The sequence below is a fragment of the Paraburkholderia sp. genome, from assembly GCF_035948235.1.
Classification (GTDB): Bacteria; Pseudomonadota; Gammaproteobacteria; order Burkholderiales; family Burkholderiaceae; genus Paraburkholderia.
Genome location: NZ_DASZJJ010000140.1, coordinates 1 through 48289, shown reverse-complemented (window position 1 = coordinate 48289; position 48289 = coordinate 1). Strand labels below are relative to the sequence as shown.

Annotated in this window: 47 protein-coding genes; 22 read left to right on the top strand and 25 right to left on the bottom strand. The window is 63.7% G+C overall.

The features are described 5' to 3' along the window. Positions 1-263 precede the first annotated feature (263 nt). A complete protein-coding gene (locus tag VG320_RS12525; RefSeq protein ID WP_327200427.1) occupies positions 264-680 on the top strand; it encodes a Rap1a/Tai family immunity protein in 417 nt (138 codons plus the stop codon). Between the two features lie 11 nt (positions 681-691). Here the strand turns inward: VG320_RS12525 and VG320_RS12520 are convergent, their stop codons facing one another. Both VG320_RS12520 and VG320_RS12515 read right to left on the bottom strand, forming a co-directional pair. After that, positions 692-1108, bottom strand: a complete 417-nt coding sequence (locus VG320_RS12520) for a hypothetical protein (protein WP_327200426.1) — start codon at positions 1106-1108, stop codon at positions 692-694. Positions 1109-1250: 142 nt separating this feature from the next. Beyond that, a complete protein-coding gene (locus VG320_RS12515) occupies positions 1251-1637 on the bottom strand; it encodes a hypothetical protein (RefSeq protein WP_327200425.1) in 387 nt (128 codons plus the stop codon). A gap of 290 nt (positions 1638-1927) precedes the next feature. Between VG320_RS12515 and VG320_RS12510 the strand changes: the two genes are divergently transcribed. After that, positions 1928-2149 (top strand): hypothetical protein, encoded by a 222-nt coding sequence (locus tag VG320_RS12510; protein ID WP_327200424.1) that lies wholly within the window; start codon positions 1928-1930, stop codon positions 2147-2149. A 75-nt stretch (positions 2150-2224) separates the two neighbouring features. On the opposite strand, the gene VG320_RS12505 is transcribed toward VG320_RS12510, so the two are convergent. Beyond that, entirely contained in the window at positions 2225-3883 is a 1659-nt protein-coding gene (locus VG320_RS12505) for an NRAMP family divalent metal transporter (RefSeq protein ID WP_327200423.1), read from the bottom strand. A 60-nt stretch (positions 3884-3943) separates the two neighbouring features. Beyond that, positions 3944-4084, bottom strand: a complete 141-nt coding sequence (locus VG320_RS12500; protein WP_327200422.1) for a hypothetical protein — start codon at positions 4082-4084, stop codon at positions 3944-3946. Positions 4085-5034: 950 nt separating this feature from the next. Here VG320_RS12500 and VG320_RS12495 point away from each other — a divergent pair. Further along, positions 5035-5220: a hypothetical protein gene (locus VG320_RS12495; RefSeq protein ID WP_327200421.1), complete on the top strand. Its 186-nt coding sequence runs from the start codon at positions 5035-5037 to the stop codon at positions 5218-5220. 106 nt (positions 5221-5326) lie between these two features. Beyond that, positions 5327-6739 carry a carbohydrate porin gene (locus VG320_RS12490; protein WP_327200420.1) on the top strand — a complete coding sequence of 471 codons (1413 nt, stop codon included), beginning with the start codon at positions 5327-5329 and terminating at the stop codon, positions 6737-6739. 32 nt (positions 6740-6771) lie between these two features. Here the strand turns inward: VG320_RS12490 and VG320_RS12485 are convergent, their stop codons facing one another. From VG320_RS12485 to VG320_RS12450, 8 genes are all read right to left on the bottom strand, one after another. Then, positions 6772-6972: a YXWGXW repeat-containing protein gene (locus VG320_RS12485; protein WP_327200419.1), complete on the bottom strand. Its 201-nt coding sequence runs from the start codon at positions 6970-6972 to the stop codon at positions 6772-6774. 72 nt (positions 6973-7044) lie between these two features. Continuing rightward, complete coding sequence (locus VG320_RS12480) at positions 7045-8193, bottom strand: DUF1501 domain-containing protein (RefSeq protein ID WP_414696026.1); 1149 nt, start codon at positions 8191-8193, stop codon at positions 7045-7047. A gap of 5 nt (positions 8194-8198) precedes the next feature. Next, a complete protein-coding gene (locus VG320_RS12475; RefSeq protein WP_327200418.1) occupies positions 8199-9656 on the bottom strand; it encodes a DUF1800 domain-containing protein in 1458 nt (485 codons plus the stop codon). Positions 9657-9764: 108 nt separating this feature from the next. Then, a complete protein-coding gene (locus tag VG320_RS12470) occupies positions 9765-10298 on the bottom strand; it encodes a periplasmic heavy metal sensor (RefSeq protein ID WP_327200417.1) in 534 nt (177 codons plus the stop codon). Beyond that, positions 10295-10780, bottom strand: coding sequence for a hypothetical protein (locus VG320_RS12465; protein ID WP_327200416.1), 486 nt, complete (start codon positions 10778-10780; stop codon positions 10295-10297). Before VG320_RS12465 ends, VG320_RS12470 begins: the two co-directional genes overlap by 4 nt. Beyond that, positions 10777-11574: an RNA polymerase sigma factor gene (locus VG320_RS12460; RefSeq protein ID WP_327200415.1), complete on the bottom strand. Its 798-nt coding sequence runs from the start codon at positions 11572-11574 to the stop codon at positions 10777-10779. Before VG320_RS12460 ends, VG320_RS12465 begins: the two co-directional genes overlap by 4 nt. Before the next feature lie 164 nt (positions 11575-11738). Continuing rightward, complete coding sequence (locus tag VG320_RS12455) at positions 11739-12047, bottom strand: YXWGXW repeat-containing protein (RefSeq protein ID WP_327200414.1); 309 nt, start codon at positions 12045-12047, stop codon at positions 11739-11741. 103 nt (positions 12048-12150) lie between these two features. Beyond that, the gene (locus VG320_RS12450) at positions 12151-13083 is read right to left on the bottom strand and encodes a LysR substrate-binding domain-containing protein (protein ID WP_327200413.1); all 933 of its coding nucleotides are present in this window, start codon (positions 13081-13083) and stop codon (positions 12151-12153) included. An 88-nt stretch (positions 13084-13171) separates the two neighbouring features. Between VG320_RS12450 and VG320_RS12445 the strand changes: the two genes are divergently transcribed. From VG320_RS12445 to VG320_RS12435, 3 genes are all read left to right on the top strand, one after another. Continuing rightward, positions 13172-14098 carry a carbon-nitrogen hydrolase family protein gene (locus tag VG320_RS12445; protein WP_327200412.1) on the top strand — a complete coding sequence of 309 codons (927 nt, stop codon included), beginning with the start codon at positions 13172-13174 and terminating at the stop codon, positions 14096-14098. Between the two features lie 183 nt (positions 14099-14281). Continuing rightward, a complete protein-coding gene (locus tag VG320_RS12440) occupies positions 14282-15835 on the top strand; it encodes a DHA2 family efflux MFS transporter permease subunit (RefSeq protein WP_327200411.1) in 1554 nt (517 codons plus the stop codon). Positions 15836-16443: 608 nt separating this feature from the next. Next, positions 16444-17610, top strand: a complete 1167-nt coding sequence (locus VG320_RS12435) for a porin (protein ID WP_327200410.1) — start codon at positions 16444-16446, stop codon at positions 17608-17610. A gap of 160 nt (positions 17611-17770) precedes the next feature. Here the strand turns inward: VG320_RS12435 and VG320_RS12430 are convergent, their stop codons facing one another. Beyond that, the gene (locus VG320_RS12430) at positions 17771-18955 is read right to left on the bottom strand and encodes a polysaccharide pyruvyl transferase family protein (protein ID WP_327200409.1); all 1185 of its coding nucleotides are present in this window, start codon (positions 18953-18955) and stop codon (positions 17771-17773) included. A gap of 118 nt (positions 18956-19073) precedes the next feature. Here VG320_RS12430 and VG320_RS12425 point away from each other — a divergent pair, with 118 nt between their 5' ends. Further along, positions 19074-19472 carry a PPC domain-containing DNA-binding protein gene (locus tag VG320_RS12425; protein ID WP_327200408.1) on the top strand — a complete coding sequence of 133 codons (399 nt, stop codon included), beginning with the start codon at positions 19074-19076 and terminating at the stop codon, positions 19470-19472. A gap of 95 nt (positions 19473-19567) precedes the next feature. On the opposite strand, the gene VG320_RS12420 is transcribed toward VG320_RS12425, so the two are convergent. The 10 genes from VG320_RS12420 to VG320_RS12375 form a co-directional block, all read right to left on the bottom strand. Continuing rightward, positions 19568-20740, bottom strand: coding sequence for a porin (locus VG320_RS12420; protein ID WP_327200407.1), 1173 nt, complete (start codon positions 20738-20740; stop codon positions 19568-19570). Between the two features lie 374 nt (positions 20741-21114). Then, on the bottom strand, positions 21115-21291 hold the full coding sequence (locus VG320_RS12415; RefSeq protein ID WP_327200429.1) for a DUF1328 domain-containing protein: 177 nt from the start codon (positions 21289-21291) through the stop codon (positions 21115-21117). 139 nt (positions 21292-21430) lie between these two features. Next, the gene (locus tag VG320_RS12410) at positions 21431-23509 is read right to left on the bottom strand and encodes a glycoside hydrolase family 28 protein (RefSeq protein WP_327200406.1); all 2079 of its coding nucleotides are present in this window, start codon (positions 23507-23509) and stop codon (positions 21431-21433) included. 523 nt (positions 23510-24032) lie between these two features. Continuing rightward, positions 24033-24329, bottom strand: coding sequence for a YciI family protein (locus VG320_RS12405; RefSeq protein WP_327200405.1), 297 nt, complete (start codon positions 24327-24329; stop codon positions 24033-24035). 23 nt (positions 24330-24352) lie between these two features. Continuing rightward, entirely contained in the window at positions 24353-24637 is a 285-nt protein-coding gene (catC, locus tag VG320_RS12400) for a muconolactone Delta-isomerase (protein WP_027819040.1), read from the bottom strand. 37 nt (positions 24638-24674) lie between these two features. Beyond that, complete coding sequence (locus VG320_RS12395; protein ID WP_327200404.1) at positions 24675-26000, bottom strand: short-chain fatty acid transporter; 1326 nt, start codon at positions 25998-26000, stop codon at positions 24675-24677. 87 nt (positions 26001-26087) lie between these two features. Continuing rightward, positions 26088-27047, bottom strand: coding sequence for a 3-hydroxyacyl-CoA dehydrogenase (locus VG320_RS12390; RefSeq protein WP_327200403.1), 960 nt, complete (start codon positions 27045-27047; stop codon positions 26088-26090). A 2-nt stretch (positions 27048-27049) separates the two neighbouring features. Next, on the bottom strand, positions 27050-27751 hold the full coding sequence (locus VG320_RS12385; protein ID WP_327200402.1) for an SDR family oxidoreductase: 702 nt from the start codon (positions 27749-27751) through the stop codon (positions 27050-27052). A 124-nt stretch (positions 27752-27875) separates the two neighbouring features. After that, complete coding sequence (locus tag VG320_RS12380) at positions 27876-28928, bottom strand: cyclase family protein (protein ID WP_327200401.1); 1053 nt, start codon at positions 28926-28928, stop codon at positions 27876-27878. Positions 28929-29013: 85 nt separating this feature from the next. After that, complete coding sequence (locus VG320_RS12375) at positions 29014-29757, bottom strand: IclR family transcriptional regulator (protein ID WP_327200400.1); 744 nt, start codon at positions 29755-29757, stop codon at positions 29014-29016. A gap of 335 nt (positions 29758-30092) precedes the next feature. Between VG320_RS12375 and VG320_RS12370 the strand changes: the two genes are divergently transcribed. Together VG320_RS12370 and VG320_RS12365 are read left to right on the top strand one after the other, a co-directional pair. Continuing rightward, positions 30093-31415, top strand: coding sequence for an MFS transporter (locus VG320_RS12370; protein WP_327200399.1), 1323 nt, complete (start codon positions 30093-30095; stop codon positions 31413-31415). Between the two features lie 97 nt (positions 31416-31512). Further along, a complete protein-coding gene (locus VG320_RS12365; protein ID WP_327200398.1) occupies positions 31513-32307 on the top strand; it encodes a DinB family protein in 795 nt (264 codons plus the stop codon). Positions 32308-32334: 27 nt separating this feature from the next. Here VG320_RS12365 and VG320_RS12360 read toward each other — a convergent pair whose 3' ends face one another. Beyond that, positions 32335-33249, bottom strand: a complete 915-nt coding sequence (locus VG320_RS12360) for a LysR family transcriptional regulator (RefSeq protein WP_414696027.1) — start codon at positions 33247-33249, stop codon at positions 32335-32337. A 296-nt stretch (positions 33250-33545) separates the two neighbouring features. Here VG320_RS12360 and VG320_RS12355 point away from each other — a divergent pair, with 296 nt between their 5' ends. The 6 genes from VG320_RS12355 to VG320_RS12330 all read left to right on the top strand — a co-directional run bounded on the left by VG320_RS12355 (position 33546) and on the right by VG320_RS12330 (position 41188). Then, complete coding sequence (locus VG320_RS12355) at positions 33546-35831, top strand: NADP-dependent malic enzyme (RefSeq protein WP_327200396.1); 2286 nt, start codon at positions 33546-33548, stop codon at positions 35829-35831. A gap of 205 nt (positions 35832-36036) precedes the next feature. After that, positions 36037-36900, top strand: a complete 864-nt coding sequence (locus VG320_RS12350) for a fumarylacetoacetate hydrolase family protein (protein ID WP_327200395.1) — start codon at positions 36037-36039, stop codon at positions 36898-36900. A 13-nt stretch (positions 36901-36913) separates the two neighbouring features. Then, entirely contained in the window at positions 36914-37666 is a 753-nt protein-coding gene (locus tag VG320_RS12345) for an SDR family NAD(P)-dependent oxidoreductase (RefSeq protein WP_327200394.1), read from the top strand. 178 nt (positions 37667-37844) lie between these two features. Then, the gene (locus VG320_RS12340; protein ID WP_327200428.1) at positions 37845-39134 is read left to right on the top strand and encodes an MFS transporter; all 1290 of its coding nucleotides are present in this window, start codon (positions 37845-37847) and stop codon (positions 39132-39134) included. A 77-nt stretch (positions 39135-39211) separates the two neighbouring features. After that, positions 39212-40390 (top strand): L-rhamnonate dehydratase, encoded by a 1179-nt coding sequence (gene rhmD, locus VG320_RS12335; protein ID WP_327200393.1) that lies wholly within the window; start codon positions 39212-39214, stop codon positions 40388-40390. Positions 40391-40405: 15 nt separating this feature from the next. Further along, positions 40406-41188 (top strand): SDR family NAD(P)-dependent oxidoreductase, encoded by a 783-nt coding sequence (locus VG320_RS12330; RefSeq protein ID WP_327200392.1) that lies wholly within the window; start codon positions 40406-40408, stop codon positions 41186-41188. Positions 41189-41200: 12 nt separating this feature from the next. Here the strand turns inward: VG320_RS12330 and VG320_RS12325 are convergent, their stop codons facing one another. Next, on the bottom strand, positions 41201-42184 hold the full coding sequence (locus tag VG320_RS12325; protein WP_327200391.1) for a LysR family transcriptional regulator: 984 nt from the start codon (positions 42182-42184) through the stop codon (positions 41201-41203). 194 nt (positions 42185-42378) lie between these two features. Here VG320_RS12325 and rhaM point away from each other — a divergent pair, with 194 nt between their 5' ends. From rhaM to rhaS, 6 genes are all read left to right on the top strand, one after another. Continuing rightward, a complete protein-coding gene (rhaM, locus tag VG320_RS12320; RefSeq protein ID WP_327200390.1) occupies positions 42379-42693 on the top strand; it encodes an L-rhamnose mutarotase in 315 nt (104 codons plus the stop codon). 20 nt (positions 42694-42713) lie between these two features. After that, on the top strand, positions 42714-43601 hold the full coding sequence (locus tag VG320_RS12315) for an amidohydrolase family protein (protein WP_327200389.1): 888 nt from the start codon (positions 42714-42716) through the stop codon (positions 43599-43601). 62 nt (positions 43602-43663) lie between these two features. Beyond that, a complete protein-coding gene (locus VG320_RS12310; protein ID WP_327200388.1) occupies positions 43664-45199 on the top strand; it encodes a sugar ABC transporter ATP-binding protein in 1536 nt (511 codons plus the stop codon). After that, entirely contained in the window at positions 45196-46248 is a 1053-nt protein-coding gene (locus tag VG320_RS12305) for an ABC transporter permease (protein WP_327200387.1), read from the top strand. The genes VG320_RS12310 and VG320_RS12305 overlap by 4 nt, the downstream gene beginning before the upstream one ends. Continuing rightward, a complete protein-coding gene (locus VG320_RS12300; RefSeq protein WP_327200386.1) occupies positions 46241-47251 on the top strand; it encodes an ABC transporter permease in 1011 nt (336 codons plus the stop codon). Before VG320_RS12305 ends, VG320_RS12300 begins: the two co-directional genes overlap by 8 nt. Positions 47252-47355: 104 nt before the next feature. Continuing rightward, positions 47356-48289 (top strand): rhamnose ABC transporter substrate-binding protein (gene rhaS / locus VG320_RS12295; RefSeq protein ID WP_327200385.1); only part of this gene is annotated, 934 nt, incomplete at its 3' end.

Below are 48289 nucleotides of genomic sequence, written 5' to 3'. Positions count from 1 at the left end.
CGATGCCGCTTACCAGTGGACCGGCGGCGATGTGGCGGGCACGCATAACGCATGGATCGGCGGCCTGATGCCGTCGAGCAACAATCATCAGTTTGCCGCGCATATCGGCATGCAGACGTTCTTTTGATGCGTGTGGAAATGGCCGCGAGCGCGGCCATTTGTTCATTGTTTGCATTGCGATGGCCGGGGCTTGACGACAGGCAAACCCGCCTGCGAGTCCCGAGGCTATGCTTGCGCCGACCTTAATCCGGAGCATAGCCATCGTGAAAAAATCCACCCTCGCGGCCACCGCGCTTGCACTTGCTTGTGCGCTGGGCCTCGGCAATGCCGTCGCGCAGACGCCGTTCGCGCCTTCAGCGACGCGGCCCTCGGCACCTTCGCCTTCACCTTCACCTTCGGCGGCGTCGTCCATCGATCAGGGCGACGGCTTTTACGCCGCCTGCCAACAAGAGGAAAATCTCAGCGCTTGCGCCATGTATCTGGTCGGCTATTCGAATGGCGCGCTGGTGCAGGCACTGGTTGACAAGCAACGGCCCCGTTACTGCCTGCCGCCGAATCTCACGCGCAAGGACCAGTTGCGCGTGGTTCTGGCCTACATGAAGGGGCATCTCGAACAAATGCTCGAACCGACTGGCGCCATTGTCTACAAGGCGCTGTTCGCGGCTTTCCCCTGCAAATAGAACGCAGTCGTTCAGATCACCAGATGTTTCGTGATCTGTTCTATGCCGCGGCGCATGCGGCTGACCGCTTCCGCCGCATTGACCACCTTGCTATAGGTGGGGCTGAACTCGGGGCCGCGCGATGCATGACTCTCGACACCCTTGACGGCTTCGCTCTCGTGCGGAGGCGCGATATGGGAGCCGCTATTGAAGAGATGCCGTGGCAGATGCGGTTCCAGCATCTTGAACAACATGGAGAAATCTTCGTTGGCAAGACGAACCTGCTCGTGCAGCAGTTCAAAGGCATCGTTGAGTTTGGGAACCGACGCGGCCTGCACAGAGGCGGCCGGCATGTCGGTCTGGAGGCCCGCTTGCTGCAGGCGCTCCATTGCAATGGCGGCCGTGACAGTAGGGGCCGCGTGGTGGCCATCGTTATGAGTGGTGTCCATCGATCAGTTCCTGTTGCAGATATTCCGGATGTCGCGACATGCAAGGCGCTGGGCGCATGTCGCGCGCGGGAGTCTAAGGGGCTTTGGCCGGCTTTCATCCTGAAAATAAGTCTGCACGCGCGGGAACGTCGTCAGGACTTCATCAGCGCCGCGCCAGCATGCAAAGATTGCGAAACTCGCGACGCTCCTGCTCATAACCGGTAAGCGGCGCCTGGCACCACCAGTAGCGCTGCCGCAACCGGGCTTCTTGCGCGAGTTGTTCGGCGGAAGGGACCCAGTAACGATTATCAGAGGATCTGCCGGCTTCGCGCAGTGCCCCTGATTTGAGCGCCTGCACAAGAATTTCATTGATCACCGGAGCGCGTACGCCGAGAAGTTTCCCAAGTTCACGCGCGCTATAACGCACGCCTGCTTTCATGACCGCGACGATTTCCGCAACGCCGGGCGCTTCTGTTGCGGCATCGCCATGTAGAGTCTCGCTGGCGATCGGTTGGGTGGGTATGTCGACGCTTATGTGCTGGATAGGCATGAATTTCTCCCGCGATTGTCAGGTGCAAGTGAATAGAACAGGAGGCGTCGGCTTTACCGGCTGCAAGGCGCGACGTCGCTTGTGACTATAAGTGTTCGGCCTCTGCACGAAATGACGTGTATCAAGACTCAAGCGGGGTCAATTGGGCAATTGCGCGCGGGATGATCCATTCGCTGTATTCGCGCATCGAAAAGTTTTAAGAAGGGTTAGATTGCATGCGCGCGACGCCTGCGTACGTGCGGTAAGATGCTCGCTTGAATGGCAGGGCGGCGTTGCCGCAGGGTGCAAAAATGGATCAGAAGAAAGCCGAGCGCCTTCTTGTCGATGCGGACAGGATGGCCGAATTCGTTCTCAAGTGTTTCGACCTCACACTCGATTCGCAGGCGGGCCGCGATCTCTACGAACGCGCATTTGGAACCTATATCCGCACCGAAGTCGGCGATATGCCGATGGCCGAGATTTACGACGCGCTCAGGACCGAACCGGTTCTCGATCTGACGCCGCACGCGTAACTGGAGCCAGAAATGAATGCGGCGCGCCGGTATGATCCAGCGCGCCGCATCTTTCAGTGAGTCATCGAATGAGATTCAGGGAGAGAACGTCATCTGCACAACCTTGACGATGACGAGTATCACCGCCACCAGCAGATAACCGCGCAGCACGCCCATCCACACGCGCTTGGCGAGCGTGAGATTGGGCGGCGCCAGTTCGGCGAGCGGCGGCATGCGCCACATATCGCGTGCGCCCTGCGGCCAGCGTTGTACAACGGCAATGGGTTCGCGGCGCAGCTTGCGCAACATGAGTGTGACCGCATAGCCCACGATGGCGAGGACCGTGCCGCCCGCCAGGATCTCCACGATGGTCTCGCCGCTCATGTCGGGATACATGACCGAAGCCGTGAGCACGATCGACAGCATCACCAGTACCCACACCACCGCGCCTGTGAACAGGTTCAGCGCCTTCGAGTTGACCCACGGGCCCAGCACTGCACGGTCGTTGCAGAGCAGCAAAAGGAACACCGTAGCGCTGGGCAGCAGTACGCCCGCGAGCGTCTGCACTGCTTCGGTCAAGAGACCCAGCGGGCTGCCTGGAATCAGCACAATGGCCGCGGCCATGGCGACGATGCCGAAATACACCAGATAAAAGCCCTTCGCGTCCGACACGCCGCGATGCAGCGAGTGACGGATCTTGAACACATCGCCGATCGCATAGGCCGTCGAAAGCGAGACCGCCGCCGCGCCGATGATGGCTGCGTCGAATAGCGCAATCGCAAACAGCACCGCCGACGTATGGCCGGCATACTTTTCCAGACCCGCGATCACGCCGCCCGCATCGCTGAAGTTGCCGTATTCCGGCTTGCCCGCGTAAAGCTGCGCGCAGAACGCGATCATGGCCACGGCGCCAATCAGCACGAACAGAATGCCGATCCACAGATCCGCTTTCTCATACTTCATGAAGCGCGGCGTGATGCGCTTGTCAATCACATAGCTCTGCTGGAAGAACAATTGCCACGGTGCGACCGTCGTGCCGACGATGCCGATCACGAGCAGCATGACGTCCGAGAGCTTCGCGTGCGCGGGCCAGTTGGGGACGAAGAAGTCGCGCGTGATCTGGCCCACGGGCGGATGGATCGACACCAGCACCGGCACGAGCAGCAGGCTCAGCAGGCACAGCCCGATGGCGAAGCGCTCGAAGCGCCGGAAATTGCCGGTGCTGACCGCTGCCATTGTCAACGCCGCCGCGATGCACACACCCGCAATCTTTGGCAGACCGAAGAAATCGAGCACAAAGGTGATGCCGATAAATTCGGTGACGATCGTCAGCGCGTTGAGAACGAACAGGTCGATGACGCTGAAGGCGCCCCAGAATTTGCCGAAGCGCTCGAAGATCAGGCGCGCATGGCCCACGCCAGTGACCGCGCCCAGGCGCAGCACCATTTCCTGATTCACATACAACACGGGCACGAGCAACAGCAGGGTCCAGAGCAGGGTGGTGCCGTAGTTCTGGCCGGCCTGCGTATAAGTGCCGAAGGCGCCCGCGTCGTTATCGCCCACCATCACGATCAGGCCTGGGCCCAGGATGGCGAGCAGGGTGCGAAAACGCGCCCACCAGCTCGTGCGCGGCGCGAGATCATGACGCGAGATGGTGCCGAGCGCACCGTGGATATCGCCCACATGGGCGTCGTCGAGCACGGCGCTGCGTGGCGGCGACACATTGGACTGAGGAAAGTTGGCTGGCGTGGACATGATGGTTCCGTTTTATCGTTGTAGATAGCGTGACGGGTGAGCGAAGCGGTTCAGCTCCGCTCAGGAAAATCGGCGCGCAATGCGTTGCCACAGACGGGCGACGCGGCCTGGCGCGCGGTGGTGCAGCGCAAGCATGCGGTCGTAGTGGCCGCGTGCTTCATCGACATGAGGAAGGCTGGAAAGCAGGAGTGCGAAGTTCATAGTGTTGCTCCGGGCGCCGGATTGGCGCGTTCGCGGGAAAGCCAGCGACCGGAGGCCGTGCGCGATGCGCCAGGCGAACGTCTACTCGCTTTTCCCGTTCAGGGACGATGGGTTCAAAGGCATACGTAAGGGATAACTATCACTGTCCGGCATGGCGGCTCCTTTATCGGCAAGGCGCGCGAACGCAGTCGCGAGCCTTGGCCCACGACGGGAAACCATACGGACGTGCGAACGCAGCGGCCGGATGGCGCGAATTAAAGGTGCACGGAGAGTAATTGCGGCGCGCACCGTCTGCCTGCTGGCAGGACGGCGGCTAAGGAAGGTAAGCGCGGACGTCGAGCCGGTCAGGCGGCGAAACAGTTCGAAGATCGACTACTGCTGGTGTCCAAGGCGTCAGCCCCCTTAGTGAAGATTCCGGGATTCTAGGCACTGGACATTTGACGCGTCAACCCGTTTCTTGCATTCGATGCAAATGAAACACGATCAATGCCGAGGGAATAAAAATGAAAGCATCGGCCTAGTCAATTGCATAGGAAACCTGTCCATTGGCTTGCGTCTTGATTGCGGTTTTGACGCAGGACATAGGCCTGGCTTTGCATCACGATGCCGAAAACAACGGCGCATCTTTTGATGTGATTTTTGCTTGCGGTTTTGCGCAAGTGCCGAATACAATCCGCCCCGTTACATCGAAAGGAGTCCCTCGTGGACACATGCTCTAGCAGTGGAAGTTGGATGCCGGCCTGCGCCGGCGTCACATTCGCGAGTTAGACGCCGCAGGACTTTTCCTTCGCCGTCAACTCGCTCTGGTCGGGTTGGCGCGCTTCTTCGTTTTTTCAAAGCACGCTCCCTCTGTTGAACCGTCTTTCGCAGGCATGCCTGCGGGACGTCGCACGTCTTTGCGCGTGTGGCCATTCGTCGCCTGATTTAAACGGGCGCGCGGAGGTGGGCTTATGTCCGTCAAATTCATCGCTACGTCATGCCTGGGCGGACCGCGTCCGCCACGCGCTCGCGTGGGCCTCGCCACGCTCATGCTGGCATTGACCATCGCCGCCGTCGCGCTCGTCGCGGCGCTGTGCGCGTCGTCCGCTTCCGGCGAGATCGATCGCGCGCTGCGTTTGAGCTGGTGGTTCTCCTAGGCGCGACGAGCGCCGCGCCCGCGTCGCGGGCATGAATTTCAAGCAAGTCACTTTTCGCAATCGCTCCGCCTTTGCGCGGGGCACACTCGTCCCTACAAAAAACATCATGAAAAAGCCGCTCAACACAACGCCTTCGTTCCGGGTTTCACGTTTTGGCGCTGCCGCGCTGCTCGCTTTCGGTCTTTCGCCCGCCGCCTTTGCACAAGCGAGCGACGCCGCGACACCGGCCGCACCGCCAGGTCTCTGGGATCGTGCAACGCTATTCGGCGACATGGGCGGCCTGCGCCCCTGGCTTGCCGATCGGGGCATCTCGTTTGGCCTGCAGGAAACCAGCGAATATCTGAACAATCTTTCGGGCGGCGTTCATCGCAGCGGCGCCTATGACGGGCTCACGGAAATGAGCGTGGGCGTGGATACGCAAAAGGCTTTCGGTTTGCCGGGCGGGATTTTCAACGTGTCGGCGCTGCAGATTCACGGCACCAATCTCACGCAGCGCAATCTGCTCGCGCTGCAATCCGCTTCGGGCATCGAGGCCGATTCGACCACGCGGCTTTGGGAACTCTGGTATCAGCAGAGCCTGGCGGGCGGCAAGGCCGATGTGAAGATCGGCCAGCAGAGTCTCGATCAGGAGTTTATGACGAGCCAGTACGCGAATACGTTCATGAACGCGACCTTCGGCTGGCCGGTGTTGCCGTCCGTCGATATGCCGGCGGGCGGTCCCGCGTATCCGCTTGCGGCGCTGGGTGTGCGTCTGCGCGCGATGCCCTCCGATACGTGGACCGTGCTGGCCGGCGTGTTCGACGGGAATCCGTCCGGTAACGGCGCGGGCGACCCGCAAAAGCTCAATGCACACGGCACGAACTTCAACCTGCACGACGGCGCGCTCTTTATCGGCGAGGTCCAATATGCGCTCAATCCGACGCCGTCCGACGCATCTGCAGTAAAACCATCAGGATTGCCAGGCACCTACAAGCTGGGCGTCTGGTACGACACGGCGCAGTTCGCCGACCAGCGTTTCGATAACACCGGTCTCTCGCTTGCCAATCCCGCGAGCACGGGCGTGCCGCTCGCGCACAAGGGCGACTACGGTGTCTATGCCGTCGCGGATCAGATGGTCTGGCGTCCTGCCGCGGACAGCCCGCAATCGCTGGGCGTGTTCGCGCGCGTGATGGCCGCACCGGGCGATCGCAATCTCGTCGATCTGGCCGTGAACGCAGGCGTGAGCCTGAAGGCGCCGTTTAAAGGGCGCGACAACGATGTGGCGGGACTGGCGGTGGGCTATGCGCAGATTGGCTCGCATGCGCAAGAGCTGGCAAGCGACACGCCGGGCGCACCTTCGCGCAGCGCGGAAACCGTGCTGGAAGCGACGTATCAGTATCAGATCGCACCGTGGTGGCAGATGCAGGCCGACTTCCAGTATCTGTTCAGACCAGCGGGCGGCATTCCCGATCCTCAGAATGGCGCGCGCCGCGTGGGAGACGAAGCGATCGTCGGCGTGCGCACCACGATCGCGTTCTGATATTCAGGAAAACCAGGTAATGGTTATCAGGCTTACGCCCAGTGGCCAGGTATCCATTCCCAATGATTGCCTTCCCAGCGGTAATGGCCCTTGACCCAGTGATAGCCGGGTTGCGGGGCGGGCGGAACGACTTCGACGCGCGGCGGCGGTGCGGGTGGCCGCGCGGGTTCGACCACGCAGGCGGAAAGAAGAGCGGCGCAACCGAGTGCGGTGAAATAGAGCTTCGTTTTCACGATGGATTCCTCCTTGATGATGGTTTTATCGTTGGCTTGCGTCGTGGTCTCCTCGCGCAAAGCCTGGGTGCATCAGGTCCGCACGAGTCCGGTAATGGGCCGCACCGTGCCCGCCTGGCCAAACAGCGCCGCCGCGGCGCGCTGCGGATCGAGCCCCAGGCTTTCGGCGGCGGCGCCTGCGATGAGCGCATCGAGCGCGGCAGTCGGCTTGAGGTCGCGCGACTCGTAAAGATCGCCGGGGCGCAGGCCAGGCCAGTCGGCGATCACGCGCCCGCCTGCAACCGCGCCGCCCAACAGCATCGCGACCGATCCCTGGCCGTGGTCGGTGCCGCCCGTGCCGTTGGCCGCCGCCGTACGGCCGAATTCGGTCGCCACGAGCACGGTCGTGTTGTCCCACGCCGGCCCGAGGTTGTCGCGCAGCGCGGCGAGCATTGTGTCGAGCGCCTTCAACTGGTTGGCCAGGCGCGCGTTCTGCGCGCTATGCGTATCCCAGCCGCCGGTCTCGATCATGGCAATGCGCGGGCCGTCCGCGCGCGCGAGAAATCCGGCCGCGAGTTTGCCCACGCTCGCCGGGTCTTGTCGCGCGCTCACGTCGCCCGCCAGGCCGCGCGCGGTCATCGCCGAACTCCACAGGCCGTGCAATTGCGCATCGCCCTCATAGAGCGCGGAAACGCGCGTGAGCAGATCGTCGGAAGCGGCGGGCAACGCGGAGGGCGCATACGAAGTCGCGCGCGCCACGCCGCGCAAAGCGAGCGGCACAGTGGGCGCAAACGCGATGGCGTTCTCGCGCGTGCCGCCCACCTGCGCGACGAGCCGGTTGAGCCAGCCGTCCTTGACCTGATACGGCGCGCGGCCGCCCGTTTCGAGCACGTTCTGGCCGTCGAAGTGCGAGCGGTCGCGATACGGCGAGGCGACCGCATGCACGAACAGCGCCTGGCCCGAGCGATACATCTGCGCGGTCTGGGCGAGCGCCGGATGCAGCGCGAAGGTGCCGTCGAGTTTGCTGGCGTTTGCGGTGTCGATGGCGAGCGCGCCGCGCAGGCCTGCGTAAGCAGGCTCGGCATAGGGCACGACGATGTTCAGACCGTCGGCGGCGCCACGCTGGATCACGAAAACGAAGCGGCGTTCGGTGGCGGCGCTGGCGAACACGATTTGCGGCGCGACCAGCATCGCGCCCGCACCCGCAGCGGCGACACGCAGGAAATGGCGACGGGAGAGCATGGTGGTTATCTCCTCAGGAAGTCAGGCGAAACGAGCAGCAAGGCGATGGCTGTCGGCGCGCTTTCTGCGTGCGCCACGGCCGTGGCGGTGGGTGGCGTGAGCGTGCCCGGCAGGACGGTGGGCGCGAGCGTGCGCGGATCGATGCGGTCGCCCACGCGCGCCGCGAAACGCTGCGCGACTTCGACACGCCGCACCAAGGCATCGGGCGCGGCCCAACTTGCGGCGATGTCGTCGTAGCCCGCGGGCGAGCCAGGGCGCCAGATCGGCTGGCCCAGTTGCGTGAGCAGAGGCGCGGCATTGAGGTCGCCGCGATCGCGCCAGCCAAGCGCGCGCATCGACGACACGGTCCATTCCCACGGTGTCTTGAACTTGGTGTCGGGCGCGGCCCAGGCTTCGGGCGAGGTCGCGAGCACCCGATAAACGGTGGGTAGATCGCCGCCGCTTTGTTCGAAGGCGCTGGCCAGGCGCTCAGTGAGCGCGGGCGGGGGATTATCGGCGACGAAATGGCGTCCCAGCTGAAAGGCGACGTGGCGACTGGTGGCGCTCGCGCGCGCGAGGTCATGCAGAATCGCGCGCGCCTGTAGTTCGCCGTCCTGATCATATTGGCGGCCCATCACGGTGCGCGCGCCTGGCTCGTGCAAGGCGGGGCGAAACACGAACGATCCCGGTTCCGCGTTGCCCGGCAGCGGACCGCGCGCGGCGGCCACGCTCCAGCCCGTGAGCGCTCGCGCGAATTCGGTGACATCCTCCTGTGTATAGCCGCTGCGCACGCCGAGCGTGTGCAGTTCCATGATCTCGCGCGCCAGATTCTCGTTGAGGCCGCGCTTGTGCTCGGGATCGCGTTGATCGGCGCGCAGCGCGGCGCGGCTGTCGGGCCCCACCGAACGCGTCTGGTCGAGGAAAAGCTGCATCGCCGGGTGCTGCTCGACGGCTACCAGCATGTCCTCGAAATTGCCGAGCACATGCGGACGGATCGCTTCCATTTCGAACGCACCCGCGAGGCCCGCAATGGCGAACTTGTCGACGGAGACGGCAAAGTGATTCGACCAGAAATGCACGAGACGCTCGACGAAGGGCGTGTCGGTTTGCAGCGCGCTGGTGAGGCGCGCGTTCACCGCGCTGCGATAGATATCGGCGCTTTCGCGGCGGATCGCGCGATTGACCGCCTGACGCGCGGCTTGTGGGTTGGCGGGCGAGGAGGCGGGGGCGGTGCTGGCCGCAGCAGTCTGTACGCCACTAGCCGCGCTATCCGCCATGCCTTGCTGGCGTTCTTCGCCAAAACGCGTCGCCAGTGCGACCGCGCCGGGCTCCTCGCGCCACGCCGCCGGCAGCGGCTCGTAGCGGGAGAACTGGTCGAGCAGCCAGTGTTGCGGATCGGCGGGCGGAGTCTCGTCGGCGCGCGCACCCAGGCCAAAGCGGTTCATCGCGATCGCGGCATCGCGGGCGGTGGGCTGGCTGTTCATGCGCGGTCCTTGTCAGGTCGGGTGAAGGGCGTTCGAGGTGTTGCGTACTGTCCTTAAACGCGGCCCGCGCGCGAATCCGTCGCTGTCCTGCTGATTTTTTTCTTTCGACTATTGCTGTTGTTGCGTCGAGCCTGCTTGTGATCCGGCCTTGCGCTGCGGCTTTGGTAGCAGACGCCACTGTCCGCTGCGCTCCAGCCCTTCGACGAATTTCACGCGCTCCTCGGGCGTGAGCGTGGCAGCGTAATCGGCCACACCGGTTTCGACGCGCGTGCGCAACGCGATATCGGATTCACGCGTGCGCGCAAGCGCCGCATCGAGCGCGGCGCGATCGAACTTCGGCGCGGCCAGCAGATCGAGCACCTGGCGACGGCTGTCGCGAGCCGCGCGGGCATCGTCGCGGCCCTCGCGTCGCGCCGCCTTCAAGGCATCGACAAACTGCTGCTGCCGCTCGGGCGAAAGATAGTCCGTGGCGAAGCGCAGCGCCGCACGCTGTGCGGGCTGGCCTGGTTGAGCCACCGTCTGCGCCTGCGTGAGGTCGCGCGCCGCGAACCAGCGCCACGCGCCGCCCGCGATCCCGCCGAGCAGAAACACATTGAGCAGGACCGATCCTGCAATTAGCACCTTCCACGAGCGTGCGTTCATTCATCACCCCAATCGGCGCTCGAACCGCCGAAACTCGTACTTAAATAGCTGCTGTCGTGTGTTGCTTCGTGAAGCGCGTCTTGCTGCGAACCAGGTTGGATGGCGAGGCCACCCGTGAGCGTATTGCCCGTGAGCATGACCGACATGGCCAACGCGCCCGCCAGCGCCCCCGCGAGCCCCACACCCGCGAACGCCGCGCCCGACCACCAGAAGCGTTTGCGCTTCGTGCGATCGGTATTGGCGGGCACCGGCACGGCCAGGGGAGCACTTTCGATGATCTGCTCGACCAGCGCGCGCGAGGGCGGCGCGATCATATCGCGCGCGAGCCACGCGTCCAGCGCCAGCGCTTCCTCGAGCACGATGTCGGCCTGGGCGCGATGCGCGCGCGCCCACGCAAGCGCGTCGGCGCGCTCGTGCTGCGGCCAGCGGCGCGGATCGGTGCCATAGGCTTCGACGAGTGTGTGGAATCGTTCGGATGTCATGCTCGATCCTTGGCGGGCCCTTCGCCGGCCAGTTGTGCGCGCAGGGTGCGCCGGGCGCGCGCCAGCAGGCTTTCGAGCGCATCGACCGTGATGTCCATCAGCGCGGCCGCCTCGGCGTTCGAAAGCTCCTGATAATAAGTGAGCACGAGCGCCTCGCGCTGGCGTACCGGCAACGCCGCCAGCGCGTCGCGCACGCGGGCGTCGCGCGCACGCGACTCCAGACGCTCGTCGGGCCGCGCGGCGGGATCGGCTTGCTCGCTCAAGGCGTCGGCATCGGGCGCGGGCGTCTCGCGATGGCCGCGCAGGCGGTCGTAGCAGAGATTGAGGGCGACGCGGTGCAGCCACGTATCGAATTTCGCCTCACCGGTGCGCCAGTGCGGCGCCTGTTTCCAGATGCGCATGAACGCCTCCTGGGCCACGTCCTCGGCTTCCATGCGGTCGCCCAGCATGCGTGTCGCGAGCGCGAGCAGCCGCGGCAGTTTGTTCACGACGAGCGAGCGCACCGCGCCCGCGTCGCGCGCGCCGACGCGAGCGATCAGGCTCGCATCGGGATCGGCTTCTGCGGCGCGCTGTGGAGTCGCGGCGCGATTCGATTCCTGATTCGACGTCGATCCGTGCGTGGACTCGTCTTCCTGAGCGTCGTTCAAGGCGCGATTCCGTCGCGGCGCGGGTTGCGCGCCTGGATCGGCAGCAGCATCGGTGGCGACGGCCTGGGCCGTGCGGGTCTCATCGTCATGCCCTCCATGGGCGTGCGCCGGTTCGGGCCGCGCCGCCGCCGTGGCGATGTTGGTCATGGCGGCGGCGTCGGCCGGTTCGCGAACGTTCAATATACGACGACCCCGGGCCTGTAATACGCAGGGCGCGCGGGTTCGACGATGCAGCCCGTGAGAACCGCCGCGGCCAGCGCGATGATGAGCAGTGTCTTCATGATCGTGATCTCCGTTCGGGCATCAGGCCGTCAAGCCCAATGGCCCGGCACCCAGCGCCAGTTCGGGCCGCGCTCGATCCAGTGGCCGGGCACCCAGCGCTGGCCCATGCGCATCGGCTGCCAGTGGCCCGGTGCCCACACATAGCCGCCGTGATCCCAGCGCCAGTGGCCCGGGTCCCAGGCGTAGCCCGCGCGCGGCGGCGGCACGTGCTCCACGCGCGGCGGCGGCGGCGCGTTCGGGGCGATGATGACGGTCTGCGCGATGGCGGCGCTGCCCGCGAGCGCCAGCGTGGCGGCGACGAGCAGCGATCGGCATGACTGAAGTGGCTTGCGAGACATGGAATTCCTCCCGTTGTTCGTGATAAGCACACGGCTTTCGTGCGTGCTTGTCACTCTTGAACGGGGCGGCAGGAAAAATCCGTCGCTGTGCGGCGAAATTTTTTCAGACGCGCGGTGCGCCCAGACAAGACGCGCAGGCGTCGATGGCATCGCGCACGCGCGCCACGGCCACGTCGCGCAGCGCATTGGCGCACCAGCCCAGTTCGATCGGATAACCGGGCAGGGCGAGCGGGCATTCGACCAGCCGCAGCCCGGTGAGTGCGGCGATGGCCGCTGCGGCATGGCGCGGAATGGTGGCGATGGCCTGGGTGCCCTTGAGCAGATGCGGCAGGGCGGCAAAATGCGTGGTCGACGCAATCACTGTGCGCTTGAGGCCCTGCGCGGCGAGCGCTTCGTCGACGATGCCGACCACGCCGCCCGAGGACACCAGAATATGCCCGCGCGCCACAAAGGCTTCGAGCGCGAGCGTGGCGTCGTTCGCAGGCGGCAGGGACGCCGCATCGACAAGACAGGCATAGTCGCCCTGGCCGAGCGATTGATGGCTGAGCCCGCGCGCGCCGAAGCCGCCCGCCGCGATGGCCAGATCGATCTCCTGGGTGGCAAGGCTGTCGCTCACGATCTGGCTGTAAGTCTGTCGAAAGATCACGCGCAGCCCCGGCGCATGCCGCGCCACCTGGGCGATGATGGGCTGGCCCAGCGCCAGTTCGAAATCGTCCGAGAGGCCGATGGCGACGGCGCGGCCGTGAAAACTCGCGGGTTGCGGCGAGGCAATCGCAAGACTCTGCCGCACGCGATCGAGCGCTTCGGTGACGACGGGCTTGAGTTCGCGCGCGCGGGCGGTGGGCGCGAGGCCGCGTCCGGTCGGCGTAAAGAGGCGGTCGTCGTAGAGCACGCGCAAACGCTTGAGCGCCGCGCTCACGGCGGATTGCGTCATATCCAGCCGGATCGCGGCGCGGCTCGCGCCGCCTTCCTCGAAGAGCGCTTCGAAAATCTTCAGCAGATTCAGATCGACGCCGGAGATATCACGGGCATGCATAGCAGAAAGTGGCGGCGCGCGTGGGCGCAGGGTTGCGACCCCGCCATCATACGGATTCGCCTCGATACATGGATCACGGAGAACCTTCATGCCGAAATCGACCATCGCCGCTTTGCAGATCGGCTCGCTGCCGCAGGGCAAGGCCGCCACGCTGGACCATATTCTGTCGTTCGAAGCGGATATCCGCGCGTCGGGCGCCGCGCTCGTCGTCATGCCGGAGGCGCTGCTGGGCGGCTATCCAAAAGGCGAAATCTTCGGCACGCGGCTTGGCTACCGGCTGCCCGAAGGCCGCGAGGCGTTCGCGCGTTACTTCGAGAACGCCATCGACGTGCCGGGCCCGGAGACCGATGCACTCGCTGCGCTGTCGGCGCGCTGCGAGGCGTCGATCGTGATCGGCGTGATCGAGCGTGCGGGCAGTTCACTCTTCTGCACGGCGCTGTTCTTCGATCCGCGCGCCGGTCTGGTGGCGAAACACCGCAAGCTCATGCCCACCGGTACCGAGCGTCTGATCTGGGGGCAGGGCGACGGTTCGACGCTGCCCGTGGTGCAGACGGGCGCGGGCGTCGCGGGCGCGGCGATCTGCTGGGAAAACCATATGCCGCTTCTACGCACGGCGATGTACGCGAAGGGCGTGCAGATCTGGTGCGCGCCGACCGTCGATGAACGCGAGGTCTGGCAATGCTCGATGCGCCACATCGCGCACGAGGGGCGTTGCTTCGTCGTGAGCGCGTGCCAGGTGCAGCCTTCGCCGGCCGCGCTCGGTATCGACGTGCCGGGCTGGGACCCCGCGCGTGCGCTGATCAATGGCGGCAGCGTGATCGTCGGGCCGCTGGGCGAGATTCTCGCGGGGCCGCTGCACGGCGAGACGGGGCTTGTGAGCGCGCAGATCGACACTGATGAACTCGTACGCGCCCGCTATGACTTCGATGTGGTGGGGCACTATGCGCGGCCCGATGTGTTTTCGTTGAATGTGGACGAGCGCGCCAGGCGCACGGTGAATTTTGTGGGCGAATGAAGATGATATGGATGACTGATTGATTTTGTGGGGCGTCTCGCGGGCAGCCACCGCCCGCGCATTATTGCCGCCACTGTCAGTCATTGATGCGTGTTTGGACATTGATCGGAGCGCGTTGCTCTGTCAGGCTGCGGGGTTGGCTTGCGCCTTGCCGCCGGCCCCCGTTCATCACACGCGTATTCCATGTCTGCACCGCAACCCCTCGCGCCGCTTAGCGGCGCCAAGCTCGCTATCGGCACCGTTGCCGTGTCGCTGGCGATGTTCATGAACGTGCTCGATTCGTCGATCGCCAACGTCGCGATCCCGACCATTTCGGGCGATCTCGGCGTGTCCGTCGATGAAGGCACGTGGGTCATCACCATCTTCGCGGCGGCCAATGCCGTTTCCATTCCGCTCACCGGCTGGCTCACGCAGCGTTTTGGCACCGTGAAGCTATTCGTCACGTCGATCCTGCTGTTCGTGCTGGCCTCGTGGCTGTGCGGCATCGCGCCGAATCTGCCCACGCTGCTGGGCGCGCGGATTCTGCAAGGCGTGGTGGCCGGCCCGCTCGCACCGCTTTCGCAGGCGCTGCTGCTTGGCTCGTGGCCCAAACAGAAGTCATCGACGGCGCTCGCGCTCTGGTCGATGACGGCGCTGGTTGGCCCGATCGCGGGGCCGTCGCTGGGCGGCTGGATTACCTACGATTACAACTGGTCGTGGATTTTCTATATCAACATTCCGGTGGGCCTGTTCGCGGCCGCCGTCACGTGGGCCATCTATCGCGAACGCGAATCGGCCACGCGGCGCCTGCCAATTGACGGCGTTGGCCTCTTTCTGCTGGTCGTCTGGGTGGCCTCGCTGCAGATCATGCTCGACAAAGGCAAGGATCTCGCGTGGTTCGATTCGCCGCTGATCGTCGCGCTGGGTCTGGTCGCGCTGGTGGGCTTCGCGTTCTTCATCGTGTGGGAACTCACCGAAGAGAACCCCGTGGTCGATATTCGCCTCTTCACGCAACGCAATTTTGCGGGCGGGACGATTTCGATTTCGGTAGCCTACGGCATGTTCTTTGGCACGCTGGTGCTGTTGCCGCAGTGGATGCAGGGCTATCTGGGCTACCGCGCCGTGGATTCGGGGCTCGCTACCGCGCCGCTCGGCGTGTTCGCGGTGCTGCTCACGCCCATCATCGGGCGCCTGCTGCCGCGTAGCGACCCGCGCTACATCGCAACCGTGGCCTTTATCGGCTTCGCGGTGGTCTTCATGATGCGCACGCGCTTCTATACCGACGTCTCGCACTGGGACATCGTGCTGCCCACGCTGCTGCAGGGCATTCCGATGGCGATGTTCTTCGTGCCGCTCACCTCGATCATTCTTTCGGGCCTGCCACCGGAGAAGATTCCGGCGGCCGCCGGGCTGTCGAACTTCGCGCGCACGTTCTGCGGCGCGGTGGGCACTTCGCTGATCGGCAACGCCTTCAACGATCGCACGATCCTGCATCACGTACGCCTCACCGAACAGGCGAGCCCGACCAACCCGGTGTTCACGCAACAGATGGACAACGTGCACGGCGCGCTGCATCTGGGCGGCGATTCGGCCTATGCGCTCTTCAACACCTCAGTGGATTCGCAGGCTGCGGTGATGGGCCTGAATGACATCTTCTATATCTCGGCGATCATCTTTATCGCCATCATTCCGCTGATCTGGATTACGCGACCTTCGCGTAGCGCCGCCGATGCTTCCAGTGCAGCGGGTGCGCATTAATGGCGGGCATTTTCAGCCATTAGCCGCCGATTTAGCCATTGATTTACACGCCGTAATCGCGCGTTACGAGTTGTAAATTAACTGGCGGATTTTCCCAGGGCCGGCTCGCCGATTATCGGTGCGCCGGCTTTTGTGTTTCTGGCTTGTCATCCGGCTTTCGATCTGGCTTTCTCCGGCACTACTGCGGCATTACGCCGCGCAAATAAAAATGGGGTGACCGCAGACTCGGCCACCCCATTAGTCCGTGATAACTGTTCCGGAGTTACCTCAGACAGCGGAATATTAGCATGGGGGTCTAGTCCTAATTGCACTTGTTTTGACAATAATCAAATTCACTAACTTGACAACAGCGTCGCGTGATTGCCACAGGTGTGTGACAGCCAGATGACGGGCACAGCAAGAATTTTCCCTTTTAAGACAAGGTTTTAAGCGCCAAAAACCCGATATTTCCATATTTCGCAAATATCTGTTCCACCGTGCAAATGATCCGTTTCTACGTCTGTGGCACTTAAACTTCGCCGGAGATTGCGGGATGGGTCCAATACCCGGATTCGTTTCATTGCGATCTGCAAGTCAAAGCAAGTCAAGCAAGTTACTTTAGGAAAGTCATGAAGAACACTCTGATCATCGCGGGCGTCCTGAGCGCGTTCGCAGTTTCGGCTCACGCACAAAGCAGCGTCACGCTGTACGGTTCGCTGGATGCGGGTATCGTCTACGCGAACAACGCTGGCGGCCACTCGGCATGGAACCAGGGCAGCGGCTCGCTGTCGGACACGTACTTCGGCCTGAAGGGCAGCGAAGACCTGGGCGGCGGTCTGCATGCGGTCTTCACGTTGGAAAACGGCTTCAACCTGAACAACGGCAAGGAAGCTGAAAGCAGCACGATGTTCAACCGCCAGGCGTTCGTCGGTCTGCAAAGCGACCGTTTCGGCACGCTGACGCTGGGTCGCCAGTACGACTCGATGGTTGACTTCCTGTCGCCGCTGTCGGAAGCAGGCGCTGGCTACGGCAACAACCTGGCCGCTCACCCGTTCGACAACGACAATCTTGATCACTCGTTCTCGATCAAGAACTCGGTCAAGTACACGAGCGTGAACTACGCTGGCTTCAAGTTCGGCGGCATGTACGGCTTCAGCAACGACGCAGGCCAGTTCTCGAACAACCGCGCATGGAGCGTCGGTGCTTCGTACAACAACGGCCCGCTGAACGCATCGGCAGCTTACCTGCAGATGAACAACTCGATCAGCCAGTCGAACCAGTCGAGCGGCGCGGTCAACTCGGGTAGCAGCAACAACTTCAACCTGACGGCGCAAACGCAGCGCACGATGGGTGCAGGCGTGAACTACACGTACGGCCCGGCAACGGTCGGCTTCGTGTGGACCCACACGCAATACGAAAACCTGCTGGCTGGCTCGCAAGACGGCGCATCGACGAACTTCGTCGTTCCGACCGGCACGAACCTGCACCTCGACAACTTCGAGCTGAACGGCCGTTACGCACTGACCCCGGCCCTGAGCCTGGACGCATCGTACACGTTCACGGACGGCAAGCTGAAGAGCTCGGCTGGTTCGACCGATCCGAAGTGGCAAACGGCTTCGCTGCAAGCTGACTACTCGCTGTCCAAGCGCACCGACGTGTACGTCGAAGGCGTCTACCAGCACGCTTCGGGTTCGTTCGGCGATGGCCGTGCAAACGTCGCTATGATCAACACGCTGTCGCCGTCGACCTCGCAAAACCAGGTCGCTGCAACGGTTGGTCTGCGTCACCGCTTCTAATCGAAGCCTGACTGCTGCATAGCAGGCTGGACAGCGCGCGCGGCGGATCGGCCGGTTCGCCCGCGCGTCTGGAACGCTTGCTTCACGGCTGGCCCGTCGTGCGAAAGATGCCCACAAGGCATGTTTCGCCGACGGGCCAGCTGCGTTTTGGGGCCTTGTTTTATAGGGCCGATGTCTCGAAGGCCGCACGATAGCGGCGCGCCAGATCGTCTGCGGTGTGACGCAGCAATGCAGTATCCGTATGCAACGCGGCACTGATCGCTTGCGCCAGTTCTTCTCCATACGCCGTCGCCGCGATCTCTTCAGGCTCCCACGTCGCCGCAAAGGCGGCCTGCCTGGGCGGTTGCCAGGTTTCTTCTCTGTGAACGATGTTGACGCGTGGCCGCGCGAACGCCATTGCCACGATCCTGCCGTGCAGGCTGCTGCCGCAATAGACGCGGCTCGACGCGATCAACGCGCAGATGTCCCAGATGTCCAGCGAAGCGAATAGCACACACCTTGCGGACAGACGCTGCTGCAGGCGTGCGTAGACCGCGATGTCGTCATGCCAGGGCGCGGCGCCCGCGCGAAACAGCACAATTCCCAGACCATCTTCCTTCGCTACGCGCGCGAGCTGGCGCGCGATGACGTCGAGCGTGGCATCGTCGCCGAAACCCGCATCGAATTGAATCGCCGCGTAGCCCTGCGGGAAAGCGTCGACGATGGCTTGCACAGGCGCGTGCGTTGCGCGAGAGTGAATGTGCGCGCCGAATAGTTCGGCCACCATCACGGCGGGGTCGGGGATGAGTGGCGCGTCGATGCCTTGCGCGTGCAGATGAGCTTGCGTCAGGCGGTCGCGCACGCTGACTTTATCCGCCTCTTTGAGCTTGCCGATGACTTCCGCGCGGAAGGCTTCGTCGCGCCGATCGAGACCCGCGCCGCCCATCGCATGAAAGACGATATGTTGTGCGTGCAACGAGTCTTTGGAAAGCACATAAGGTGCACGTGCGGCCACGCCCAGATGATTCCTTGACCACGCGAGCGGATCGGCATGCCATGCGTTTTCCTCGTCGATGATCGCTTGTACGCGCGTGGCGGGCGCAAGCATCACGGCGGCTTCCCACGCATCGCAAGTCAGCAGTTCGCCGCCTGAGTGAACGAGGTCGAACGGCGAGCCGCGAGCGACGATCTCGTCGATTGCATGGAGGCGATGGCCGCCGAATGCGCGCAGATCGCGCGCGACGAGCCCTGCAAAAAGCACGTCACGCGGTGCAAGCATGCGCGCGAGCACATGCGCAAACAGCAGATCGCCGAAATTGTGGCGATCGAACGCACCGAATAGAACCGCAGGCAGAGCAGAGGACATGGGCGCGCCCCGAAACGTATCGCTATGTGTCGCCACACCGATACTACGCCGGCCATGATTGCAAGGCGCTCCGAACGGCCTTAATCTGACATGCCCGAACCCGCGAGAGGAGCCGTGTATGCAAGCGCTACCCCTGAGACTGTCGCCCGGCGCCGATCTGCGCGATGCACTCGGTCAGTTGCCTGCAGGGCAGAACGTGGCGGCTGCCTGGGTCGTGCAGGGCATTGGCAGCCTGAGTGCGGTGGAATTGCGCTTCGCGGGCGTCGATGCGCCCACTTCATTGCGCGGCGACTATGAAATCCTTACGCTGGCGGGCTCGCTCTCGCCCGATGGTGCGCATCTTCACATGAGCGTGTCCGATGCGCAGGGCCGCGTGCTCGGCGGCCATGTTGCGCATGGCTGCATCGTGCGCACCACGGCCGAGGTGCTGGTCATGCTGCTGCCAGGCTTTCGTTTTTCGCGCGAGCACGATGCACAGTCGGGCTTTCCTGAACTCGTGGTGCGTAAAGATGCCTGAAATAAGGGCTGAAAAGCAACGCGGCGGCGCGCCGGTCATCAAGACCGCTCGTGCCGCCGCGTTCACTGCATGAATTCAGGCTTGCGCCCGCATCATCAGAACTTCAGGCGCATGCCTGCCGCCACCACAGCCTGCGTGTTGCTCGACGAAGCCGCGAGGTTGTAGATCGATGCATTGCCCAGCACCGAAATGCCGTTCGCGCCCGAGACGCGCTGGTACACGCCTTCGAGGTACAGGTCGGTGCGCTTCGAGAGTGCGTAGTCGGCCTGGAGCATGAACTGGTTCCAGTGCGGCGACGCATTGCCCTGCGTGCGGCTGACCGAACCGTCCGTATAGGTGTACGAGCCGCCCAGGCTGAATTGCGGCGTGAGCTGGTATTTGCCGTTCAGTTCGAAGTTGTTGAACGTGAGGTAGTTCGCGTCGAACGTGTTGAGCGAGCCGCCCTGGGCTATTTCCGTCGGCGAGGCGATCATCGTGCGCGTGAACACGAGGCCGACCTTGGCCGCGCCCATCGTGTAGCTGCCGCCTGCGCCCAGCGTGCGCGTGCGTTCGGCGACGAACATCGGATCGTTGTCGGTGTTGGTGCCGGCGGACAGTGCGCCGCTCGTGGTCGAGCCCGGCTGGTTGCCCTGGAAGTACGCGACCGCGAGGTTGATCGGACCGCCGTTCCACGACGCGCCGAAGGTGTAGGCATCGTTCTGCGAGAAACCGCCGCCTTCGTTGCTGAATGCGAAGGCCGCTTCCGCCTGGAAGCCCGCGTAGGTCGCGCTGCGGAACTTGATCGCATTGTTCATGCGAACGTCGTTGTTCAGGTTGTCGTTGTCGAACGGATGCTCGGCGATATTGCCGCCAAAGCCCGAACCAGTTGCCGACATCGGCGCGATCATGTCCACCAGCGCGTCGTACTGGCGGCCCAGCGTCACCGTGCCGTACTGGTCGCTCGACAGACCCACCCAGGCTTGACGGCCGAACATGTAGCCGCCGTTCGAACCCTTGCCGTTGACGACCGAGAAACCGTTCTCAAGGTCGAAAATCGCCTTCAGGCCGCCGCCCAGATCTTCGGCGCCGCGCAGACCCCAGCGGCTCGTGCTGAGATTGCCGGACTCCACGCCGTACGTGGCCCCGTGACCCGTCGACGATTTCTGGTTGCTGATGTAGTCGAGCCCCGCGTCGACGGTGCCGTACAGGGTGACGCTGCTTTGCGCGTGCGCCATCGACGACGCAGCCAGAGTGGCGAGCGCGAGAGTATTCAACAACGCTTTTTTCATGTCGATTCCGTAGTAGAAAGATAAGTCACCATGCGTATGGACGAGCGTGTGGTTAGGAGTCCAATTCACATGATTCGCAGCGATGCAGCAGGAACCGAGAATTTAAGGAAATGCAATTACAGGTACATGTCGAAAATGGCCAGAAAAATGAAACCTGGTTTAAGTTTCTGACATGAGAAATTTAAGTGCGCGCTTTTGAGACCCGATTGGGACCCGATTTCGGGCTGGAGAAAGCGCGAAAGAATGCGGTGAAAGGCGCGTTGCGCGCTGGCGGACGCCGTGCGGCGGGGATGATTCGAGATATTACGCAGTGGCTGGAGTACGGATCGGAGCCGGGCCGGCGCGGCCCTTTCAGGCAGCGCCGGCCCGCACCGCTAATCGACAATCTTCTTCGCGACGAACACCCCGAGCAGCAGGAACGCAATGCACAGGATGAGGAAGATAACGAACAGGATCTTGGCGATGGCGGCGGCGCCCGCGGCCACGCCGGTAAAGCCGAGCAGGGCCGCAATGACGGCCACGATAGCAAAGAACAGAGCCAGTTTCAGCATTTCGGTTTTCTCCTCGCGTGTGGGCGGCGCCAGGCGCGCGCCGGAACAGGGCTGATTGGACACTGTAAGGCGGGAGCAAGCGGTGTGCCTGAGGCGGCCGATGCACACCTGCTCCGTTCATTGCAGGCTCGTCGCCCCCTCAATGCGCGGCGCGCGCTCCCAGATTTCCCGGGAAAGGCACGAACGCGAGGCTGCAATCGACTGGCGGATTCGCCGCGCCGCTTGCCGACTGCGTCAGCACCACGCCGTTACCCAGGCCCTGCAATGGCAGATTCGTACCGCCCGCACCCACGGCGATCTGTGCATCGGCGGCCGTCACAGACAGCGGCGCGACATCGGCAACCACATTGTTCAGCGAGATCTGCAGCGGATTGACGACCGGCGGATTCGGCAGCCCAACGGTGCCCGCCGACCAGCCCTTGCCCGCGAGGATCGGACTCGCCGTGTTGAAGCCCTGGAACGTATAGCCCGACGCGTTGACGATACGGATACCGTCAAGATTGATGTTGCGGAAGTTCGGATACAGTCCCGCGTTGGTCGTCGGGCTGTAGTAAGGCGAGAAGATCAGCGCCTGCGGACTTAGCGAAGCGGTGGGCGTTGCCGTACGGATGCAGACGTTCCGATAGTTGATGTTGGCGATCAGCCCGCTGCGACTCCAGTCCGATTTGATGCGCAGACCGTTGTCGGCGCCGTCCATCACCAGGTCGTAGACGTTCACGTTGCTCACGCCAGGGTAGACGCCATCGACGGGGGTGACGTCCGCGTTGGCCATGCCATTGTCCGATCCCTCGAATTCGCTGCCGATCGACATGCCGTGGCCTTCATAGAAATGGCTGTGCGCGATCGTGACGTTATAGGTGCGGCCATTGACGGTGCCAGTGCCGCCCTTGATGGCGATGTTGTCGTCGCCGGTGCGAATCGAGGTGTAGGCGATGAGGATATTGCTCGCGTCGCCCGTGAGCTTGCCGGGGTTGCCCGGATTGCTCGTGATCGGCCCGGAGCTGGCGGGGTCGATGCCGTCGGTGTTCTTGGCGTTGAGCGTGCTATAGGGCGCGCCGAGGTAGTTCGTCATCGACTCGTAGGCGGCGGTTGGCGTGAAGATCTTGACGCCCCACGCGACGAAGCCGTCGATACCGCTTGGCACGACGTGGAATTTCGGCGCGTTTTGCAGCGTGATGCGATAGAGCGTGAAGTTGCGGCCGTTGTTGATCTGGATAAGACGCGGATTGTTCTGCGAGGCGTTCTGCACGACGTTGGCCTGCCAGCCGATATCCCACCAGCTCATGGCCGTGCCGTTCGGACGCTTGAGCAGTGCCGGGTCGCCGGGAATGCTGCTGAGGAGCGGACTGCCGCCGCGACCGTCGATGACACCGTCGCCCACTACGGCGCTGTTGCTCGTTTTGGCCGCCGTGATTAGCGCGTTGCAGCCGTTATCGCTAGACGTAATCAGGCCGCAGCTTGCGGTGCCTTTGGTCTTGTCGTACTGGCGCGGGTCGCGCGAGGCGAATAGCGTCACGCCGCTGTCGATCCAGAGCGTCACGCCGCTGGGCAGATTCAGCGGGCCGGAGAGGAAGGCGTTCGCGCCGCCCGGGCCGGCGATCAGGCGCACGGCCTTGTTGGTCGAGAGCCCGCTGCTGGCGGCGTTGGTGCAACTGGTGAGCGCGGCCTGGATGCGCGAGGTGTCGGGCGCGGTGCTGGCTGCGTCGGCGCTGTCGGGCAGCAGGCCGTTGGCTTGCGCGGTGAGGTTGGCGTTGAGCGTTGCGCAGATCTGGCTGGCGGCCGGTAACGTGGGCTCGGGCGGCAGCGCGCTGTCGGTGGTGGTGGTGCCGACCTGGAAGCCGGGTGTCGCGGGGGTGGTGCCGCCTGTCGTATCGCTGGCGGGGGTATCGGGATTGGTCGGTGTGATTGGCGTCACCGGGGTATCGGGATTGACGGGCGCCACGGGCGGAGTGGTTGCATCGCTCGCCGATGTCGGACTGACCGCGCTCTGGCTTTCCGAAGCGGCCATGGGCGCCGTGGTGTTCTCGACGCTGCCGTTGGATGCGGACGGCCCCGAGCCGCCACACGCCGAGAGCGCGATTGCAACGGCCATGGCGCCGGTCAGGCCGGGCCGCGTCAGGCCGGGCCTCGCCAGGCCGGGCCACGTTAGCGCGCTTCGCGGGCGCGTCGTGTGAGCATCGTCGGGAAAGCGGGAATTCTTGCCGGAGTGCGGTGCCATGTGTGATCTCGTCGGAGTGCGTGGAGTGGCGCGGAGATCGGCAAGGCGCTCGTCAGACAATGCACTTGCCGTCGCTGTGTTGTCTTACAACGCCGCGTAGTGTAGTGATCCGATGAAGAGACATCACACCTGGTAAATGCCCTGACATTTTTTCAGGATGACTGAATAAATGTCGCGTAGCAGGCGTACAGCGTGGCGGAATGCGGGGTGATCGGCTGGACGATAGAAAACCTGATATTGCCCGGCATCAATGTAAACGCGCTACGAAAGCGATGAGCCGCGCCATGATATTGACGCTAGGCAATAAAGATTGAGTCTGACTCAAATGATCGCGACGACGCGCGCCTGCGCATCAGCCGACAACGCGGCTCACGAGTTCGCACAGCCCTGCCGGAAGGCGCAGAACTCTTTTATTTGATCGCGCGCAAATCATGAAAAACGGCCCGTCGCGCTGGAGGGACGCACGACGGGCCAAACCGGCGCCGTACAGGGCGGCGCCGTCCGAGGGAGCGGGTGGTGAGGTTCAGAGATAGCAGGTGCCGTCGACGTAGGCCTTGCGCCAGCGGACGATGCTCACGCGTTCGAACAGCTCAGCGTGCGAGAACGGGTCTTGCGCGATAAAGGCTTCGGCTTGCTCGCGGGTCTCGACGTCGACGATATAGATGCCGCCGCCCGCGCTCGATCCGTCGTCGTTGAGCTTGGCGCCGCAGGCGAGCAGCAGCGCCTTGTGCTGCGCGAGAAAGTCCAGATGCACATCACGTTCGCGCGCGCGCACATGAGCGTGGTCGGGTTTGTCGAATGTCTCGATCAGAAACGGCATGGCGTGTTCCGTGCAGCGTGGGTTCAGTTCGGCGCGATCGCGGAAGGATGCTGTGCAAGCGGCGTCACGCTGATCTTCATGAACGGGAACAGCGGCAGCGCGGACAGCAGCGTATGCAGTTCGTCATTCGATTCCACGTCGAATACGCTGTAATTTGCGTACTCGCCCGCCACGCGCCACAGATGTCGCCATTTGCCTTCGTGCTGGAGACGCTGCGAAAAGGCTTTTTCTTCAGCCTTGAGTTTGTCGGCATAGGCGGCGTCGGTGCCGTGCGGAATCTGCACCTGCATGTGCACGAGATACAACATGGTTAATCTCCGGTGATTGCTGATTTCAGAAAAGCGCTCAACCCCAAAGGAGAATCGCAACCGAATAGACGATGCCGATCCAGAACATCATGATGACCGTATAGCCCATGATGTCCTTGAGTTTGAGCTTCGAAAGCGCGAGCGCGGGCAGAATCCAGAACGGCTGAACCAGATCGTTCCAGGCATTGCCGAGCATCACCGCGGTCGAGGTATGGCCCACCGACGCGCCGATGGTCTTCGCCGCTTCGATCATGAACGGCCCCTGAATGACCCAGTGACCACCGCCCGAAGGCGCAAAGAAGTTGATGACGAACGAGCTGATCAAGCCCCAGAACGGCAGCGTGGCGGGCGTGGCCACTTTGACGAAGGCTTCGGAAAGCGTATTGACGAGACCCGACGACGCCATGATCGCCATGATGCCCGCGTAGAACGGGTATTGAAGGATGATGCCGCTGATGGTGCGAATGCCTTCGTTGAGCTTCTCCACATAGCGGATCGGCGTGCCCAGCAGCAGGATGCCCAGAAACAGAATAAAGAAGTTGATGAGGTTCAGATCGATCGAGCCGCCCTGCACAAAGTGAAGCGCCACATAGCCCATGCCGATCGCGCCGATCACATAGCTCAGCACGCGGCTGTTGTTCAGGCGATTGGCGAGCGTCTTGCCATCGTCGATATCGAGCGCGGGCGCAGCCTTGGGGGCTTCTTCGAGCGCACGGTCGATTTCCTTCACCGGCTGGCCCGCCTTCGGATGCAGCCACGCATTGAGCAGCGGCAGCGTGACGATGGTCACGAGGCTGGTGATCAGCATGGTGGGCGAGAAAATCGTTTCGGAGAGCGGAATAACGCCCATCTGTGCTTCGAGCGGATGCCCCTTGGTCGAGATCAGCACCGGAATGCTAGCGGACAATCCAAGCCCATAAAGCGTGAAGCCGCTATACGCCGAGGCGATGATAAGCGGGTAATGCACGCCCTTGACGCGCAGCGCGAGCTTGCGCGCGACGATGCCGCCCACCACGAGTCCGAAGCCCCAGTTCAGATAGCTGCCGACGCCGCCGACCAGCGTCGCGAGGATGATCGCCATACGCGGCGAATCGACGTGCGCGACGAGGCGGTTGAGAAAGCGGTCGGTGAGCGGCGCGGTGGCCAGCACGTAGCCCATCGCGAGAATCACGGCCATCTGCGTCGTGAACGCGAGCAGCGCCCAGAAGCCCTTGCCCCAGCTCGTGGTGAGCGCGGTGACGGTTTGCCCTTGGACGATGACGGCCAGCGCCATGGTAAGCAGGGTGAGGCCGATCGCGAAGACGAAGGGATCGGGCAGATACCGGCGCATCAGCTCGGTAAAGAAGGCAGTGACTCGCTGCATGGTTGTGTCTCTTTCAGGTCTTAATAGTTCTTGGGTCTCTCTCGCATCGCGGCGAGCGGCATGTGTGGTGCGTGATTCGCACTCGTTTCAGTCGTCCGTGCGCGCGGTGCTCCTGCGGTGCCGCGCGAGTTGCATGAGTTGCCGGTCGCGCCAGGCCACGCGCGCGTCCCATTGGTCCAGCGGCAAGGCGGCGCGGCGTGCGGCTTCCACCTGCGCGACCAGTTCAGGCGTCCACGGATCGTGCTGGCCGCGCTCGGCGCCCATGCGTTCGTACGATGGCCCCATCTTTTGCGCATGCGAGGCGATGCCGCCGCGCGTGTTCAGATCGACGGTTTCGAACGGGCCAATTACCGACCAGCGCGGCGCGAGGCCTTCGCGCATGACGGTATCGATATCGTCCACGGAGGCCACACCGTCGCGCACGAGGCAATACGCTTCGCGCAGCACGGCGCCTTGCAGTCGGTTGAAAATGAAACCTGCGACTTCTTTTTTCACGCGCACGGGCATGAGGCCCGCTTCGCCATACAGCGCGATGGCGCGCGTCGTGGCGGCGGTGGACGTGAAGGGTGCGGGCACGATTTCGACCACGGGCACCAGATAGGGCGGGTTGCCCGGATGCGCAGTGAGGCAGCGCGCGTGGCCCGGCAGACTTTGATCGACGAATTCAGAGGCGGCGAGAAATGACGACGCACTCGCGATGATCGCCTGAGGCGGAGAAAATTTATCCAGTTGTGCGAACAATTCGCGCTTGATATCGACACGCTCGGGCGCGCATTCCTGCACGAGATCGGCGTCATTCACCGCGGCTTCGAGCGTATCGGCGATCTCCACTCGCGCCGCGATCTGCGCCGCGCTTTCGTCGATCAGCGCAAAACGCCTAAGATCGTCGAGCCGTTGCGCGATTTCGCCGGGCACGGCGGCGCGCCGTTGTGCATCGGGATCGAACAGGCGCACGCGCCAGCCCGCGCGCGCAAACACAATCGCGAAGGCCACGCCGATGCTGCCGCCTCCGACGATGCCCGCGCGCCGCAAGTCCGTGGACGTCATCGTCAGACTCCCGCGACGCCGACCGTCATGCCGCCGCACACATAGAGCACCTGTCCGGTGACGAAGCCGCTACGCGCATCGAGCAGATATGACGCGGCGTGCGAGATGTCGTCGGGGGTGCCTACGCGTTTGACCGGCACGGCGTCGATGATGGCCTGGGTGCGCGGCGCACCTGGCGGGTTGGCGCGGTCGAACAGTTCGGTGCGGATCGGGCCGGGGCCGATCGCGTTCGCGGTGATGCCGTGCACGCCCAGTTCTAGCGCCCACACGCGCGTCATGCCGATCAGCGCCGCCTTGGTGGCCGAATACGCGGTGCGCAATTCCTTGCCCAGCGCCGCGCGCGACGACATATTGACGATGCGCCCAAAGCCCGCCGCCTTCATGCCGGGCAAGAGCGCCTGCATGCACTGCTGCGCGCAGCGCACATTGAGCGCCCAGGCGAGTTCGAGTTCTTCGAGCGTCTGGTGCGCGGCATCGTTGGGGAGCACGATGCCCACGTTGTTGATGAGACGCGTGATCGGGCCACCCGCGAGCGCGCGTTCGAGCGCGGCTGCGGTCGCCTGCGTATCGGTGAGATCGGCGAGGATGCCGTCGCCCACGCGGTCGATCACGACCGCCTCGTAACCGTCGGCCTCGCAGCGTGCGGCGCATGCGGCGCCGATGCCGGCAGCGCCGCCGGTGATCAAAACTCGTTCTTTAGCCATGTCGAAGATACGGAATCGCAGTTGCTGAATGAACTGCCGACGTGTTGCAGAATCGGCAGGATTGCTTATCGAATTCGTGTCATATCGAGGTCGAAGCGAGATCGAATGACGCGCGAGAATTACGTCAAACCGTGGCGACCGGCGTAACCGGCGAGCCCATCGCGCCCGGCAGGCGCAGCGGCGGGGCGGTCAGCATGAAGCGCGAGCGGCCATGTTCGCGCAGCCAGACGGCCAGATCGCGCAGATACCAAAGCTCGCCCAACGGCAGCCCAAGCTTGAAAAGACAGTGATGATGCAGCGGCATCAGCGGATGTTCGCCAGGCGTTGCCGGTTCGCGCGCGGGATAACGTTCGACCGCGTAATTGTCGGCGGCCAGCGCGGCAATGCCGGAATCGCTGATCCATTGCAGCAGCCGCTCGTCGCGGCCATCTAGCGCGCCGCAATGGCTCGCGAGCACCGCTTCGTCGGGCTGTTTGTTCATCTCCAGCACCATCTCGGCGAAACCGGTACGCAGCAGCAGCATGTCGCCGCGCTCGACTTCCACTTTGTCGGCCTCCATGACGCGCATCAGGTCGTCGTAGCCGATCGTGCGAAATTCGCGCCCGAAATGCGCTGCGAAATCGATCAGCACGCCGCGGCCCTGCATGCCCTTAACAGCGAGATTCTCGATGCCCAGCACGTCCGCATGGCTGTGCTCGCCGCCGCACGCGTGGGGCGCGAAGCCATTTTCCGCGCGATATTCCATCGGGCCGACGATATCCCGGTTGGCGCGATAGCCGTTGTAGTAGACGCTTTCGGCGTTGCCGTCGCCATCGGCGTCGAAACGCGCGCCCACATGGGCGAGCGCATCCCATTGCGTCGAATACTGGAGCGAGAGCAGCACCTGGTCATCGCTGACGATGTCGGTGGCGAGCGGCTCGTTGCGCGCGAACGGGAAATTCACATACGGCAGGCCGTCGCGAAAGGTCGGCCGCAGCACCGGAGGATGGCGGCGCACATTGAGCTTGCTCTCGCCGGGGAAATCGAGCGGCAGCGACAGCGTGAAACTCAGCCCTGCGCGAATCTCCTGCGCGCCCTTGAGCACCTGCTCAGCGCCGATCAGATTGGGGCGGCCCAACTGATCGTCGGGTCCGAAATCGCCCCAGTTCGAGCCTTCCGGCCGATTCTTCCAACGCATGCTGTCGTCCTCCACATCTATTTTGCGCGGCCGTTGTGCGACTGCTGTGCGGCTTTCGCGCGCAATGTCCTGCGTCGAGCTGGCATCAAGCAGCGAGCAGCGACGGCGGTATCTGTGCGTACACGTCGAGCAGCGCCTGCACGGCTTGCGGCTCGTTTTTCAGCAAGCGCGCCTTGGGCGCGCCGATGACGAGCGCAAATGCCTCGCCGTGAATCAGGAAGCCGCGAGCGAGACCGGCGACGTCCTCGACGCTTTCGCCCGTCGAGCGATGCCAGCCGTCGATTACGCCTTGTTCGATCTCGCGTTCGAACTTCTCGCGCTCCAGCACCGAACCGTTGGCCGCGAGCGGCAGCGGCACGTTGTTGTCGAGAAACCGGCTGCGGCCTTCGGCGCCCAGTGCGCCCAGCAACGCCTTGCCCGCCGCGCTCGCGATCGACATGAAGCCGCCCGGTTCGTCGCTGTAACGGATCTTCTGGCGCGACTGAACCACGTCGAGATAGACCACCCGATTGCCCGCAAGCGTTGCCAGCCCGGCAGTCTCGCCGGTTGCATCGCGCAGCGCGTGGAGCAGCGGCTGGAACATCAGCGTAAGCGGGTCCTCGCTGCAGATGTCGCGGGCGACGTGCAGCAGACGCTGGGTGGGGTAATAGCCCGCCTTCACGCCCGGCGCGTAGAGGTAGCCCTTGGCCACCATCGTTTGCAGAAGGGCATGACAGCTAGAAAGCGGGATTTCGGTTCGACGCGCAATTTCGCTGTAGATCATCGGCTGCCGGACTTCGGCAAAGAGGTTGATCACGTCGAAGACGCGTACTGCAGTTTTCACATCCATGAGAGCATTATCGGCATACCGATAACGATCTGACAATACGCTTACGGGTAAACACCTAAAACGCGCGCGGCGCTGTGCCGTCTGGGCCCGACGCAAACGCGGGTTATCCCTTAATTGACGGTATGAAACGGGCGCTCCATAGTCCGCACCTTCTGGCTGTCGTTCGATAAATGAAAGGTTGTTCGATATTTGAACATTGCACGAAGCTTTCAGCAGGCGCGAGGGTCACGCCGCGCCACAGGAAGCAGCGGCGAGTTTCGTATTGGAAAGGCAGGCGGATTCCGTGCGTTTCCAATGAGAAACGCGGCGGCCGAAAACGAAACTGGAGACGTACCTTGGCATCATCCTCACTCGACACCCAGCATCGCCAGGCCCGCAAGGCCGGCATCGCCTCGTTCGTCGGCACGACGATCGAGTGGTACGACTTTTACGCGTACAGCACGGCGGCGGCGCTCGTGCTCGGCAAGCTGTTCTTTCCCTCGACCAACGCGGTGGTGGGCACGCTCGCGGCTTTCGCCTCGTTCTGGGTGGGCTTTCTCGCGCGCCCGATCGGCGGCATCGTGTTCGGCCATCTCGGCGACAAGGTGGGGCGCAAGAAGACGCTGATCATCACCCTCATGCTGATGGGCTGCTGCACCACGGCCATGGGCCTGTTGCCGACTTACGGCCAGGTTGGCGTGCTCGCGCCGGTGCTGCTGATCGTGCTGCGGCTGCTGCAAGGCATCGCGATGGGCGGAGAGTGGGGCGGCGCGGTGGTGCTGTCGTCCGAGCACGCGCCCAAGGGCAAGGAGATTTTCTACTCGGCATTTGCGCAACAGGGCTCGCCTGCGGGCAATCTGCTGGCGACGGTGGCGTTTCTCGTGATTTCGACGCTGCCCGACCACGAGTTCATGACGTGGGGCTGGCGCGTGCCGTTTCTGATGTCGGCGCTGCTCGTGATCGTGGGCATGTTTATCCGCATGAGCGTCGACGAATCGCCGGCCATGAAGGAGTTGCAGGCGAAGAACAAGGTGGTGAAGCTGCCAATCGCCGAGGTGCTGCGCCATCACAAGGCGCTCGTGGCGATGGGCGTGGGCGCGTGCGTGATCGCGCTGTCGGCGACTTACTTCAAAACGACTTTTGCGTTGTCGTGGGCCGTGACGTCGATCGGCTTCGATCGCACGCAGTTCCTGGGCGTGATTACCTTCGCCATCGTCGTGCAGTTGATCGTGCAGCCGTTTGGCGCGGTGCTGGCCACCAGGCTCGATCTGCGCAAGGCCATCATCTATATGCTGGTTCCGGAAATCATCGCACTGCCAATCATGTTCTCGCTGATCGCGACGGGCTCGACGAAGCTGGCGATGTTCGGCATGGCGCTCGCGTCGATTCCGCATTCGCTCTATTACGCGGCGATGGCGGGGATGCTGGCGAAGGCGTTTCCGGCACAGGTGCGTTATACGGGCATCTCGCTCGCGTATCAGATCTGCGGGATGGTGTTCGCGGGTACGACGCCGATTCTCGGCCAGTTCCTGCTGGGCGCGACCGGCAGCATTGTGTCGGTGGTGGCGTTGGGCATCGTGCACGTGCTCATTACGCTGGTGTGTGCGCTGATGCTGGTGTCGCGCATGCAGGGTGCAGCGGTTGCGAGTGAGGCGGGTGTGGTGACGGCGACTAATTGAGTCTCCTGGCGCTGCATCAATCTCAGAGGACTTGTGGATGTCTGGCTTTGTAACGTATCATTTTGATACGTTACAAAAAAGACCATAAGGACGCGCCATGCATTCCCGCTTTGACCGTTTCAGAACGACCGCCCTTGCCAGCCAACTGGAAGCGCTGATCGACACGCCACAGCGCTATGTCGAATACGCCGTGCTTTCGCGCGTGGGCGTGGCCGCGGTGTCGGCTATTACCGACGAAATCGCCATGAAGTATCCGGAGATCGAGCAGGATCACACCGCGCGGCAGTTCTGCGGGGCGATGGTGGCGGAGGTGATGCGGCGCCACGGACACGAAGTCGTGCAGGCGCGCGGGCGCGTGGGCGGCACGTTCTTCAGCTATGGCGCAGTCTTCAGCGCCCAGCCGGTGAGCCTGCCGTTCGCGGAGGTGATCGACGCGCTCGCCGCGCTGCCCGCGCGCTTTGCCGCGCTCGTCGCGCGCGTACCGCAGGCGCTCTGGGCGCGCCGCCCGCAAGGCACGGGCTTTTCGCTGCTGGAGCACGCCTGTCATTTGCGCGATCTGGACGCGGTGTTCGCCGCGCGTTTCAGCGCGGTGCGCAAGGCCGATCTGCCGCTGATCGAATCGGTCAACGGCACGACGATCGCCGAGGAGCGCAACTATATGGCGCAGGATCTCGTGGCAGCACGCGACGAATTCGCTGCCAACCGGCAGCGGCTATGCGCGTCGCTCAGGCGGCTCACGCCCGGGCAACTGGCGCGCTGTGGCCTGCGTGACGGTGTGCGCCGTATGACGTTGGAGGAATTGGTGCGCGAGTTGCTCGATCACGACAAGACTCACGCGCTTGAACTCGAGGAACTCGAACACGAGTTGCTCGAACCCGCTGCGCAAGCATAAAAGCCCTCAAAACAAGGTGAAAAAGCCTCAGCGCCGCGCGGCTTCGGCTTCCAGATAAAGCTCGCGCAGCGCCTGGCCGAACACGCCGTCCACTTCGCGCAGCACGCCCGCGCGCGTGAACAGGGCGATGGGCGGCAGCGTCCAGTCGAAGGTGTACGGCACGATCGCCACGCCGGCGATATGCACGAGTTCTTCGGCGATATCGGCGGGTACGATGGAGACGGCGTTTTCGTTGGCGGCGATCATTTCGCCGATCAGACGCGAGGTGTAGCTCTCCATGATCGGCACCGGCGGCACCACGCCCGCGTGCAGGAAGAGATCGGCAATCTGCTCGCGAATCGGCGTATTGGGCGCGCCAAGAATCCAGTCGAGTTCCGCGAGCTTCTGCCAGTTCGCCTTGCTGCGTCCGAGCCGCGCCGCCAGACGGCGGCTGGCGATAAGCCGTGGCGTCTGCTGGTACAGCACCTCGAAGCGCAGCTGCGTAACGTCCACGGTCGCCGACGCGCGCCCGATCACGATATCGAGCGTATGGTCGCGCAGTTGCGGCAGCAGCGCGTCGCTGGTGCCTTCGTGAATCGTCATGGTGACGCGCTGCGGCAGGCGCGACTGGGCGAGGCGAATCGCCGTAGCCAGCGTACGCCCGGAAATGAACGGAATCACGCCCACATGCAGCCGCGTGGCATGCCCGGCGACCACGGCCTCGATATCGCGCGCGAGGTGGTCGAGGTCGTGCAGCATGGCCTGGGCGCGCGCGAGCACCACATTGCCCAGCGGCGTGGGCGTCATGCCGCGCGGCGAGCGCTCGAACAGCGGCGCGCCGAACATGCTCTCCATTTCGGCGAGGGCGTTGGTCACGGCGGGCTGGCTGGTGGCCATGTGTTCGGCCACGCGCGTGAGGGAGCCGTGCTGGCGGATCTGCAGCAGCAGCACCAGATGACGCATTTTGAGGCGCGAAAGGAGGCGCCGGGTGACTTCTTCGATACTGAACGACACGATCCGCTTATCCGGGAGACCCGCTGGGTGAGGCTGGGAGGCTCTGGGACGCCCGTGCTGCCCGCCAGGCGCGCCGGGGAGGCGCGGGGGCGGGAATCAGGACGGGAATCGGGGAGCCATCATGAAAAAATAATGGCCCCATACTAAATCAAAATGGGCAGCTTATGACGGCTCACTAGAATCGCCTCATTCGAACATGACCGCTGCGCCGCCCGTGCGCGGGGCCCATCATCAGAGTGAGGAACATGAACAAGACCGATCGTCAGGCCGCCCTCGAGTATCACGAATTCCCCACCCCGGGCAAGATCTCGGTGACGGCGAGCAAGCCGCTCGTCACCCAGCGCGACCTCGCGCTCGCCTATACGCCGGGTGTGGCGGTGGCCTGCGAGGAGATCGTCACCGATCCGCAGAACTCGTTCCGTTACACGGCGCGCGGCAATCTGGTCGGCGTGATCACCAACGGCACGGCCGTGCTCGGTCTGGGCAATATCGGTGCGCTGGCGTCCAAGCCGGTGATGGAAGGCAAGGCGGTCCTGTTCAAGAAGTTCGCCGGCATCGACGTGTTCGACATCGAAGTCACGGAAAGCGATCCGGACAAGCTCGTCGATATCATCGCGAGCCTGGAAGCCACCTTCGGCGGCATCAATCTGGAAGACATCAAGGCGCCGGACTGCTTCACGGTCGAGCGCAAGCTGCGCGAGCGCATGAAGATTCCGGTCTTCCACGACGATCAGCACGGCACGGCGATCACCGTTTCGGCGGCTTTCCTCAACGGTCTGAAGGTGATCGGCAAGGACATCACCAAGGTCAAGGTCGTGACCTCGGGCGCAGGCGCGGCGGCGCTGGCCTGTCTGGACCTGATGGTCGATCTGGGCCTGCCGCTCAAGAACATCTGGGTGACGGACATCGACGGCGTGGTCTATCAAGGCCGCACGACGCTGATGGACCCGGACAAGGAACGCTTCGCGCAGGATACGTCCGCACGGTCGCTGGGCGAAGTGATCGAAGGCGCTGATGTGTTCCTCGGTCTGTCGGCTGGCGGCGTGCTCAAGGCCGAAATGGTCAAGAAGATGGCCGACAAGCCGCTGATCTTGGCGCTCGCCAACCCGACGCCGGAAATCTTCCCGGAAATCGCGCTCGAAGCGCGTCCGGATGCGGTGCTGGCCACGGGCCGTTCGGACTTCCCGAACCAGGTCAACAACGTTCTGTGCTTCCCGTACATCTTCCGCGGCGCACTCGATGTGGGCGCAACGACCATCACGCGCCGCATGGAAATCGCGGCCGTGCATGCGATTGCCGGTCTCGCGGAAGAAGAACTCAATGATTCGGTCGCGGCGGCTTATGGCGCGTATGACCTGCGCTTTGGCCCGAAGTACCTGATTCCGAAGCCGTTCGATTCGCGCCTGATCGTGCGTATCGCGCCGGCGGTGGCCAAGGCCGCCATGGAAGACGGCGTAGCGACGCGTCCGATCGACGACTTCGCCGCCTACACCAACGAGTTGCAACAGTTCGTGTATCACTCGGGCGCGTTCATGAAGCCGATCTTCGCGGCCGCCAAGCAGTTCGTGCGCGATGGCGCGAAGTCGCGCATCGTGTTCGCGGAAGGCGAGGAAGAGCGCGTGCTGCGCGCGGTGCAGGTGATCGTCGATGAAAAGCTGGCGCGCCCGATCCTGATCGGCCGTCCGGAAGTGCTGCTGGCACGCATCGAGAAGTTTGGCCTGCGTCTGAAGCTGGGCGAAGACGTCGAAGTCACCAATCCTGAGTACGACGAACGATTCCACCAATACTGGACCACGTACTGGGAACTGCGTTGCCGCGATGGCATTTCGAAGGAAATGGCGCGCGTGGAAATGCGCCGCCGTCTCACGCTGATCGGCGCGATGATGGTGCGCCTGGGCGACGCCGACGGCATGGTGTGCGGCACGGTCGGTGCGTACCACGACCACCTGCGCTTTGTCGATGAAGCGATCGGTATGCAGCGCAACGCCAAGACCTACGCGGCGATGAACATCCTGCTGCTGGACAAGCGCACGGTCGCGATCGTCGATACGCACATCAACGACAATCCGAACGCCGAACAGATCGCCGAATTCACGCTGGCAGCCGCACGCCAGATGGAATGGCTCAATCTGCAACCGAAGGTGGCGCTGCTGTCGCGCTCGAACTTCGGCTCGGGCAGCTCGGCTTCGGGCACGAAGATGCGCGAAGTGCTCAAGCTCGTGACCGAGCAGGCACCGGACCTGGAGATCGACGGCGAAATGCACGGCGATTGCGCGCTCGACGAAGGCTTGCGCCAGCGCATCCTGCCGCATTCGCGTCTGCAAGGCTCGGCGAATCTGCTGGTGTGCCCGAACGTGGACTCCGGCAATATCGCCTACAACCTGCTCAAGACGGGCGCGGGCAGCAACGTGGCAGTCGGTCCGTTCCTGCTGGGCGTGAATGCGCCGGTGAACATTCTCACCTCCAGCTCGACGGTGCGACGCATCATCAATATGGCGGCGCTCACGGTGCTCCAGGCGAATCGCGACTAATCGTGGCTAAGGCTGAATAAGCCAGGATAAACCCGTACCGAAAGGCGGCGACCCGAAAGGGCGCCGCCTTTTTTTGCGCGTTCAGTTTGTCGTGCCACATCGCGATCCGCTTTTGCTATCGCCTCATGCGGCATTCGGATTGTCCGGCTATCGCGGCATGCCTATATTGGTGACCAATCCCAAGTCCAATATCAGGAGACACCGCATGAAGCTGGTTCGCTGGGGCAGTAAGGGTAAGGAAAAGCCGGGCGTGCTCGATCGCGAAGGGCGTGTGCGCGACCTCTCGGGCGTGGTGCCCGATCTCGCGGGCGAGGTGCTTGGCGCCGCGTTGCTCGACCGGCTTGGTTCTCTCGATCTGGCGCAACTGCCGCTTGTGCCCGCCGATGCGCGCCTCGGTCCCTGTGTCGGGCAGGTGGGCAAGATCGTTTGCGTGGGGCTGAACTACTCGGACCACGCCGCCGAATCCAATATGCCCGTGCCCGCCGAACCCGTGCTGTTCTTCAAGGCCACCAGTTCCTTGAGCGGCCCGCATGACGATGTGGTAATTCCGCCCGGCGCGCAAAAAGTCGATTGGGAAGTCGAACTGGGCGTCGTGATCGGCAAGGAAGCGCGCTATGTGTCGCGCGAACGTGCGCTCGATTATGTGGCCGGTTATTGCGTTGTCAACGATGTCTCTGAGCGCGCCTGGCAGATCGAGCGCGGCGGCCAGTGGGACAAGGGCAAGAGCGCCGATACCTTCGCGCCGCTCGGGCCGTGGCTCGTCACGCGCGACGAGATCGCCGATCCGCAGGCGCTGGACATGTGGCTCGAAGTCGATGGCAAGCGCTATCAGCAGGGCAACACGCGCACGATGATCTTCGACGTGGCCACCTGCGTGTCCTATATCAGCCAGTTCATGAGCCTGCAACCCGGCGACGTGATTTCGACGGGCACGCCGCCCGGCGTCGGCATGGGGCAGAAGCCGCAGCCTGTGTATCTGCGTGCGGGGCAGACCATGCGCCTGTCCGTCGCGGGGCTGGGCGAACAGCAACAGCGTGCCGTTGCCGCGACGGTCCATAGCGACGCATAAGGAGACGGCCAACATGAACCAGCTTGATCTGAACAATCGTGTGATGGTGGTGACGGGCGGCGCGCGCGGTCTGGGCTACGCGGTCGCGCAGCGTGCGCTGCGCTCGGGCGCGGCGGTGGCGTTGTGGGACATCGACGCCGAGCGGCTCGAACGCGCGCGCGCCGAACTCTCCGAACTGGGCAGCGTGTCGGCCGTGAAGGTCGAATTGACCGACGAAGCCTCGGTCGAAGCCGCCGCGCAGCGCACGGTCGAAGCCCACGGCGCGATTCACGCGCTCGTCAATAGCGCGGGCATCACGGGCGGCAACGGACTCACGTGGGAATTGCCCGTGGAGATGTGGCGCCGCGTGATCGAGGTGAATCTGATCGGTAGCTATCTGACCTGTCGCGCGGTCGTGCCGCACATGATTGCGCAGGGCTACGGGCGCATTGTCAATATCGCTTCGGTGGCGGGCAAGGAAGGCAATCCCAATGCTTCGCACTACAGCGCATCGAAGGCCGGTCTGATCGGCCTGACGAAGTCGCTCGGCAAGGAACTGGCCACGAAAAACGTGCTCGTGAATGCCGTCACGCCGGCAGCGGCCAAGACTGAAATCTTCGACTCTATGTCGCAGCAGCATATCGATTACATGCTCTCGAAGATCCCGATGAACCGCTTCCTGATGCCGGACGAAGCGGCGGCGATGATCGTCTGGCTCTCGTCCGAGGACTGCGCGTTCAGCACCGGCGCCGTGTTCGACCTCTCGGGCGGCCGCGCGACGTACTAAAAGGCGTTTCCATTCGATGCGCCAGACAAGGCGCACGATGATAGAGAAAAGGAGCGGCCGCTGCGCGGACCGCTCTGCAAGGGATCGACAGGAGACATCGATGCCGGACGAAGCGTCACAGTTTTCACAACCGCAGTCGCCACAAGCGCAGGCGTTGCAGCGCGCGGGCAGCAAGGCCATGCGGCGTCTGCTGCCGTTCCTGCTGCTGATGTACGTGCTCGCGTTCCTGGATCGCGCGAACATCGGCTTCGCGCAGAAGGCGCTGCAACACGATACGGGTCTGTCCGACGCCGCTTTCGCTTTCGGCGCGGGCGTCTTTTTCGTGGGCTACGCGGTATTCGAGGTGCCGAGCAATCTGCTGCTCCATCGCGTCGGCGCGCGTATCTGGATGTGCCGCATCATGGTGACCTGGGGGCTGATTTCGGCGGCGATGGCGTGGGTGCATACGCCCACCTCGTTTTATACGCTGCGCTTTCTGCTCGGCGTGGCCGAAGCGGGTTTCTTTCCAGGCATCATCTATTACCTCACGCAGTGGTTCCCGCAATCAGCGCGGGCGCGCGCAATTGGTGTGTTCTATTTTGGCGCGCCGCTGGCCTTCATCTTCGGTGGCCCATTGTCTGGACTGCTGATCGATATGCATGGCGTGGGCGGTCTTGCGGGCTGGCAATGGCTCTTTCTCGTCGAAGGCGCGCTGGCGTCGCTGGTGGGCGTCTGGGCCTTCTGGTATCTGACGGACCATCCCGGCCAGGCCCACTGGCTCGACGCCGAGGAACAGCGCGCGCTGAGCGCCGCGCTGCTAGTCGATGCGGGCGAGGCCGCCGCACACGGCCCGCGCAATGCGTTCGCGGCGTTGGTCGATCGCCGCGTGCTGGCTTATGCCGCGATTTACGCGCTGATCCAGATGAGCGTCTATGGCGTGATTTTCTTTCTGCCGCAGCAGGTGGCGTCGCTCGCTGGGGCTGCCGTGGGCCTGAAGGTCGGGTTGCTGGCGGCGGTGCCCTGGCTGTGCGCGCTCGCGCTGACGTGGTTCGTGCCGCGTCGCGCCGATCGCACAGGCAGTCATCGCGTGTGGGCTGTTGGCCTGCTGGTCTTGTCGGGTCTCGGCATTACGGTGTCCGGCATCGCCGGCGATCTGGGCGTGCCGCTCGTCGCCATGATCGGGTTGTGCTGCGCAGCCAGCGGCTTTATCGCGGCGCAACCGCTGTTCTGGACGTTTCCGGCGCGCGATCTTGCTGGCGTGGCGTCGGCCAGCGGCATCGCCTTGATCAACTCGCTCGGCGGCCTGGGCGGCTTTCTCGCGCCGCTGTTGCGCGCCGCCGCCGATCGACACTTCGGCTCGCATGCTGCTGGCCTCGAATTACTGGGCCTTGCCAGCCTCGCGGCGGCGCTGCTCGTTTTCATCGTCGTGCCGCGCGGCAGCGGGCGTCGCGCGGATGCGTTCGCGCAGCCCACCGGCGGCGTGCATTGAACACATTGAATCGCATACCTGATTAATTGACATAGCGACATAGCGTCAAGCAACCTCACTCTCAGGAGCAAGCACCCATGGCCATGCCTACCATCAAACACGTTCGCGCTTTCACGGTGCGCGGCGGCGGCGCGGACTATCACGATCAGGCCGACGGGCACTGGATCGACGACCATATTTCCACGCCGATGGCCCGCTATCCCGAGTATCGCCAGAGCCGCCGCTCGTTCGGTATCGACGTGCTGGGCACGCTTGTCGTCGAGGTGGAGGCGAGCGACGGCACCGTGGGCTTCGCGGTGACGACGGGCGGCGAGATCGGCGCATTTATCGTTGAAAAGCATCTCGCGCGCTTTCTGGAAGGACAGCGCGTGACCGATCTGGAAAAGATCTGGGACCAGATGTATTACTCGACGCTTTACTACGGGCGCAAGGGCGTGGTGCTCAATACGATTTCCGGAGTGGATCTAGCGCTTTGGGATCTGCTGGGCAAACTGCGCGAGGAGCCAGTCTATCAACTGCTTGGCGGACCGGTGCGCGACGAACTCGTGTTCTACGCAACCGGCGCTCGGCCCGATCTGGCGAAGGAAATGGGCTTTATCGGCGGCAAACTGCCCTTGCTGCACGGTCCCGCCGAAGGTGAGGAGGGCCTCAGAAAGAACATCGAACTGCTCGCCACCATGCGCGAACGCGTGGGCGACGACTTCTGGCTCATGTACGACTGCTGGATGAGTCTGGACGTGCGCTACGCTACGCGTCTGGCCGAAGCCGCCAATGAATACGGCTTGAAGTGGATCGAGGAATGCCTGCCGCCCGACGATTACTGGGGCTACGCCGAACTGCGCCGCAACGTGCCGCGCGGCATGATGGTCTCGACGGGCGAGCACGAAGCCACGCGCTGGGGCTTTCGCATGCTGCTGGAAATGGGCTGCTGCGATCTGATCCAGCCCGACGTCAACTGGTGCGGCGGCATGACGGAACTCATCAAGATTTCCGCGCTCGCCGACGCGCACAACACCCTGGTCGTGCCACACGGTTCGTCCGTGTACAGCTATCACTTCGTGGTCACGCGCCACAACTCGCCGTTTGCCGAATTCCTGATGATGGCGCCCAAGGCCGATCAGGTGGTGCCGATGTTCACGCCCTTGCTGCTCGACGAACCGGTGCCGGTGAAGGGCCGCATGAAGGTGCCGGATACGCCGGGCTTTGGCGTGCGGCTGAATCCGGACTGCAAACTTTCGCGTCCTTACCAACACTAAGCGGGAGAAAGCATCGTGCTGCTCAAGGACAAGGTGGTGATCGTCACTGGCGGATCGCGCGGCATTGGGCGCGCCATTGCGATTGCGAGCGCGCGCGAAGGCGCGGACGTCGCGATCAACTACTGGGGCGATAACGACGCCTCGTATGGCCGGCGCTCGGCGATTGGCGAAGTGCTCGACGAGATCGAGCGGCTGGGGCGACGCGCGATTGCCGTCGAAGGCAATGTGGCCGCGCCGCAAACGGGCGTCGATCTCGTGCGGCAGACCGTCGAACATTTCGGCCACGTCGATGTGCTGGCGAGCAACGCGGGCATCTGTCCGTTCCACTCGTTCCTGGATATGCCGCCGGCCGTGCTCGAACGCACCATCGGCGTGAATCTGAACGGTGCGTTCTATGTCACGCAGGCCGTGGCGCGGCAGATGAAGGAGCAGGGCACGGGCGGGGCGATCGTTGCCACCAGTTCGATCAGCGCGCTCGTGGGCGGCGGTATGCAGACGCACTACACGCCCACCAAGGCCGGCGTCCATTCGCTGATGCAGTCGTGCGCGATCGCGCTGGGGCCGTACGGTATCCGTTGCAATTCGGTGATGCCGGGCACCATCGCCACCGATCTGAACGCCGAAGATCTCGCCGACGCAGAAAAGCGCGCGTACTTCGAAAAGCGCATTCCGCTGGGGCGGCTGGGCGCGCCGGAAGATGTGGCCGACTGCGTGGTTTTTCTCGCCTCGGACCGCGCGCGTTATGTGACGGGCGCGGCGCTGCTGGTGGACGGCGGCCTGTTCGTCAATCTTCAGTGAATCGATAAGGACTCACGAATGCGTGGCGAGCCTCATATCGCGTACCGCTTCGTCGGGCTTGAAGGGCTGCGAAAAGCGGCGCAGCAAGCCGACGAAATGCTCGGCGGGTTCCGCGAGCGCTTCGCCCTTGCGCGTGAGCACGCCAAAGCCCGGCAGGCTTTTGCCGATTTCGAGCGGCAGCACGGTCAGAAGCTTGCCGCGCACATGATCGCGCACCACCGACTCGGGCAGCATCGCCACGGCGTCGAAGCTTTCGAGCAGTTGCAGCGTGGCGAAGATGGAGGCCGACTCCGTGAGGTTCATCGGCGTGGCAAGACCGGCGCGCGCGAGTTCGCCTTCGAAGAGTTCGCGCGCGGGGCTGGTGATGGGCTGCGCGACCCACGGCCAGTCCATCAGTTCGGGCAGCGTGACCTGTTCGCGGCGCGCCAGCGGATGACGCGCGCGCACCACCAGCACGAGTGTTTCGCGCGCCAGCGGCTCGAAGTTGAAATCGTTGTGCTGCAGCGGCGTGGTCAGGCGGCCGAGGGCGAGATCGACATCGCGGCGATGCAGCAGTTGCACGACCTGATCGCTGGTTTCGCCGAGGATGCGCACGTGCAGCAGCGGCCGCTCGGTCTTGAGCGTGGCGACGGCCTGGGCGAGCAGATCGGGCGCGGCGCCCATGATCGCGCCCACGGTGAGCTGGCCGTGGCCGCCGCGCCGCTTGACGTCGAGATCGTCGGCGAAGCGGGTGAGGTCGGAGAGCGCGCGGCGGGCGTAAGCCAGCGTGACGACGCCCAGCGCCGTGGGCTGCATGCCGCGCGCGTTACGCTCGAACAGGCGAAAGCCGAAGGCCTCTTCGATATCGCTGAGCATGCGGCTCGCGCTGGGTTGCGCGACGTTGATGGCGTCGGCGGCCTGATGGACATTGCGGGCGTCGTCGAGCGCGACGAGCAGGGCGAGGTGCTTGAACTTGAGACGATTGACGAGCGAAACGACGGCGGTCTGATGGTTCATGAGTCCTGCGATCCGGTTTGTGTATCGCCCGATCCCAACTACGGATTGGTTGGCTATCGATGCGGGAATTATAGTCGTTCGAATCGCTGCAAGACCAAGTGAAAACGCGCGCGGAAGTTAGGGCAAACGCTAAGCCCGCGACTCGAACCGCACGCCAGAAAAACGCAGCAACAAGGCTGGATGGAGACACGATCATGGAAACAGTTGCGTTTCGCATGCAGCTCGACCCCGGCAAACGGGACGAATACGAGCGGCGTCACCGCGAAATCTGGCCCGAACTCGCCGATGCGCTGCACGACGCGGGCGTGAGCGATTACTGGATCTTTCTCGACGAAAGCACCCACGCGCTCTTTGCGGTGCTCAAGCGGCGCGCCGGTCACACCATGGACCGCCTGCCCGAGACGGCCATCATGCGCAAATGGTGGGATTACATGGCCGACATCATGGCGACCGGCGAGGGCAACGTGCCCGTGGCGCAGCCGCTGGTGCCGGTTTTTCATTTGCCATGATTCGCCACGAGGAGCACGCCATGCAGGTGGTCGATCCGCACGTTCACTTCTGGGATCTGGATACGCATCATTATCCCTGGCTTGCGAACCCGGGCACGTCCTTCGTGGGCGATGCGCGCGATCTCAAGCACAACTATTTACCTGACGATCTGCTGCGCGAAGCGGGCGATATCCAGGTGCTCAAGGTCGTGCACGTGGAAGCGAATCACGATCCGGCCGATCCGGTGGAGGAGACGCGCTGGCTCGAATCGATCGCCGATGCGGGCAAGGGTCTGCCCAATGCGATTGTCGCCGCCGCCGATCTGAGCGCGCCGAATGCGCCGGAAATTCTCGCGGCGCACGCTGCGTTCGGCCGCACGCGCGGCATCCGGCAGATTCTTAATGTGCACGCGAATCCGCTCTATGACTATGTGGGCCGCCACTATATGCGCGAGGCGGCATGGCGCAAGCACTTCGCGCTGCTTGAACAGCATGGGCTGTCGTTCGATCTGCAACTTTATCCGGCGCAGATGGAAGAGGCCGCCGCGCTGGCGCGCGCGCATCCGGGCGTGCCGCTCATCGTCAATCACGCGGGCATGTTCGTGGACCGCAATAGCGCGCAGGGCTGGCGCACGTGGCGCGAGGGTCTGCGCGTGCTCGCCGCCTGCCCGAATGTGTCGGTAAAGATCAGCGGCCTGGCCATGTTCGATCACCAATGGACGGTGGAAAGCCTGCGTCCCTATGTACTCGAAACGATCGATGCCTTTGGCGTTGAGCGCGCCATGTTCGCGTCGAATTTTCCGGTGGACCGGCAGTTCGGCGGTTATGCCGAGCTGTGGCGGGCCTATGCCGCCATCGTTAGCGATGCCAGCGAAAGCGAGCGCACGGCGCTCTTTCGCAGCAACGCCGAACGCATTTACCGTATCTAGCGATCCAGCGCCCAGACACGTCGTACAGAAAGATTGCGGGCGCAACGAATCAGGAGACATGCGTGGAATCGAAAACCATAGCCCAGGGCGTACCGCGTCTGGAGCTAAGACGGGCCAGCAAGGCGTTCGGGCGCGTGCGAGCGCTGGTGGACGGCACGCTCGTGCTCATGCCCGGCGAGGTGCATGCGCTGCTGGGCGAGAACGGCGCAGGTAAATCGACGCTCGTGAAGATCCTCGCGGGGGTGCATCGTCCCGATGGCGGCGAACTGCTGATCGATGGCAACGCGCAACAGTTCGCCACGCCCGCGCAGGCGCGCGATGCGGGCATCGCGGTGATCTATCAGGAACCCACTTTATTCTTCGATCTCTCGATTGCCGAGAACATTTTCATGGGCCGTCAGCCCGTGGACCGGCTGGGTCGCATCGACTACGACGCGATGCATCGCGACGTGGCGGCGCTGCTCGCTTCGCTGGGCGTCGATCTGAAGCCTGAGCGGCTGGTGCGCGGGCTGTCGATTGCGGATCAGCAGGTGATCGAAATTGCCAAGGCGCTCTCGCTCAACGCCAACGTGCTCATCATGGACGAGCCGACGGCGGCGCTTTCGCTGCCCGAGGTCGAGCGGCTCTTCGGAATCGCGCGCAAGCTGCGCGATCAAGGCGTGGCCATTCTCTTCATCACGCACCGTCTGGAGGAAGTGTTCGCGCTCACGCAGCACGTCACCATCATGCGCGATGGCGCGAAGGTGTTCGACGCGCCCACGGCGGCGCTTACGACCCAGGAGATCGTCGCGCGCATGGTCGGGCGCGATCTCGCCACCTTCTACCCGAAAGCCGATGTCGCGCCCGGTGAAGTGATGCTGCGCGTGCGCGGCCTCACGCGGCGCGGCGTGTTCAAGGACATTGCCTTTGATGTGCGCGCGGGCGAGATCGTCGCGCTCGCAGGGCTGGTGGGCGCGGGCCGCAGCGAAGTGGCGCGCGCGATCTTCGGTATCGATCCGTGTGACGCGGGCCAGGTGCAGATCGCGGGCAAGGCGCTGGCGATGGGGCGTCCCGCGCGCGCCGTGAAGGCGGGTCTCGCGCTGGTGCCCGAGGATCGTCGCCAGCAGGGCCTGGCGCTCGAATTAAGCATCGCGCGCAACGCATCGCTCACGGTGCTGGGCCGGCTGGTGCGCTTCGGGCTGATTTCGGCGGGACGCGAGGTCGAGCTTGCGGGGCAATGGGGCACGCGCCTGCGTCTGAAGGCGGGCGACCTGAACGCGCCGGTCGGCACGCTCTCGGGCGGCAACCAGCAGAAGGTGGTGCTGGGCAAGTGGCTCGCAACGGGGCCGAAGGTGCTCATCATCGACGAGCCCACGCGCGGTATCGACGTGGGCGCGAAAGCGGAAGTCTACGGCGCACTCGCCGAACTGGTGCGCGAAGGCATGGCGGTGCTGATGATTTCAAGCGAATTGCCCGAAGTGCTGGGCATGGCCGATCGCGTGCTGGTGATGCACGAAGGCCGCATTACCGCCGATATCGCCCGCGCCGACGCCGACGAGGAGCGCATCATGAGCGCCGCGCTCGGTCAGGCCAACATTCACCTGGGGAACGCAGCATGATGGGTCAATCCACTTCTCCGCATTCCCTGCACGGCGGCGAGCCACGCGCGCCGCGGCGCGGTGCGGCGCTCGCGCAGACTCTCGCGAAAAGCCGCGAGACCACGCTGTTCGTGGTGCTGCTGCTGATCGTCGGCGGCACGGCGCTGGCCAGGCCGCAGTTCCTCAATCTGCAGAATCTGCGCGACGTGCTGCTCAATGTGTCGATTGTGAGCCTGCTTACGGCGGGCATGACGATCGTGATCCTGATGCGGCACATCGATCTGTCGATTGGCTCGACGGTCGGCATCAGCGCGTATGCGGTCGGCAGTCTTTACGTGGCGTTTCCGCATATGCCGGTGATCGTGGCGCTCGCGGCGGGACTGGCGATCGGCATGGTGGCCGGGTCGATCAACGCGCTGCTGGTGGCGGTGGGGCGCGTGCCTTCGCTGGTCGCTACGCTATCCACTTTGTATATATTTCGGGGTGCTGATTATGCGTGGGTGCATGGCGGACAGATCAACGCCACGAGCCTGCCTGACGCGTTCTCGCATCTTGCGACCGGTACGTTGCTAGGCGTGCCGGTGCTCGCGCTGATCGCAATCGTGCTGCTTGCCGCGCTCTCGGTGTATCTGAAGCAGTTCCGTCCGGGCCGCGAATACTACGCGATCGGCTCCAATCCCGAAGCGGCGCGTCTGGCCGGTATCAACGTCGAGCGCCGCGTGGCGATGGGTTTCGTCATCAGCGGGGCCATCGCGGGACTGGCGGGCGCGCTGTGGCTCGCGCGCTTCGGCACCGTCGACGCCAGCACCGCGAAGGGCATCGAGCTTCAGGTGGTGGCCGCGGCCGTGGTGGGCAGCGTGGCCATCACGGGCGGCGTGGGCACGATCCTGGGCGCGACGCTGGGTGCGCTGGTGCTCGGCGTCATCAGCATCGCGCTGGTGGTGCTGCACGTCTCGCCGTTCTGGGAACAGGCCATTCAAGGCGCGCTGATCGTCGCGGCCATTACCGCCGACACGCTGCTGGCCCGTTCCGTCGCCAAACGCATGATGAGGAAACGCGATCATGGCTAAACCCGACTCCGCTTTGCTGACCCGCCGCGCTGGCCTGCCTCTGACCTGGGAGTCGCTGCTGGTGGTGATACTGGTGCTCTCGCTGGTGGTGGGGCGCGTGCTGTCCAACGTGTTTCTCAGCGGCGCGAATCTGAGCAACATACTGGCCGATCTCACCGAAGTCGCGCTGATGGCCTTGCCGATGACGCTCATCATCGTCGCCGCCGAAATCGACCTGTCCGTGGCTTCCGTGCTGGGCGCGTCGAGCGCACTGCTGGGCGTGCTCTGGCACATGGGCGTGCCGATGCCGCTGGCAATGGCGCTGGTGGTCGTGGCGGGCGGCCTGGCGGGCCTCTTCAATGGCCTCGTGATCGTCAAACTCAATCTGCCGTCGCTCGCGGTCACCATCGGCACGCTTGCGCTGTTTCGCGGCCTGGCTTATGTGCTGCTGGGCGACCAGGCCATCGCCGATTTTCCGCCCGCCTACACGCTGTTCGGCATGAGCAATCTGGGCAGCACCTTTATTCCGCTGCCGTTCCTGATCGTGGCCGCTTGCGCCGTGGTCTTTACGCTGCTGCTGCAGGCCACCGCCTTCGGCCGCAGCCTCTATGCGATCGGCGCGAATAGCACGGCGGCGTCTTTCTCGGGTATTGACGTCGCGCGCGTCAAACTGCGGCTGTTCGTACTTTCGGGTGTGATGAGCGCGCTGGCGGGCATCGTTTATACGCTGCGTTTCACCAGCGCGCGTGGCGATAACGGCGAGGGCTTCGAGCTGTCGGTGATCGCGGCGGTGCTGTTTGGCGGTGTGAGTATCTTTGGCGGACGCGGCTCGATGTATGGCGTGCTGCTGTCGCTGCTGATTGTGGGCGTGCTCAAGAACGCGCTCACGCTCGCGGACGTATCGAGCGAAACGCTCACCATCGTGACGGGCGCGTTGCTGCTCGCCTCGGTGCTGATTCCCAATCTCGCGGCGCGTTGGCGCACGCTGCGCGACCGGCGTGCGATTGCGCGCGCGGCAAGCTGAAAACGCAGTCGAAAAAGAAAGAAGCGGTAAAAAGCGGGAAAAAAGGCAGTAAGCCGTTAATCTGCCCGGCGCCTACGCCGGGCCCTCATCGAGGAGACACGTTCATGATGAAGCCAGTCCGTCACGCATGCACGGCGCTGCTATGCGCCATGCTGTTGGGCGCGGGCTTGTCCGCGCACGCCGCGGGCATCAAGGAAGGCCTGAAAATCGCCTTCGTGCCCAAGCAGATCAACAACCCCTACGAAGTGATCGCCGATAACGGCGGCATGGACGCCATCAAGGAATTCAAGGGCGACGGCAAGGTGGTCGGGCCGTCGGATGCGGGCGCGTCCTCGCAGGTGTCGTACATCAATACGCTCACCACGCAGCATCAGGACGCCATCGTGATCGCAGCCAATGACGCGAACGCGCTCGTGCCGTATCTGAAACGTGCGATGGCACAGGGCATCAAGGTTGTCACCTTCGATTCGGACACGGCCCCCGATGGCCGCCAGATCTTCGTGAATCAGGCCAACGCCGAAAGCATCGGGCGCGGCCAGATTCAACTGGTGGCGAAGCTGATGAACAACGAAGGCGAGTTCGCGATTCTCTCGGCCACGCCTAACGCGACCAATCAGAACACCTGGATCAAGTGGATGCAGGAGGAACTGAAGAAGCCTGAATACGCGAAGATGAAGCTCGTGAAGATCGCCTACGGCAACGACGACGACCAGAAGTCCTTCGTCGAAACGCAAGGTCTGCTGCAGGCGTATCCGAACCTGAAGGCCATCGTCGCGCCGACTTCGGTAGGCATCGCGGCGGCGGCGCGTTATATCTCGTCGTCGTCGAGCAAGGGCAAGGTGGCCGTCACGGGTCTGGGCACGCCTAACCAGATGCGCGCCTTCGTGAAGAACGGCACGGTCAAGGCGTTCCAGTTGTGGGATCCGGGTGCACTGGGCTATCTGGCCGCTTACGCCGCCGCGAATCTCGCTTCGGGCACCATCACCGGCAAGGAGGGCGATAGTTTCGATGCAGGCAAACTCGGCAAGCGCACTGTCG

Bases quoted from the DNA above. Each gene is read 5' to 3' on its own strand.
- VG320_RS12520 (WP_327200426.1), bottom strand. From the start codon at position 1,108: ATGGACACCACTCATAACGATGGCCACCACGCGGCCCCTACTGTCACG.
- VG320_RS12515 (WP_327200425.1), bottom strand. From the start codon at position 1,637: ATGCCTATCCAGCACATAAGCGTCGACATACCCACCCAACCGATCGCC.
- VG320_RS12510 (WP_327200424.1), top strand. From the start codon at position 1,928: ATGGATCAGAAGAAAGCCGAGCGCCTTCTTGTCGATGCGGACAGGATG.
- VG320_RS12505 (WP_327200423.1), bottom strand. From the start codon at position 3,883: ATGTCCACGCCAGCCAACTTTCCTCAGTCCAATGTGTCGCCGCCACGC.
- VG320_RS12500 (WP_327200422.1), bottom strand. From the start codon at position 4,084: ATGAACTTCGCACTCCTGCTTTCCAGCCTTCCTCATGTCGATGAAGCA.
- VG320_RS12495 (WP_327200421.1), top strand. From the start codon at position 5,035: ATGTCCGTCAAATTCATCGCTACGTCATGCCTGGGCGGACCGCGTCCG.
- VG320_RS12490 (WP_327200420.1), top strand. From the start codon at position 5,327: ATGAAAAAGCCGCTCAACACAACGCCTTCGTTCCGGGTTTCACGTTTT.
- VG320_RS12480 (WP_414696026.1), bottom strand. From the start codon at position 8,193: ATGCTCTCCCGTCGCCATTTCCTGCGTGTCGCCGCTGCGGGTGCGGGC.
- VG320_RS12475 (WP_327200418.1), bottom strand. From the start codon at position 9,656: ATGAACAGCCAGCCCACCGCCCGCGATGCCGCGATCGCGATGAACCGC.
- VG320_RS12470 (WP_327200417.1), bottom strand. From the start codon at position 10,298: ATGAACGCACGCTCGTGGAAGGTGCTAATTGCAGGATCGGTCCTGCTC.
- VG320_RS12465 (WP_327200416.1), bottom strand. From the start codon at position 10,780: ATGACATCCGAACGATTCCACACACTCGTCGAAGCCTATGGCACCGAT.
- VG320_RS12460 (WP_327200415.1), bottom strand. From the start codon at position 11,574: ATGACCAACATCGCCACGGCGGCGGCGCGGCCCGAACCGGCGCACGCC.
- VG320_RS12455 (WP_327200414.1), bottom strand. From the start codon at position 12,047: ATGTCTCGCAAGCCACTTCAGTCATGCCGATCGCTGCTCGTCGCCGCC.
- VG320_RS12450 (WP_327200413.1), bottom strand. From the start codon at position 13,083: ATGCATGCCCGTGATATCTCCGGCGTCGATCTGAATCTGCTGAAGATT.
- VG320_RS12445 (WP_327200412.1), top strand. From the start codon at position 13,172: ATGCCGAAATCGACCATCGCCGCTTTGCAGATCGGCTCGCTGCCGCAG.
- VG320_RS12440 (WP_327200411.1), top strand. From the start codon at position 14,282: ATGTCTGCACCGCAACCCCTCGCGCCGCTTAGCGGCGCCAAGCTCGCT.
- VG320_RS12435 (WP_327200410.1), top strand. From the start codon at position 16,444: ATGAAGAACACTCTGATCATCGCGGGCGTCCTGAGCGCGTTCGCAGTT.
- VG320_RS12430 (WP_327200409.1), bottom strand. From the start codon at position 18,955: ATGTCCTCTGCTCTGCCTGCGGTTCTATTCGGTGCGTTCGATCGCCAC.
- VG320_RS12425 (WP_327200408.1), top strand. From the start codon at position 19,074: ATGCAAGCGCTACCCCTGAGACTGTCGCCCGGCGCCGATCTGCGCGAT.
- VG320_RS12420 (WP_327200407.1), bottom strand. From the start codon at position 20,740: ATGAAAAAAGCGTTGTTGAATACTCTCGCGCTCGCCACTCTGGCTGCG.
- VG320_RS12415 (WP_327200429.1), bottom strand. From the start codon at position 21,291: ATGCTGAAACTGGCTCTGTTCTTTGCTATCGTGGCCGTCATTGCGGCC.
- VG320_RS12410 (WP_327200406.1), bottom strand. From the start codon at position 23,509: ATGGCACCGCACTCCGGCAAGAATTCCCGCTTTCCCGACGATGCTCAC.
- VG320_RS12405 (WP_327200405.1), bottom strand. From the start codon at position 24,329: ATGCCGTTTCTGATCGAGACATTCGACAAACCCGACCACGCTCATGTG.
- catC (WP_027819040.1), bottom strand. From the start codon at position 24,637: ATGTTGTATCTCGTGCACATGCAGGTGCAGATTCCGCACGGCACCGAC.
- VG320_RS12395 (WP_327200404.1), bottom strand. From the start codon at position 26,000: ATGCAGCGAGTCACTGCCTTCTTTACCGAGCTGATGCGCCGGTATCTG.
- VG320_RS12390 (WP_327200403.1), bottom strand. From the start codon at position 27,047: ATGACGTCCACGGACTTGCGGCGCGCGGGCATCGTCGGAGGCGGCAGC.
- VG320_RS12385 (WP_327200402.1), bottom strand. From the start codon at position 27,751: ATGGCTAAAGAACGAGTTTTGATCACCGGCGGCGCTGCCGGCATCGGC.
- VG320_RS12380 (WP_327200401.1), bottom strand. From the start codon at position 28,928: ATGCGTTGGAAGAATCGGCCGGAAGGCTCGAACTGGGGCGATTTCGGA.
- VG320_RS12375 (WP_327200400.1), bottom strand. From the start codon at position 29,757: ATGGATGTGAAAACTGCAGTACGCGTCTTCGACGTGATCAACCTCTTT.
- VG320_RS12365 (WP_327200398.1), top strand. From the start codon at position 31,513: ATGCATTCCCGCTTTGACCGTTTCAGAACGACCGCCCTTGCCAGCCAA.
- VG320_RS12360 (WP_414696027.1), bottom strand. From the start codon at position 33,249: ATGCGTCATCTGGTGCTGCTGCTGCAGATCCGCCAGCACGGCTCCCTC.
- VG320_RS12355 (WP_327200396.1), top strand. From the start codon at position 33,546: ATGAACAAGACCGATCGTCAGGCCGCCCTCGAGTATCACGAATTCCCC.
- VG320_RS12350 (WP_327200395.1), top strand. From the start codon at position 36,037: ATGAAGCTGGTTCGCTGGGGCAGTAAGGGTAAGGAAAAGCCGGGCGTG.
- VG320_RS12345 (WP_327200394.1), top strand. From the start codon at position 36,914: ATGAACCAGCTTGATCTGAACAATCGTGTGATGGTGGTGACGGGCGGC.
- VG320_RS12340 (WP_327200428.1), top strand. From the start codon at position 37,845: ATGCGGCGTCTGCTGCCGTTCCTGCTGCTGATGTACGTGCTCGCGTTC.
- rhmD (WP_327200393.1), top strand. From the start codon at position 39,212: ATGGCCATGCCTACCATCAAACACGTTCGCGCTTTCACGGTGCGCGGC.
- VG320_RS12325 (WP_327200391.1), bottom strand. From the start codon at position 42,184: ATGAACCATCAGACCGCCGTCGTTTCGCTCGTCAATCGTCTCAAGTTC.
- rhaM (WP_327200390.1), top strand. From the start codon at position 42,379: ATGGAAACAGTTGCGTTTCGCATGCAGCTCGACCCCGGCAAACGGGAC.
- VG320_RS12315 (WP_327200389.1), top strand. From the start codon at position 42,714: ATGCAGGTGGTCGATCCGCACGTTCACTTCTGGGATCTGGATACGCAT.
- VG320_RS12305 (WP_327200387.1), top strand. From the start codon at position 45,196: ATGATGGGTCAATCCACTTCTCCGCATTCCCTGCACGGCGGCGAGCCA.
- VG320_RS12300 (WP_327200386.1), top strand. From the start codon at position 46,241: ATGGCTAAACCCGACTCCGCTTTGCTGACCCGCCGCGCTGGCCTGCCT.